A 57,671-nucleotide genomic window follows, 5' to 3' on the forward strand; every position below is an offset into this window, starting at 1 on the left:
TGGTCGAGGGCGGCGTCCTCGCCGACGAGGACCGCCGGCTCCTGCTGCTCTTCGCACGGGACGGGGCCATCGCCTCCCAGCGCACCCGGGCCGCCACCCTGGAGCTGCTGCGGTGCGGCTGGCCGGGCTGGGAGGTGCGCTGGCTCTACGACGGCCAGAGCGGGCTGCGCGCCCACCTCGGGCTCGACCCGCAGGAGGCGGACACCGCCGTGTACCCCGGTCCCGCACTGGAGCCGGACGACGAGGAGCTGGACGCCCCCGACCCGCTGGTCGCCGTGGTCACCATCGGCGCGGACCGCTGTCACGTGCTCGCCGACATCAACGACCACCCCGTCGAGGAGGGGCCCGCCCTGCTGGAGCGGCTGCGGGACGCCCCGGACCACCGGAGCCACCGGCTGCCGGCGGATGCCGGCATCCACGTGGATCCCGAGAGGCGCCGGGTCGGCTGGTGGCTGAACACGGCCCGCGCCCACGGGCGTGCCCCCGCCGCCCGCTGGCCCGGCTGGACGGTGGAGTTCTGGGAGGACCGCTGGGCCGAGCACGAGCGGGCCTGCGGCGGCCGCTTCGCCCCGCCCGCGCCGGACCGCGCCGCCGCGCTGGCCGAGGTACGCGACCAGGCCCTGGAGCGGTGGGCCGGGCCGCGCGGCGACGTGCGGGCCCGGCTCGTCGCGGCGCTCCCGCACGCCGTGATCGGCCAGGGCTTCGCCCCCGCCGTCACGGCGGAGCAGGCGGCCGCGGCCCGCGCCGCCGTGGAACGTGCCCACGCGGCGGCCGTCGGCACCTGACCCCGGCCCGCGGCACCTGACCTCGGCCTTCGGCCCCCGCGCCCGCCCGGGGGTGCGAGCATGGGCGGTATGGCTACTCACTTGATCACCGGTGCCGGCTCCGGCATCGGCGCCGCCGTCGCGGCCCGGCTGCACGCACGCGGCGACGACCTCGTCCTCCTCGCCCGGGACGCCGGCCGTGCCCGCGAGCTCGTCGACCGTTACCCCGGCGCCACGTCCCTCGTCGGCGACCTCGCCGATCCCGACCGGCTGTCGTGGGCGTTCTCCAAGCAGGCCGTCCCGGAGCGGATCGACTCCCTGCTGCACATCGCCGGGATCGTCGACCTCGGACCGGTCGGTGAGCTCCGGCCCAAGACCTGGCACCAGCAGCTCAACGTGAACCTGATCGCCCCCGCCGAGGTCACCCGGCTGCTGCTGCCCACCCTGCGCGCCTCCAAGGCCACCGTCGTCTTCGTGAACTCGGGCGCCGGCCTGACCGCCCACCCCGACTGGAGCGCGTACGCCGCCTCCAAGCACGGGCTCAAGGCCCTCGCCGACTCGCTGCGCGGCGAGGAGCGGGCCAACGGCATCCGCGTCACCTCCGTCTACCCGGGCCGCACCGCCAGCCCCATGCAGGCCAAGGTGCACTCGCAGGAGGGCAAGGAGTACGACCCGGCCGCCTGGATCGACCCCGAGTCCGTGGCGACCACGATCGTCATGGCCATCGACCTGCCCCGCGACGCCGAGGTCAACGACCTGAGCGTCCGGCCGGGCCGATGAGCGCCGGCGCCACCGGCGTCGGATCGCTGCCCGGCGGCGACGCCCGCGAGGCAGCGAAGACCGTCACCGGGTCCTTCGAGGATTTCCCCTACCTCGCCGAGCTGCCCGCCCGCGGGCCCGGCGCGGACATGATCGGCCGGTCCCTCGGACTGCTCGTCGACATGTACGCCCACGTCGAGCCCAGCGGCTGGCGGATCAGCGACCGCCCGGGACGGGACTCGAAGCGGGCCCGGTCCTGGCTGGGGGAGGACCTCGACGCGCTGGAAGAGTTCACCCAGGGGTACACGGGGAAGCTCAAGGTCCAGGCCGTCGGACCGTGGACGCTGGCCGCCGCCCTGGAACTGCACGGCGGCGAGGCCATGCTCCAGGACCCGGGGGCCTGCCGGGACCTGGCCGGATCGCTGTCCGAAGGCCTGCGCGAGCACCTGGCCGACGTACGCAAGCGCATTCCGGGGGCGCAGGTCGTGCTGCAGCTCGACGAGCCCTCGCTGACGGCCGTACTGCTCGGCCGGGTCCGCTCGGCGAGCGCCTACCGCACCTACCGCGCCGTCGACCGGCAGGTGGTCGAGGGTGCGCTGCGCGACCTGTTCGCCGTCCACGACGGGGAGGTCGTGGTGCACTCCTGCGCGCCCGAGGTCCCCTTCGGGCTGCTCCGCAGGGCCGGTGCCACGGGGGTGTCGTTCGATTTCTCCCTGCTCACCGAGCGCGAGGACGACGCCATCGGGGAAGCGGTCGAGAGCGGCACGAAACTCTTCGCCGGAGTGGTGCCCGGCACCGACGCCCCGTTGTCGGACCCGGGCGGTAGCGTCATGGGTGTCAGGAAGCTTTGGCGCAGGCTGGGGCTGGCCCCGGGGACTCTGGCGGAGTCCGTCGTGGTCACCCCGTCGTGCGGTCTGGCGGGCGCTTCGCCCGCCTACGCCCGCGCGGTGCAGGCGCATTGCGTCAGGGCGGCGAGGTCGCTCGCCGACAACCCTGAGTGACGGTCGAAGACGGGCCACGGGAGGACACGGCATGGCAGCCGAACAGCAGGACACGGCAGTACCGACGGCGGTGCGTGATCAGCACGCGCTGCTGGCGGAGCAGGTCGAGGAGCACCGCTTCCGGTACTACGTGAACGACCAGCCGGTCGTCAGCGACGCCGAGTTCGACCAGCTGCTGCGCTCGCTTGAGGCACTGGAGGAGCAGTACCCGGAGCTCCGTACGCCCGACTCGCCCACCCAGAAGGTGGCCGGGGCGTACGCGACGGACTTCGCCTCCGTCGAGCACCGGGAGCGCATGCTCTCCCTCGACAACGCCTTCGACGACGAGGAACTGGCGGCCTGGGCCGAGCGGGTGGCCCGGGACGTGAACACCTCGGACTACCACTACCTGTGCGAGCTCAAGGTGGACGGCCTGGCCGTCAACCTCACCTACGAGAACGGCCGTCTCACCCGGGCGGCCACCCGCGGCGACGGCCGCACCGGTGAGGACATCACGCCCAACGTCCGCACCATCGCCGAGATCCCGGACCGGCTGGAGGGCGACCGGATCCCGGCGCTGGTCGAGATCCGCGGCGAGGTCTACTTCCCGATGGAGAAGTTCCAGGAGCTCAACGCGCGTCTGGTGGAGGCGGAGGGCAAGCCCTTCGCCAACCCGCGCAACGCGGCGGCCGGTTCGCTGCGGCAGAAGGACCCCAAGGTCACCGCGAGCCGCCCGCTGCACATGGTCGTCCACGGCATCGGCGCCCGCGAGGGCTTCGAGATCGAGCGTCAGTCGCAGGCGTACGAGCTGCTGCACGAGTGGGGTCTGCCGACCGCGCAGCACAACAAGGTGGTCTCCACGCTCGCCGAGGTCCGGGAGTTCATCGCGGACTTCGGCGAGAACCGGCACTCGGTGGAGCACGAGATCGACGGCGTCGTCGTCAAGCTCGACGAGATCGCCCTCCAGGGCCGGCTCGGCTCCACCGCCCGCGCCCCGCGCTGGGCGATCGCCTGGAAGTACGCGCCCGAAGAGGTCAACACCAAGCTGATCGACATCAAGGTCGGCGTCGGCCGCACCGGCCGGGTGACCCCGTACGCGCAGGTGGAGCCGGTGAAGGTGGCGGGCTCCGAGGTGGAGTTCGCGACCCTGCACAACCAGGAGGTCGTCAAGGCCAAGGGCGTCCTCATCGGGGACACCGTGGTCCTGCGCAAGGCGGGCGACGTCATCCCCGAGATCCTCGGCCCGGTGGTGGACCTGCGCGACGGCACCGAGCGGGAGTTCGTGATGCCGGCCGTCTGCCCCGCGTGCGGGACGGAGCTGCGGCCGATGAAGGAGGGGGACATCGACGTGCGGTGCCCCAACGGCCAGACCTGCCCGGCCCAGTTGCGCGAGCGGGTCGCCTACCTGGCCGGCCGCCAGTCCCTGGACATCGAGAACTTCGGCATGGTGGCCGCGGCCGCGCTGACCGGCCCGCTGGAGCCGGCCCAGCCGCCGCTGCTGGACGAGGGCGACCTCTTCGGCCTGACCATCGAGCAGCTGCTGCCCATCAAGGCGTACGTCCTGGACCCGGACAGCGGGCTGCCCAAGCGGGATCCGAAGACGGGCGAGGAGAAGATCGTCACGGTCTTCGCCAACCAGAAGGGCGAGCCGAAGAAGAACGCGCTGGCCATGCTGGAGCACATCGCCGCCGCCAAGGACCGCCCGCTCGCCCGCATCATCAACGGCCTGTCGATCCGGCACGTCGGACCGGTCGCGGCCGAGGCCCTCGCCCGCGAGTTCCGTTCGATCGAGCGCATCGAGCAGGCCACCGAGGAGGAGCTGACCGCCACCGAGGGCGTCGGCGCGATCATCGCCGCCTCGCTCAAGGAGTGGTTCGCCGTCGACTGGCACCAGGAGATCCTGCGCAAGTGGCGTGAGGCCGGGGTCCGGATGGAGGAGGAAGGTTCCGCCGAGGAGGAGGGGCCGCGGCCCCTGGAGGGGCTGACCGTCGTCGTCACCGGCACTTTGCAGAGCCACACCCGGGACGGCGCGAAGGAGGCCCTGCAGAGCCGCGGCGCCAAGGTCACCGGATCCGTGTCGAAGAAGACCTCCTTCGTCGTGGTCGGCGACAACCCCGGCTCGAAGTACGACAAGGCCATGCAGTTGAAGCTCGCCGTCCTCGACGACGCCGGATTCGCCGTGCTGCTGGAGCAGGGGCCGGACGCGGCACGCGAGGCCGCGCTCCCGGTGGACGGCGAGGGCGAAGCGCAGTAGTACCGACAGGGGAATCGCCGAGGGGGAGTAGCGAAGGCGAACGGATGCGTGGCGTGCGGCCGTACGGGCGGGCGCACGCCAGGCGCGGCGAACGGTGGTAAACGGCCGGTACAAGGCTGGTCGCAGGGCGGTGAGCTGTCGGATCATCGGACGGGTGACAGGGGGGTCCCGGTCCAAACTCACCCGTTCGGCGGATACCGTACTGATGAGGATGGCTGGGTCGCATTCGGGCAACCACTGCCGACCGCTGCCCCTGGGAGCCTCGCGCGTCCTACTGTTGAGGGGTGCGCCTGTCGTGCACGGCTGCAGGATGCGATTTCGGCCGTGGTGGCATGACATCGGGGCCATCGCGTGACATCGGCATCGCCGGCTGTGAGAGGTACGGGCATGAAACCCACCGAAAGCGCCGACCCGTCACCTGAATTCGGCGGGGAACTCCCGTCCATGCGGGCGGGCAGGTCGGGCAGGCCCGGTGTCCTGGGTGCCAGGACACGGGAGACCCGGCCGGTCCACACCGGCGCGGGCGGGCAGGAGCGGCGCGGTGCGCTGCCCTTCCTCGTCGTGGGCCTCGCCGTCACGGCGCTCACCGTCGGCATCGTCTCCGCGCTGAGCGGTCGTCATGCGCTGTTCCCCGGCGGGCCGGTCGGCTGGGCCCTGGCCATCCTCACGGGCATCATCGTCGGCCACCTCGTCGCCCTCGGCCGCGACCGCTGGTGGGGCGGCACCGGATCGGGCGCCGCGCTCACCCTCGGCGTGCTCATCCTCTACGGATGGGTCCCCGCCGGACTGGTCTCGCTCGCGGTGGTCTCCCTGGTCGGGGCCGCACGCCGGCACCGCTGGCGGCAGGGGCTGCTGCACGGCTCCGTGGACATCCTCGGCATCGGCGCCGGGGCGCTCGTCCTCGCCGCCTTCGGCGAGGCACCCTCCGTCGAGACCCCCTGGCTCCCGGCCTCCTGGGGGCTGGAGGCGGTCCCCGAGATCGTCCTCGTCGCCGTCGCCTACCTGCTCGCCACCCGGTTCCTGCTCTGGATCGCGCTGGCTCCGCGCGGCGACGGGCTGCCCACCGTCGCCCGCACCGCTCTGCTCCGGCAGGCCTTAGTAGCCGTGGCGCTGCTCGGCATCGCCCCCCTGATCTGCGTCGTCGCCGTCAGCCAGCCGGTGCTGCTGCCGCTGTTCGCCGTACCGCTGATCGCACTGGACTCCACCCTGTGGATCGCCCGGGCCCGCGCCGAGGAACAGCTGAGGGACCCGCTGACCGGGCTGCCCAACCGGCAGTGGCTGCTGGAGCGGGCCTGGTCCGCCCTGGACGAGGCCGAACGTTCCGGCACCCGGGCCGCTCTCGTGCTCATCGACCTGGACCGCTTCCGGGCGGTCAACGACACCCTGGGGCACCTGGCGGGCGACCGGCTGCTGCTCCAGATCGCCGAGCGGCTGCGCCAGGCGCTGCCCGAGGACGCCGAGGCGGCCCGGCTCGGCGGCGACGAGTTCGCCGTCCTGCTCCCCTTCGCCGACTCCACCACCAGCGCCCAGCGCATCGCCCGCCACCTGGTCGCGGAGCTCAGCTCCCCCCTCGACCTGGACGGCCTCACACTCGTCCTGGAGGCCAGCGCGGGCCTCGCCGTCTTCCCCGACCACGCGCTCGACGCGGAGGGGCTGCTGCGGCGCGCGGACGTGGCGATGTACCAGGCGAAGCGCGACCGCACGGGCGTCGAGGTGTACGAGTCCAAGCGCGACAGCAACACCCCCGACCGCCTGGGCCTGCTCGGCGACCTCCGCAGAGCCCTCGACGCCGGGGAAGTGGAACTCCACTACCAGCCGAAGGTCCGCTTCGACGGCCAGGTCGCCGGGCTCGAAGCCTTGGTGCGATGGGTGCACCCGGAACGGGGCCGGGTGTCCCCGGACGAGTTCATCGCGATCGCCGAGACCTCCGGGCTCATGCCGCACCTGACGGAGTACGTACTGGAGACGGCCCTCGCCCAGGTGGCGCGGTGGCGGGCCCAGGGCCTCAAGGTCCCGGTGGCCGTCAACGTATCGCCCCGCGACGTCCACACCCCGGGCTTCGCGGGCGCGGTCGCCGCGCGACTGGCCCGCCACGGGGTCCCGGCGAGCGGGCTGCAGCTGGAGATAACGGAACACGTCCTGCTGGAGGACCCCCAGCGGGCGGCCGACACCATGGCCGGGCTCACCGGCCACGGCGTGAAGATGTCCCTCGACGACTTCGGCACCGGCTACTCCTCCCTCGTCCACCTGCGCCGCCTGCCGGTCAGCGAGCTGAAGATCGACCGGTCGTTCGTCGGCCGGCTGGCGGTCGACGCGCAGGACGCGGAGATCGTCCGCTGCACGGTGGACCTCGCGCACTCGCTGGGCCTGCTGGTCGTGGCGGAGGGCGTGGAGGACGACGAGACGTGGGAGCGGCTGCGGGACCTGGGCTGCGACGCCGTCCAGGGCTGGCTGGTCGCCGCCGCCATGCCGCCGCAGGAGGCCACCGCCTGGCTGCTGGCCCGCGGCGAGCGCGGCTGGCGCCGCCCGGCGGACATCACGGCGGAACTCGCCGCCGCGGAGGCCGACGCGGTCTGAGCGGGCGCCGCCACCGCCGGGGCCCCGCCCCGCGCCTCAAACGCCGGCGAGGCTTGGATTCGGCTGACGCCGGCACCGTCCAGCCCCTCCGGCGTTTGAGGAGCGGGGTGCGGGGCGGAGCCCCGGATCCCTGAGCCCCGCCGGCGAATCAGGCGCGGGGTCGGGCAGCGCCTGCGGCCCCCGCGCAGTGGTCCGGGCCAAACCGTTTCGCTGGCCGGGGGCCCGGCCCCATAGGATTGGGACCGAAACTACACATCCACCCACCCCCAGAGGATCGCTGCATGCCTGGCATTACGCGCGAGGAGGTCGTCCACCTCGCTCGGCTGGCGCGCCTTGAGCTGTCCAGCAACGAGCTGGATCACTTCGCCGGACAGCTCGGCGACATCATCGGCGCGGTCGCCCGCGTTTCCGAGGTCGCCGACCAAGACGTCCCGCCGACCTCCCACCCGCTGCCGCTGACGAACGTCATGCGCGCGGACGAGGTCCGTCCGTCGCTCACCCCCGAGCAGGCGCTCTCCGGTGCTCCCGCCCAGGAGCAGCAGCGTTTCAAGGTGCCGCAGATCCTGGGGGAGGACTAACAACCATGGTCGACATCATCAAGCTCACGGCCGCCCAGACCGCCGGGAAGATCGCCTCCGGCGAGCTCACGGCCGTCGAGGTGACCGAGGCCCACCTGGCCCGCATCGACGCCACCGACGAGAAGGTCAACGCCTTCCTCCACGTGGACCGCGAGGGCGCGCTCGCGCAGGCCCGCGCCGTCGACGCCAAGCGCGAGGCCGGCGAGAAGCTCGGCCCGCTGGCCGGCGTCCCCCTCGCCCTCAAGGACATCTTCACCACCGTCGGGGTCCCGACGACCGTCGGTTCGAAGATCCTCGAAGGCTGGATCCCGCCCTACGACGCCACCCTGACGCGCAAGCTGAAGGAAGCCGACGTCGTCATCCTCGGCAAGACCAACATGGACGAGTTCGCCATGGGGTCCTCCACCGAGAACAGCGCCTACGGCCCCACCGGCAACCCCTGGGACCTCACCCGGATCCCCGGCGGCTCCGGCGGCGGCTCCGCGGCGGCCCTTGCCGCCTTCCAGGCCCCGCTCGCGATCGGCACGGACACCGGCGGCTCCATCCGCCAGCCCGCCGCCGTCACCGGCACGGTCGGCGTGAAGCCCACGTACGGCGGTGTCTCCCGCTACGGCATGGTCGCCTTCTCCTCCTCCCTCGACCAGGGCGGGCCCTGCGCCCGTACGGTCCTGGACGCGGCGCTCCTGCACGAGGTGATCGCCGGGCACGACCCGCTCGACTCCACCTCCATCGACGCCCCGGTCCCGCCGGTCGTCGAGGCCGCCCGCAACGGCTCCGTCGCCGGCATGCGCGTCGGTGTGGTCAAGCAGTTCGCCGGTGAGGGCTACCAGGCCGGTGTCGTCCAGCGCTTCAACGAGTCGGTGGAGCTCCTCAAGGAGCTCGGCGCCGAGATCGTCGAGCTGGACTGCCCCTCCTTCGACCTCGCGATGGCCGCGTACTACCTGATCGCGCCGTCCGAGTGCTCCTCCAACCTGGCCCGCTTCGACGCCATGCGCTACGGCCTGCGCGTCGGCGACGACGGTACGAAGTCCGCCGAGGACGTCACCGCCCTGACCCGCGAAGCCGGCTTCGGCGACGAGGTCAAGCGCCGCATCATCCTCGGCACGTACGCGCTCAGCTCCGGCTACTACGACGCGTACTACGGCTCCGCCCAGAAGGTCCGCACGCTCATCACCCAGGACTTCGAGAAGTCCTTCGAGAAGGTCGACGTGATCGTCTCCCCGACGACCCCGACCACCGCCTTCCCGATCGGCGAGCGCACCGACGACCCCCTCGCCATGTACCTCGCGGACCTGTGCACCATCCCGACCAACCTGGCCGGCAACTCCGCCATGTCGCTCCCCTGCGGCCTGGCACCGGAGGACGGTCTCCCGGTCGGGCTCCAGATCATCGCCCCGGCGATGAAGGACGACCGGCTCTACAAGGTCGGTGCCGCCGTGGAGGCGGCCTTCGTCGCACGCTGGGGTCACCCGCTGCTTGAGGAGGCACCGTCCCTGTGAGCACCAGTGCACTGACCAAGGCCAAGGGCTTCAAGAAGTCCAAGACCGGCACCTACCTGTCGATCGGCACCACCGCCTTCGGCGCGATCAGCGTGATCAAGCAGGTCAAGAAGGCCCGCAGCGAGCACGACGTGCTGAAGCTGGTCGACGCCGCCGTGTCCGCCGCCGCCATCGTCACCGGCCTCGCGATCCTGTACCGCGAGCTGAAGCGCCTGGGCGACGACGACGTCCTGCTGGGCTGAGAGGGAAAGTTTCACCGTGACCACCTTCACCGAACTGCTCTCGTACGAGGACGCTCTCGCCTCGTACGACCCCGTCATGGGCCTTGAGGTCCATGTCGAGCTCGGCACCAAGACCAAGATGTTCTGCGGCTGCTCCACCGAGCTGGGCGCCGAGCCCAACTCGCAGACCTGCCCGACCTGCCTCGGCCTGCCCGGCTCCCTGCCGGTCGTCAACGCGATCGGCATCGAGTCGGCCATCAAGATCGGCCTCGCGCTGAACTGCGAGATCGCCGAGTGGTGCCGCTTCGCCCGGAAGAACTACTTCTATCCGGACATGCCGAAGAACTTCCAGACCTCCCAGTACGACGAGCCCATCGCCTTCAACGGCTTCCTGGACGTCCAGCTGGAGGACGGCGAGATCTTCCGCGTGGAGATCGAGCGCGCCCACATGGAGGAGGACACCGGCAAGTCGCTGCACGTGGGCGGCGCCACCGGCCGTATCCACGGCGCGTCCCACTCCCTGCTGGACTACAACCGCGCCGGCATCCCGCTCATCGAGATCGTCACCAAGCCCATCGAGGGCGCGGGCGAGCGGGCCCCCGAGGTCGCCAAGGCGTACGTCGCCGAGCTGCGCGAGGTCATCAAGGCGCTCGGCGTCTCCGAGGCCCGCATGGACAAGGGCCAGATGCGCTGCGACGTGAACCTGTCGCTGCGCCCGACCCCCGAGTCCGAGTTCGGCACCCGCTCGGAGACCAAGAACGTCAACTCCCTGCGTTCCGTGGAGCGCGCGGCCCGCTTCGAGATCCAGCGCCACGCGGCGGTGCTCTCGTCGGGCGGCTCGATCGTGCAGGAGACCCGGCACTTCCACGAGGAGGACGGCTCCACCACGGCCGGCCGCATCAAGGACAACGCCGAGGACTACCGGTACTTCCCGGAGCCCGACCTGGTCCCCGTCGCCCCGGCCCGCGACTGGGTCGAGGAGCTGCGCGGCGGTCTGCCCGAGATGCCGCGCGTGCGCCGCAACCGGCTCCGCGAGGAGTGGGACGTCACCGAGCACGACATGCAGTCGATCCTCAACGCGGGCGCGGTGGACTCCATCGTCGCCACGATCGAGGCCGGTGCCGACTCGGCCGCCGCGCGCAAGTGGTGGATGGGCGAGCTGGCCCGTAACGCCAACGAGCAGGGCGTCGTCGTCGACGAGCTGCCGATCACCCCGGTCCAGGTGGCCCGGGTCGCGGCCCTGGTCGCCGACGGTTCGCTCAACGACAAGCTGGCCCGCAAGGTCCTCGAAGGCGTCCTCGCCGGTGAGGGCGGCCCGGACGAGGTCGTCGAGAAGCGCGGCCTGAAGGTCGTCTCGGACGAGGGCGCGCTCGGCGCGGCCGTGGACGAGGCCATCGCGGGCAACGCGGCCATCGCGGACAAGATCCGCGGCGGCAAGATCGCCGCTGTGGGCGCCCTGGTCGGAGCGGTCATGAAGACCACCCGCGGCCAGGCCGACGCGGCGCGCGTCAAGGAGCTCATCCTGGAGCGCCTGGGCGTCTCCGAGTAGTCCTCTTCACGTACGGCGGCCCCGCACCGGATCTCCCGGTGCGGGGCCGCCGTCGTTCAGACTGGGCGCGGGGTGATCGCGTACGACGGGCGCGCGGTCGGTGGAGTCGGGGGGTGTCGTGGAGATCGGTGCGATGGTCATCGCGGTGGCGGGCGTCGCGGGCACGCTGGGCGGCGCGCTGCTCACCCAACGGGGTGCGGAGCGCGCGAAGCGCCGTGAGATCGAGCTCGTGCGCGCCCACGAGGAGAAACGCGAGAACCGGACGCTGCGGCGCACGTGTTACGCGGACCTCAACCGGGACGCCCGGCAGTTCACCACCGCCCTCAACCGGCATCTGCACACCCTGTGGGAACGCGGGGTCGAGGACGCCGACCGGGGCGCGCTCGACGCCGCGAAGGACGCCTTCCGCGACCGCTACTCCGAGGCGCAGATGATCGCCCCCGACCCGGTCCTCGCGCGCGCGACGGTGGTCCATCACGCCCTGACCGCCGTCTACGGGCAGGTGAAGCGCCTGGAGCGGGGCACACCGGAGGCGGGGGAGTCGATGGAGTCGGCGGCGGAGGCACAGCAGGGGATCTGGGACCCGCTCCGGGAGATGCGGGCGGCCATGCGCGCCGACCTGGGCGTGGGCTGAGGCCGGATCAGTCCCGGGCCGGATTCGGGAATCCCGACTCCAGTACGACGGCCGGCAGGATGCCGTGCACGATCGGTTCCTTCGGCAGCGAGAGCCCGAAGAACCGCTCGACGACGCCCAGTGCGGTCCGGTGCACCTCCCGGTTGTCCAGCTCGTGGTCCGGGAGCCCGGTGGCGGTCAGCAGCTCCTGCAGGCGCCCGGCCGTCGCCGGGTCGCCTTCGACCCCCTCGTAGCCCCACGAGCCGTCCAGGTGCAGATTGCGGGCGCTCAGCAGCCGGCCGTCGTGCGGGTACTCGAACTGCGGCGGGACCGGCTTGCCGTTCTCCTCCTCGAACTCCAGGACGCAGACGTGCGCACCGTCCCGCGAGAGGGGGGTCAGCGAGCCGAACTCGCCCTGCCAGCCGCCGTACGCGACCGCGTACGTCCACTCCCCGGCGCGGCCGAGGCGCAGGCCCATGGCCGCGTACACGTCGCCGTAGGTGTCGTCCGTCCATTCCAGGAGGGAGTCCGAGGTGTGTTCCCCGACCGCCACCTCGCCGGGCGTCATGCCGTGCACGGCCTCCGGGAGGCGGCCCACGAGTTCGTCCGGAGTGAGCCCGCGGGCCAGCACCACGCGATGCCCGCGAAGGCGATCGCCTGGGGTTCGGCGAGCCAGGTCGTTCCGTCTGCCATGAGGGCCGTCCTGCCCGGCACCTCTGACAACGCCGGGGACCGGAGCGCATCGCCGTCCTCGGGTACTCGCTCGGCGGGAACCGGGGGACGCCCTGCCGGGCGCACGGTTCGCGGAACTGCCCGCCGGGCACCTTCCGTTCGCCGGGCGCCCGGCCGAATGGGCCGCGCTCGTCAGCGGGTTCCTGTCGGAGTCCGCCGCCGTCAGCGCTTGAGGACCGGGGCGGCGATGACGGCGTTGCCGGTGTTCCGGCAGCCCTCCTCCACCTTCAGGCGCAGGCGCAGGGCCCCCTTGATGTCCAGGGACTTGGTGACCGGCTTGCCCAGGTGGACCGCCTCGGAGAAGAGGGCGGGCTTGTCGTCCACGGAGATGGTCACGCGGGCCTGTTCCATGGTCGAGCCGTCGTCGACGCCCACGGTGAACTCCAGCGTGGACCAGGCGCGGTTCACGTCGTACTCGATCGTCGCACCGTAGTAGCAGCTGCCGAGGAGGGCGGCTCCGTACTCCTTCGTGTTGAGCTTGGCGGAGCCCACTTCGAAGTGCCGGACCGCTCCGACCGACGACAGCACGGTCAGATCGGCCACGTTGCTGTCCTTGACCGAACCCGGCGTCCCGGGGCTCGACGAGCCCTCCGGAGCGGCGGATCCCCCAGGCGAGGCTTCGGAGGCCGTGGGCTCGGCGGACTCGCTCGCCCGCGCCGACGGCGAGGAGGGCGACGCGGGCGCCTGTGGCGCGCTCGTCCCGCCGGGCTTCCCGCCCCCCGCGGTGTCGTCCTTGCCCTTGTCCTTGTCGCCCAGGAGCTGTACGCCGACGACGGCGAGGGAGGCCAGCACCAGTACCGCGGCCACCGAACCGAGGATCAGCCCGGTCCGCCGCTTCCCGGCGGGACGCGGCGGCTCGGGGGCGGGGGCCGGGGCCGGGGTCAGGTTGTACGTGGGCCCGTACCCGGCGGGCACCTGCGCCTGCACCGGCATCGGCTCCGGCTGCGGGCCGGGGAAGGGGGCGGGGGCGGGGGCGGGCGCGGATTCAGGGACCGGGGCCGCGGCCGTGGTCGGCTCCGGCTGCACCGGCTGCACCGGCTGCACCGGATGCGCCGTCGGGGCGTACGCGGGCGGCGCCGCCATCGGCGGCGGGGTCACGGGCTGCGGCGGGACCACCGGCGGTGGCGGGGCGGCCGGCCTGGGCGGGCTCTCCTGGGCGGCCCGCTGCGAGGTGGCGGTGGTCGTGGACACCACCGCGTGGCGGATGTCCTTCATCCAGCCGGCCAGGTTCACCGGCCGCTTCCCCGGGTCGGCCGAGTAGATCGTGGTGATCCGCGCCCGCTGCTCGGCGTCCAGCACGGCGATCTGCGGCAGCGCGGTCAGCGCCTGCGCCAGCTGCTCCGGTGTGGCGGGCGGGGACTCCCCGCTCAGCAGGAAGTACGCGATCGCCCCGAAGGCGTACCGGTCCGTGCCCGGGGTCCGCTTGCCGTCGAAGACCTCGGGCGCCGCGTAGCCCGGGGTGAACCAGACCTCGGCCGTCTGGTGGTCGGCGGTCAGCTTGCTGAGGCCGAAGTCCACCAGGGTGGCCTGCCCGTGCGCGTCGACCATCACGTTGCCGGGGGAGAGGTCGCCGTGGACGACCTGGCGCCCGGACGGGGTGGCCTTGCCCGAGTGCAGCCAGTCCAGTACGTCGGCCAGCTGCTCCAGCGTGCGCATCACCTCGCGCCGCTCGGCGGCGGTGGCCAGCGTCCGCTCGGCCCGCCAGTCCCGCAGGTCGAGCCCGTCGACGTGGTTCATGACGAGGACGAGCGCCCGCCCGGTCAGGGTCGAGGACTCCCCGGGCCGGTGGATCGGCGGCCCCTCGAAGTGCTCGCGCACGCCCACGACACCGGGCCGGTGGACGAACCGCAGCAGCTCGGCCTGCTCGTTCCACTTCTGGCTGATCCGGTCGAAGATGTCCGGCGTGATGGTCGTCTTGGAGTCGAGCACTTTGACGACCACGGGTTCGGATCCGCCGGCGAGTTCGATCTCGGCGAGATAGAGCACGGCCTCCCCGCCGCGCCCGATCGAGCGGAGCAGGCGGTACCGGTCGGCCGCCGCGTCCGGACCGATGTGCAGGTTCTGACTGGTCAATGTCCCCCACCTCAAGGTGCTTTGAGAGGTCATCAGCTTCCAGCGGGGAGGCGCACGGGGTCAATGGGAATCGGGAATCCCCCTCGGGTTCACCCTTCCACCGGCCGGCCGGCCGTGGGCGGGGCGGGCCGTGGGCGGGGCGGGCCGTCGGCGACCGGCGGCGGGCACCGGTGCCCGGACATGCCGCAGGGCGCCCGGCTCCCGGAACCGCCCGAGGGGCGGCTGCCGTTCGCCGGGCGCCCGGTCGAAGGGGCGGCTGCGGTCAGCCTGCCGCCGGCGCGGCCCCCGGAGCGGTGAGGAAGGCCAGCCGGGAGGGCTTGGCCGGGAGGTAGACCTCGGGCAGGTCGATCTCCGGGAGCACGACCTCCGGCCCGAGGACGAAGCCGGTGCGCTCCATGAAGGAGATGGCCTTGGTGTTGCGGGAGTCCGGTTCGACGACCATGCGCCGTGCGGCGTCGTCGGAGAACACGAACGCGATGAAGACGGTCATCAGGGAGCTGGTGAAGCCGTGTTCGGCCGCGCCCGTGGCCGGGCCGACCAGCAGGTGCATGCCGACGTCACCGGGCCGGACCTCGTAGCACTCGCTGACCCGGTCCTCGGCGCACTCGTACGTCTGGAACAGCGCGACCCGCTCGCCGTCGCGGCTCACCATGAAGGCGTGGTGGGTGGTGCGGCGGTCGACGTCCTCGTAGATCTCCTGGACCAGTTCGCGGCTGGCCTCGCCCATGCCCCAGAAGCGGGCCCGCTCCTGCGTGACCCAGCTGTGGATCAGCGCGGAGTCGGCCGCCGGGTCGACGGGGGTGATGGTGACGGTGCCGAAGCCCTCGACGACCTGGGTGAACACGGGCTGTCCGACGGAGATGGCGGAGGTCATGTCGATTCCTTGGTGAGCTGGGCCCAGTCGGTGACGACGGGGACGAGTTCGCACTGTGCCCACAGGGGCAGCTGGTCGCGGTGGTGGGGTGAGCCGGTGACGCCGTCCGCGCCCAGCGGGACCGCCCACAGGCTGTCCTCGCGGCGGGCGAGGTCCCAGACGTAACGGGCCGCCGACGCACGGGCGGTGAGGTCGGTGAAACCGGGGACGGTGGAGGTGGCGTTCACGCAGTCGTGGTCGCCGCCGAGACCGGGCCAGTCCGCGGCCTCCAGATCGGGCACGGCCTGCCAGGGGGTCAGGCGGTGGACCTCGGACCAGGGGGTGTCGGGGGTGTCGGCCGCAGCCGTCTCCTCCAGGGCGGCCCGGACGTGCGCCGCCCGGTCGAGGCCGGGGAGGAGGGAGGTGGTGAGCAGGCCTTCGAGGGCGTAGCCGACCTTCGGGACCAGGTACAGCCACGGGTGGAAGACCGCCGGCCCGGTGGGTGCCCCCCACAGGCCCTCGAAGACGGGGTCGGCGGCGAAGCGGCGTACGGTCGCGCTGCGGAAGGCCGAGAAGACGGTGGCGTCGGTGCTGTCGGCCGCCATGTGCCGGTCCCAGGCCAGCAGCCGGGTACGCAGGGCCTGCGCCGCCGACGTCAGGTCGTCGAAGCCGGGCAGCAGCGCGAGCAGGGGCGCGGCCGAGGCCAGGTGCGTGTCCCGGTGTACGTCGGCCATCGCCTTCGGGGACCAGTCCGCGGAGCCGCTCAGCAGCTCGCGGATGCGGTTGGCGCGGTGCGGGGGCGCGAACTCCACGCCGAGCGGGGAGGCGATCCCGCGCGCGTTCGCCATCACGGCGAAGCCCTGCACCGGCTCCGCGGGGGTCGGGGCCCAGCCCTGCCAGGCGTGCTGCGGGTCCCAGGCGGGCACGGGACGCAGCCGGTTGGTGCGGTGGCGCAGCGGCACGGCGCCCGCGACGCGGTGCAGCAGGCCGCCCGCGGAGTCGGCGGCGTGGACGACGTTGACCGGCTCGGCCCAGCCGTCGAAGGCGCGGTCGATGTCGGCGACGGTGCGGGCGCGCAGCAGCGCGGGGAGGGCGGCGAAGCCGAGGTCCAGACGGACCCGCGGGGGGTAGCGCAGGGAGAGGGTCTGGGCGCTGCCGTCGGCGTGCGCCCCGGCGTCGGGGTCGGGGCCGGCGCCGATGTCGCCGTCCGCGTGGATGATCACGGGGCCGCGGGGGGTCTCCAGGATCTCCACCTCGACGTCGTCGCCGCCGGAGACGGTGATCGTCTCGGTGTGACGGGAGACGGGCTCCCAGGCGCCGTCCGCGCCGAGGGCCCAGATGGCGCCGTCGTCACCGCGGCGCAACTGCTCGACGTACAGGTCCTGGTAGTCGGACATCGCGTTGGTGATCGCCCAGGCGGCGCTGCCGGTGTGCCCGAAGTGGCCGAGGCCGGGGACGCCGGGGACGGCCAGGCCCAGCACGTCGTAGTCGGGGCAGGAGAGACGTATCTGCTGGTAGACGCCCGGGTCCTCGATGAAGCGGTGCGGGTCGCCCGCGATGATCGCCGAGCCGGTGGCGGTGCGGTCGCCCGGCACCAGCCAGCCGTTGCTGCCGGCCGTGCCGGGGCCGTCGGTCGCGAAGAGGGTGACCGCCTCGTCGCCGAGGGCGCGGGCCACGCGCTCGCGCCACAGCTTGGTGGCGAAACCGGCGAACAGGATGTGGGTGGCGATCCAGATGGCCAGCGGTACCCACGGTTCCCAGGGGGTGGGGGTCAGACCCGTGCGCGCGAAGCGCTCGTCCCGGGCGGCGCCGGCGGCGAGCCCTTCGTTGACGCCGTCCACGTACGCGCGCACCCAGGCGGCGGTGCCGGGGTCGTCGGCCTCCATGGCCTCGTGGCAGCGGCGGGCCGTGTCGGCCAGCCGGGACTGGCGGGCGAAGCGGTCCCAGGTCACGGCATCCGTGCCGAGGAAGGAGGCGCTGGAACCCTCGGCCCGGTGCCGTTCGACCTCCAGCTGCCAGGCGCGGTCGAAGGCGGTGACGCGGCCCTGGGCGTGGACGAGGCCGAGTTCGCCGGACGCCCGCAGGTGGGGGATGCCCCACCGGTCGCGGAAGACACCATAGGATTCCGGGGTCTCCACAGGGGTGTCCACGGGGAGCTCGCCCCGGTTCGCTCCGTACGACCGGGCGTCGCCGCTCTCGCCGCTCTCGCTGCTGGCACTGCTCACGCTGCTCACACTCTTCCCCGACGTGCGTTTAGGTTAGGCTGACCTAACTATAAGGGTGTCAGGGGAGGGGTTGGACATGGCTGTCGGCAAGGGCTGGGAGGGCGTGGTCCTCAAGCTCATGCGGGGCAAGGACTTCACGTTCACGGTGACCGGAGCGGAAGACCTCACGGAGCACTACCGCCGCGTGAACTTCACGGACGGCGGGCTGCTCGCGGCCGCCGGTGAATCGCTGCACCCGACGATGTGGGTACGCGTCTGGTTCCAGGGCGCGGGCAAGCCGCACCAGCGGGCCTACACGCTGGTGGACCCGGATCCGCAAGCGGGCACGTTCAGCTTCGAGTTCGCCCTGCACGACGGGGTCGCCAGTGCCTGGGCGCGCGACGCCAAGCCGGGCGACACGGTCGAGGCCACCGTCCAGGGCACCGGATTCACGGCCCCCGCACCGGCCCCGGAGCGGCTGCTCGTCATCGGGGACTCCGCTTCCCTCCCGGCGATCAACTCGCTGCTGGACACGTACCCCGAGACCCCGGCGACCATCTGGTTCGAGACGCAGCACGACTCGGACGAGCGGCTGCCGATGCGGGTGGAACCGGGCCGGCACGACATCCGCCGGGTGCGGCGGAACGGTACGGACCTTGCCGACCGGGTACGCGCCGAGCTTCCCGCGCTGGCCGGGGACCCGGAGGCGGCGTACGTCTGGCTGGCCTGCGACACGGTGACGACGCGCGCCCTGACGGCGTACCTGCGCAAGGAACTGGCCCTGCCCAAGCACCGGGTGAACGCGCTGGGCTACTGGCGGCCGGGAGCCTGAGACGGCCTGCGGCCCGGGCCGGCCGGCTTGGCTGGCCGGACGGCTACTGGGCGGACACCTTGCAGGCGCTCACCGCGGTCCCGTTGGTCACACCGCCCTTGGTCAGCCCGCTCACGCACTGCTCCTGCTCGCCGGAGTATCCGGCGGAACATGCCGCGCGGACGGATTCCGGGGCCTCGCCGCCCTGCAGCTCCCGCTCGACCTGGTTGATGCAGGCCGAGACGTCGGCGTGGGCGGCGGGGGCCGCGAGGGCCGTGCCACCGAGTACGAGGGTCAGGCCGCTGAGGACACCTGCGATACGGGTCGACGTGCGCATGGGACGCACCTGCTCTCCGGGATCGTCGCGCGCCCCGGTACCCGGAAGTGCCGGATCCGCGCAGGAACAGCGCCGAGCGTCCGCGGCGGCCGGGCTCCGGCCACCAGGGCCCGGGTCCCCGGCCCGGACCGGCTCGACAGGGATTCCCCTCCTGCGTCCGACGCTAGAGCAGCCTCCTGCCGCACGCACCCGCAGGAGCCTTTCCCCCGGTCAGGCGCCGGTGGTGCCGTCGATCCCCTCGCGGAGGAAGTCGGCGTGGCCGTTGTGGCGGGCGTACTCGTGGATGAGGTGCAGCATCACCAGACGCAGCGAGGCCTCCTCCTCCCAGCTCGACACGTACGCCGTCACGTCCAGGGACTCGGCCGCGGCCTCGATCCGGCGGGCGTGCGCGACCTCCTCCTGCCAGGCGGTGAACGCCTCGGCGCGGCTGGAGCCGGAGGCGTCGTAGGCGGCCTGGAAGTCGTGGGTGTCCGACCACAGGTGCGGGAGGTCCTCGCCGTCGAGGACGCGGCGGAACCAGTGCCTTTCGACCTCGGCCATGTGCCGGACCAGCCCCAGCAGGGACAGCGTGGACGGGGGCATCGACGCGCGCCGCAGCTGCTCGTCGGTGAGGTCCTCGCACTTCCAGGCGAGGGTGGCCCGGTGGTAGTCGAGGAAGGTCCGGAGGGTCTCGCGTTCGTCCCCGGTCAGGGGCGGGCTGATACGTTCCATGGCAGTGATCTTGCCCGCTGCTCGCGGGCCGGCATAGAGCCGCTCCCGCCCCGCTCCCGCCCCGCTCTACGAGGCGCCGTCGGTCCACATGTACGGCACCGTCACGCCCAGGACCCCGAAGCCCAGCCGCTCCAGGATCGGGCGGCTGTCGTCCGACGCGTCCACCTGCAGGTAGGCGATACCGAGCTCCGCCGCCAGGCGGGCGCGGTGGGCGACCAGCAGACGGTAGATGCCCCGGCCGCGCCACTCGGGGATCGTGCCGCCGCCCCACAGACCCGCGAAGGCCAGGCCCGGCCGCATCTCCATGCGGGCCGCGCTCACCGGGGTGTCGCCCGCCATCGCGAGCACCGCGGCGATCGTCTCCGGCTCCTCACGCAGCTTGCCGAGCAGCTGCTCCCGGAGCCGCGGCCGCTCCGTCCCGAAGGCACCCGCGCGGACCTGCATCATCAGGTCGACGCCGGCCTCGTCCGTCACCACCCGCAGGGTGATCCCCTCCGGCGGCTCCACCGGCAGCTTCGCGAGCTCGGACACCAGGCCCACCATCAGGGTCTCGGGCGGCTCCGGCACGAAACCCGCCGCCCGCAGCCGGTCCCCGAGGCCGGCGGGCCGGTCGTAGTCGTACAGCTTCCACTCGAACTCCGGACAGCCGCGTCCCGCGAAGAACGCCACCTGCGCCGCGATCTCCGCGTCCGCCGTCCCCTCGTCGAGGTCCGACCAGAGCACGCCGTTCCACCCGAGCGCGGGCGCGACCTGCCGCACGACGGCGCCCGCCCGCTCCACGCTCGCCTGCGGGGCGTCTGCCTGCGCACCCTCGCGCACCTCGGCGTCGAAGCGGGCGCGCACCTTCATCAGTTCATCAAGATCGATCGTCATCGTCCCAGCTCACCAGTGTCGGGCGGGCGCCACAACTGCATTAGCCTCACCCCCGTGAACCACGACTCCGCCATCTACACCGGTAAGGCCACCCCCGACGCCGCCGCCGACCGCGGCTGGCTCCTCGGCCACTTCAAGGACCCCTCCGATCCCCGCCACAGCGAGGACGTGGAGATCAAGTGGGGTGTCCACCCGAAGGGCGACGAACGGGAGCGGTGGGCGACCGCCGAGAAGCGCACCGCACTGCTGGTGCTGATCAGCGGACGCTTCCGGCTGGAGTTCCCGGGGCGCACCGTCGTCCTCGCCGAGCAGGGGGACTACGTGCTCTGGGGGCGCGGCGTCGACCACTCCTGGTACGCGGAGGAGGACGCCGTCGTCCTCACCGTCCGGTGGCCCTCGATCCCCGGCTACCGGGTGGACGAACCCGAAACCCAGCCGGAGACCTGGTCCTAGGCGCATGGCGCCGCCCCGCGCTGTGATGATGCACACGAAAGGGGCCAACGATCACGAAACGCTGAGATCGTGGAGGGTGTAGACCATCTGGGCCGAGCCTTCCCGGGGTGATCCCCCGGGCCCCTCGGCCGGGCCTTCACGCGTTCATGCGTTCTTTGCGACGGGCTGCCTCCCGGTAAAGATCCGAACCACCAGGGAGCACGTCCGTTGGCTGTAATCGCACGCTGGTGCATGCGCCACCGCCTCCTCACCGTCCTGATCTGGCTGCTCGCGCTCGGCGGGACCGCGGCGGCCGCAGTAACCGCCGGGTCGGCGTTCTCCAACAACTACGAGGTCCCCGGCACCGAGTCCGGCAAGGCGAACGCCCTCCTGCGCGAGGCCTTCCACGGCCAGGGCGGCGACACCGACACCATCGTGTGGCGGGCCACGGACCGGCAGAGCGTGCGCACCACGGACATCGAGCAGCGCATGACCCGGGCACTGGAGGTCGTCGCCGGGCTCCCCGGCGTCGGATCGGTCGCCGGACCCTACGGTCCCGACCCCGAGAGCGCCGCACGGATCAGCCCCGACGGGCGCACCGCCTACGCGGTGGTGACCTTCGACCAGCACGCCGACTCCGTACCCAAGGCCCAGGCCAGAGCGGTCGTCGACGCGGCGAAGAACCCCACCACCGAGGCCGGCGGACTCCAGGTCGAACTGGGCGGCCGCGCCATCCAGCTCACCGAGGCCCCCACCGCGCACCTCGCCGAGGTCATCGGTGTCGCCGTCGCGGCCCTGGTCCTCTTCCTCGCCTTCGGCTCGCTCGCCGCGAGCCTGCTGCCCATCGCGACCGCCCTGGTCAGCGTGGGCACCGCCTATTTCGGCATCACCCTGCTCGGGCACGCGATGCCGGTCGCCGACTTCGCCCCGATGCTCGGCACCCTCATCGGCCTCGGCGTGGGCATCGACTACGCGCTGTTCATAGTCACCCGGCACCGCAAGGGCCTGGCGCGGGGCAGCACGGTCGAGGAGGCGGCCGCGAACGCCGTCGCCACCACCGGCCGGGCCGTCGTCTTCGCCGGCGCCACCGTCTGCATCGCACTGCTCGGCATGCTGGTGCTGCGGCTGAACTTCCTGAACGGCGTCGCGATAGCGGCCTCCGTGACAGTGGTCCTGACGGTCGCCGCCTCGGTCACCCTGCTGCCCGCCCTCCTCTCGTACATAGGCATGCGCGCCCTCTCGCGCCGCGAGCGCCGCAAGCTCACCGCCGAGGGGCCGCGCCCCGAGCAGACCTCCGGCTTCGCCGCCCGCTGGTCGGTCTTCGTCGAGCGGCACCCCAAGCTGCTGGGCCTCGTCGCCACCGTGGTCATGCTGGTGCTGGCCCTGCCCACCCTCTCCCTCCATCTGGGCACCTCCGACCAGGGCAACAACCCCGCCACCTCCACCACCCGGCAGGCCTACGACCTGCTGGCGGAGGGCTTCGGCCCCGGTACCAACGGTCCGCTCACCGTCGTCGCCCGGCTGGACGGCGCAGGCGACCGGCTCGCCGTGGACCAGCTGGCGCAGGCACTGCGCACGACCGAGGGCGTCGCCTCCACCGGCCCCGCCGTCCTCAACCGCAGCGGCGACACCGCCGTCCTGACCGTCGTACCGGACTCCGCCCCGCAGTCCCGGGCCACGAGCGACCTCGTCGACAGACTCCGCCAGGACGTCATACCGGCCGCCGGGCACGGCAACTCCATGGAGGTCCACGTCGGCGGTGTGACGGCCGCCTACGACGACTTCGCCGAGGTCATCATCGGGAAGCTGCCGCTCTTCGTCGGCGTGGTCATCGCCCTCGGCTGCGTGCTCCTGCTGCTGGCCTTCCGGTCCATCGGCATCCCGCTCAAGGCGGCGGCCATGAACGTCGCCGCCGTCGCCTCTTCCTTCGGCGTCGTGGTGGCGATCTTCCAATGGGGCTGGGGCAGCGAGCTGCTGGGCCTGGGCAGCGCCGGCCCCATCGAACCCTTCCTGCCCGTGATCATGGTGTCCGTCCTCTTCGGACTGTCGATGGACTATCAGGTCTTCCTCGTCAGCCGGATGTACGAGGAGTGGCTGGAGACCGGCGACAACCGGCGGGCCGTGCGCGTGGGCCTCGCCGAGACCAGCCGGGTCATCAACTCGGCGGCCGTCATCATGATCTCCGTCTTCCTGGCCTTCGTACTCAGCGGCGACCGGATCATCGCGATGTTCGGCATCGCGCTCGCCGCGGCCGTGGCCCTCGACGCCTTCGTGCTGCGCACCCTTCTCGTCCCGGCTTTGATGCACATGCTCGGCGGGGCCAACTGGTGGCTGCCCGCCTGGCTCGACCGGCGCCTGCCCCGCATCAGCATCGAGCCCCCCGAACGCCACCCTCATGCGAGACTTCCGAAGCAGCGGTCCGCCGCGGACCTTGCCACGAGCGAGGACGGCGCCGAGCCCGCCACCGCCTCCCGGTGATCCGGCCACCCGCCGCCTGAGACCCAAGGAAGACCGAGCATGTTCTCGATAGACCTCGCCGAAGATGCCCAGATGTTCCCGCTGGAGGCCCGGCACGCCCCGGAGTTCTTCGCGCACATCGAGCGCGGTCGCGAATTCATCGGCCAGTACGTCGGCTTCCCCAACCGGGCCACCGACCTCGACTCCGCCCGGGCCCTGCTCGCCAAGTACGCGGCGACGGCGGGGGAGGACGGCGCCCGGTTCTTCGGCATCCGGCTCGGCGGCACCCTGGTGGGCGGGGTCCTCTTCCCGGTGTTCGAGGCGCAATACGGCAACTGCGAGATCGGCTGCTGGCTGGAGCCCGACGCGGCCGGCCGCGGCCTGGTCACCAAGGCCTGCCAGGTCCTGATCGACTACGCCTTCGGCGAGCGCGGCATGCACCGCGTCGAGTGGCACGCGGCCTCCGGCAACACGAAGAGCCTCGCCGTGGCCGCGCGCCTCGGGATGACCCGCGAGGGCGTCATGCGGGAGAACTACCTCCACCGCGGGGTCCGCCAGGACACCGAGGTCTGGTCGATCCTCTCCCACGAGTGGGCCGCGACCCGGTCCGCCTGAGCCCCGTCCGGGCCCTGCCCGGGGGCGCCCGGCCACGGCCTCCGCCGACCGCGGAGCCCATCGTGGCCGGAACCCGAGGATTCTCAGAAAACTCTCAGACAGGGCGCCTACGGTGCCCCGCATGGACACCACGAAGACCCCCGCCCCGAACGCCGCCGAGGCGGACACCACCCCGGCCGACCTCGAAAAGGCCGAGACCCCCCAGCCGGCCGCGGCCGAAGCCGACTCCACGGCCACCGACGAGGTCACCGACGCGGACCTGGACGACGAGGCGTTCGCCGAGGACCTGTCCGAGGACAGGGAGCCCAGCCACGTCGGATCCGCGGCCTTCGCGATCGTCGCCGCGGGTCTCGGCGCCGTCGCCCTCAGCGGCAGCTGGGTCGCGGGGATCGTGTCCGAGCGAGCCAGCGTCGCCGCCCGGCTGGAGCTGACCCAGGCCGCCGACGCCAACGCGCAGATCGCCGCCCAGTTCGTCGACCCGTGGCACACCACCGCGATGGTGAACGGCATCTTCTCCGCCCTCGCCCTGATCATCGCCATCTTCGTGCTGGCCCTCCCCGCCTTCAGCAGCCCCGAGCGCACCCTCCCCACCTGGGTACGGTCCGTCTCCTGGGCGGGCATCGGACTGGGCGCCCTCGGCGTACTGCTCTTCGTCCTCATGTACTTCGACCTCCTCCTCGCCGTTCCCAAGGCCGCCGGAGCCGGCGTCTAGGCAGTGCCTTAGGTCCTCACGGACCGGCCCGGGGCTCCCCGGCCCCGGACTAAGGCCCCCTGCCCCCGGCAGATGCGGCATGCGACCGATGTGCCGGTACCCCCTGGGGCGCGAATCTTGGATCACACCGAACGAGGTGCCCGAGCAACGCGACCAGGGAGCAGAGATGTACGAGTACGAGATCGCCACCGCCGTCCGCAGCGCCGACCTCCTCCGTGAGGCGGCCGAGTACCGCACGGCCCGGGCGGCGGGGCAGGCGCACCGCGCCTCCTCGCCGGACCAGGAACACCGAAGGCGGGTGAGAACGTTCCGGAGCCGGTTCTCCCGCTCGGCCCGCTCGGCGCGCTCCGCGCCGCGCACCGCGTGAACTGACACGTGATGAGAAGCGCACCGGCCGCGAGTGCCGCCGGGCAGGACGTCTGTGCGATGCTCGGCGGCGTGGAGACCAGATCTGTCAGCCCGGTGTTCGTCGGCCGAGCCGATGAACTGGCCGTACTCACCGACGCACTGACCCGGGCCGCCGGGCAGGAACCGCAGGCGATGCTCATCGGGGGAGAGGCCGGAGTCGGCAAGACCCGCCTCACCGAGGAGTTCCTCTGCGAGGCGGACCGCCGCGGCGCCGTCGTCGCCGTCGGAGGCTGTGTGGAGATCGGGGCGGAGGGCCTTCCCTTCGCCCCGTTCTCGACGGCCCTGCGCACCCTGCACCGGCTGCTGCCCGGAGAACTGGCCGCCGCTGCCGCCGGCCAGGAGGACGAACTCGCCCGCATCCTCCCCGAACTCGGCGACACCCCGCGCGGCCCGCACGACGAGGAGAGCACCGCCCGGCTCTTCGAACTGACGGCCCGGATGCTGGAGCGTCTCGCCGCCGACCGCACCGTCGTCCTCGTCCTGGAGGACCTGCACTGGGCGGACACCTCCACCCGGCACCTGCTCTCCTACCTCTTCCGCACCCTTGTCAGCGGCCGGCTCGTCATCGTCGCCACCTACCGCGCGGACGACGTGCACCGGCGCCACCCGCTGCGCCCGCTCCTCGCCGAACTCGACCGGCTCCGCACCGTCCAGCGCATCGAGCTGTCCCGCTTCAACCGGGCCGAGGTACGCCGCCAGCTCGCCGGCATCCTCGCCGCGCAGCCCGGCGAGGACTTCGTGGACTCCGTCTTCGACCGGTCGGACGGCAACGCCTTCTTCGTCGAGGAACTCGTCGCCTCCAAGGAGAGCGGCTGCCGCACCGGGCTCACCGAATCCCTGCGCGACCTGCTCCTCGTCCGTGTCGAGGTGCTCCCCGACGAGACCCAGCGATTGGTGCGCATCGTCGCCGAGGGCGGCTCCACCGTGGAGTACCCGCTGCTGCACGCCGTCGCCGGGCTCACCGAGGACGAGCTGATCGAGGCGCTGAGAGCCGCTGTCGGGGCCAACATCCTGCTCGCCACCCCCGACGGCGACGGCTACCGCTTCCGGCACTCCCTGGTCCGCGAGGCCGTCAGCGACGACCTGCTGCCCGGGGAGCGGGCCCGCGTCAACCGCCGCTACGCCGAGGCCATGGAGGCCGACGGGTCGCTGGTCCGAGCCGAGGAGCGGGTCATCCGGCTGGCCAGCTACTGGTACCACGCGAACGATCCCGCCAAGGCGCTGCCCGCCGTACTGGCCGCCTCCGTGGCGGCCCGCCGCCGGCACGCCTACTCGGAGCAACTGCGCCTGCTGGACCGCGCCATGGACCTGTGGGACAGCGCCCCGGAGGAGGTTCGCGAGGCACTCCGTCCGGCGGACTACACCGACGTGTACTCTCCGTGCGGCTGCGACCCGGCCACCACCGCGCTCCAGCGGCTCGACCTGCTGGCCGAGGCCACCGTGGCGGCGCGCTACGGCGGCGAGCGCGACCGCGCCCTGAAGATCACGAAGACGGCGCTGCGCCTGCTGGAGGACGACAGCGACCCGCTGCGGGCCGCCTGGTTCTGGACCGAGCGCTCCCGGCTGATCGCCGGCCTCGGGCGCGGCGACGGCTGGGAGGAGATAGCCAGGGCGCAGGACCTCGTCCGGGGGCTGCCCCCGTCCCAGGTGCACGCCGAGGTCCTGGTCCGGGCCGCGAGCTGGGGCATGCTCCACAAGCCGGGCCCCGGCAACCTCGCCGCCGCCGAACGCGCCGTCGAGTACGCGCGGATGGTCGGCGCCGAGGAGACCGAGCTCAACGCCCGGATCACCGTCGGAGCTCTGCTCACCGACTCCGGCGACGCTCCGGGCGGCCTCGCCGAGATGCACGCGGTCCGGGAACGGGCCACGAAACTCGGGCTCACCATGCTGGCAGGGCGTGCTCATATCAATCTCACCTCTCAGTTGGAAAGCCTGGGCCGGTCCCGCGAAGCCGTGGAACTGGCCGAACAAGGGGCCGAACTGGTCCGCAGATCCCGGCTCATGGACAGCGAGGCCTGGGTCTGCGGGAACAAGGCCGAGAGCCTCTGCAGCCTCGGCCGTTGGGACGAGGCCGCCGACGCGGCCCGGCGCACCCTGCTGGTCGGCCAGAGCGCGGCCCCGCGCGGCTCCGCCTCCGCACGACTGGCCTACCTGGCCCTGGCACGCGGCGAGTTGACCGAGGCCGCCCACCAGCTGGCCGCCGCCCACACCCACTTCGGCAACCACGAGACCCAGCCCCAGCCCCAGCACCGGATCCCGCTCTACCGCCTCGCGATCGGCGTGGCCGCGGCGGAGGGCCGGCTCGCCGACGTCCGCGCCGAGACGTCCGCTGCCGCCGCCTACGGATTCCCGCTCGGGCAGCACCGCTATGCCTGGCCGCTGCTGCTCGCCGCCGCCACCGCGGAGGCGGACGCCCGGGGGCTCCCGGCCGCCGAGGCCGGCCGGACCGCGGCCCTGGACGTGCTGCGCACGGCCGCCCGCTCCCTCGCCACCCCGGTCCCGGTCTGGACCGCCTACGCCGAGTACGTCCGGGCCGAGCTGCGCCGGGCCGAGGCCCGGGACACCCTCGCCGACTGGACCGCCGTCGAGAAGGCCGTCCGCCCGCTGGAGCGCCCGTACCTTCTGGCCAGGGCCTGCCACCGGCTCGCGGAGGCCCTGCTGGCCGCCGGTGACCGGGAGCCCGCGGCCGTCCTGCTCCGCGAGGCCTACGCCACCGCCGAGCGGATCGGCTCACGCACGCTGCGCGAGGATCTGGCCCTGCTGGCCCAGCGCGCCCGCCTCCCGCTGACCGGCGCCGACAGCGACGCCGCCCCGCCGGTCCCGGAGACCGACCCGGTCGAGGCGCTCGGGCTGACCAGCCGGGAGCGGGACGTACTGCGCCTGGTGGCGGCCGGCAGCACCAACCGGAAGATCGCGGAGGAGCTCTTCATCTCGCCGAAGACGGCGAGCGTGCACGTCTCGAACATCCTGGCGAAGCTGGGCGTCGCCGGCCGCGGCGAGGCGGCCGCCCTCGCCCACCGGCTGCGCCTCTTCGCCGCGCCCGTCCCGGTCAGTCCCCGTCCCGAGGCTGCTCGTCCAGGCGTATGAGCACCTTGCCGGAGTCGAGGTCTATCGGACCCCGTCCCGGGTCGTTGTCATTGACGTCGGTCCGGGACAGCTCCAGCCGCTTCTTCTCCTCGTCCGTGTGCTTGCGTCCCGGGTTGAACAGCTCCTCGATCATGTTGAACACCGTGCCCACCGCACCTTTCGTCCCCCGCCGGGGACTTGCCGGTCATCGCACCGTCAGGGTCAGGATCCTGTCGTCGCCCGCTTCCGGGGACCCGCGTCCGTCCGTCTCGCTGGTGACCAGCAGCATCCGGTCCCCGCCGAGGGGCACCACCGTCCGCAGCCGCCCGTACTCGCCCTCCAGGAAAGGCTCGGGCTCCGCCACCAGATCCGTCCCGGCCAGCGGGATCCGCCACAGCCGCTTGCCCTTCAGCCCGGCCATCCACACCGAACCCTCCGCCCATGCGATCCCGCTCGGCGAGGCCTCGTCGGTCTTCCACACGGCCACCGGATCCCGGAAGCCGGGCTTTCCCGCCTTCCCCTCGGCCTCGGGCCACCCGTAGTTGGCGCCGGGCTCGATCAGATTCAGCTCGTCCCAGGTGTTCTGGCCGAACTCGGCCGCCCACAGCCGTTTGTCCTTGTCCCAGGCGAGGCCCTGCACATTGCGGTGCCCGTAGGAGTAGACGACGGAATCCGCCTCCGGATTGCCGTGCACCGGATCCCCGTCCGGGGTCATCCGAAGGATCTTGCCGCCCAGCGACTTCTTGTCCTGCGCGAGCCCGGTGTCACCGGTCTCGCCCGTCCCGGCGTAGAGCATCTTGTCCGGGCCGAAGGCGATCCGGCCGCCATTGTGGATGAGTCCCTTGGGAATCCCCCGGAACACCGTGTCCGGAGCGCCCAGTTGCTGCCCGGCAGGTCTCTGTTCGTCGTACCGCAGCCGGGCGATGCGGTTGTCGGACTCGGTCGTGAAGTACACGTACACCAGTCGGTCCGACGCGAAGGTGGGCGACAGCGCGAGGCCCATGAGCCCGCCCTCCCCGCCCGGCGCCACCCCCGGCACCTTGCCGATCTGGGTCACCGCGCCCGAACCCGTCGCGACCCTGCTGATCGTCCCCTTGTCCCGCGAGGCCACCAGCAGGTCCCCGTCCGGCAGCGGGGCCACGCCCCACGGCGACTCCAGCCCCTTGGCCACCTCGCCGGTCACCGTCACGGCCCCTTTCGCCGGTGGGCCGGTGGCCTCCGGCGACACGGACGGTCTCCCCGAAGGCCCCGGCGACCCGGAACCCGCCGGAGCCGTGCTCGGTGGGGAGCCGCCCCGCCCCGCGCCCGGTGCGCCCTCCGGAGCACACCCCGCCGCCAGCAGAGCGCCGCAGCCGGCCAGCGCGAGCGCCGCCAGCACCCCGCGGCGCCGCCCGCCAACGCCCTCGGATCCCGCCTGCCCGGGAGAACTTCCGTATCGCATCGCCCTGCTCCCTTCCGGTCCTCCGATCGTGCCCTTCATCCCTCTCAACAGCTCCGGCACTACCCGAAGTTCCACCACTCGTACACTCGATCGAGTGGTTGTCGGCCTGCCCCGGATCGACCCCGGATCGACCCCGGATCGCAACCGGATCGACCCCGCCCCGTCCCGCCCCGCGCCGGTGCCGGATCAGTCCCAGGCTCCCACCTCGACCGGAAGGGCCGCGATCTCGGTCAGGTCCCCGGCCGAGAGCCGGACCTCCGCCGCCCGCGCGTTCTCCGCCGCCCACGGCGCCCGGTCGGCCCCCGGCACCGGCACCACCTGCGGCCCCTGCGCCAGCACCCACGCCAGGGCCACCTGTGCGACCGTGACCCCGGGGCCGTGCCGCCGGGCCACCTGCCGCAGCCCCGCCAGCAGCACCTGGTTCGACGCCATCGCCTCCGCCGTGAACCGCGGATGCCGGGCCCGCACGTCCTGCGGCTCGAACCCCTCGCCCGGCGTGAGGGTCCCCGTGAGGAACCCGCTGCCCAGCGGCATCGCCGCCAGGAACCCCACTCCGCGCGCCGCGCACCACGGCAGCAGCTGCCACGCCGCCTGCGGCGACCACACCGACAGCTCCGCCTGCACCGCGCTCACCGGGAACACCTGCTGCAGCCGCTCCAGGTGCCGCAAGGTCGTCCGGTACGCCCGGTCCCCGCTCCGCCCGGCCCCGGGACCGGCCCCGGCGCCCAGCGCGCAGTACCCGAGCGCCCGCACCTTGCCCGCGCCCACCAGCTCGGCCATGGCCCCCCAGGTCTCCTCCACGGGCACGTCCGGATCCACCCGGTGCAGCTGGTAGAGGTCTATGACATCGGTCCGCAGCCGCCGCAGCGAGGCGTCGCAGGCCCGCCGCAGGTAGCCGGGCCGCCCGTCGGCGACCACGTGCTGGTCACCCGCCCGCAGTCCCACCTTGGCCGAGACGAACGCCTCGGACCGCCGCTCCCGCAGCACCCGTCCGAGCAGCAGCTCATTGGTGAACGGCCCGTACACGTCGGCCGTGTCCAGCAGGTTCGACCCCAGGTCCAGCGCGGTGTGTACGGCGGCCAGCGACTCCTGCCCCCGCCGCCGCGAAGGCGCGTACGCCCAGCTCATCGGCATACAGCCGAGGCCGACGGCGCCCACCGTCAGCGCCCCCGCCCCGATCGACCTGCGCTCCACCCCTGCGTCCCCCTCCGGCTCCGGCCCTCAAAGTAACGGCTTGATCCGGATGCCTTGGCATAGCCTCGTGATCATGACTGCAATGACCCCGGATGTCTGGCTCCCGTTCCCCGCCGAGGAGATCGAGGGCCTCCCCGACTCCTTCCGGTACCGCCTCTGGGACGGCGAGGACGCGTTCCCGGCCGATCCGGCCGACTGCGTCTTCTACGTGACGCCCTACATGAAGTCCCCCGAGGTCATCGTGCGCCCGCTGGCGGCGATGCCCGCGGTCCAGGTCGTCCAGACCCTGACCGCCGGCATCGACGACGTGCGGGGCCGCCTCGGCGACCTGCGCCCCGGCGTACGGCTGTGCAACGCCGTCGGGGTCCACACGGCCAGCACCGCCGAACTCGCCCTCGCGCTGACCCTCGCCTCCCTGCGCGGCATCCCCGGCATGGTCCGCGGACAGGACCGCGAGGAGTGGCGTTCCGGGTTCTACGACGCCCTCGCCGACAAGTCGGTTCTGATCATCGGCTACGGATCGATCGGCTCCGCCATCGAGGACCGGCTCGTGGCCTTCGAGTGCGGCCCTGTCGCACGGGTGGCGCGTACGGCGCGGACCACCGGACGCGGGCCCGTAAACACCCTGACCGACCTGCCCGGGCTGCTGCCCCGGGCCGACGTGGTGATCCTCGTGACGCCGCTGACCGACGCCACCCGGGGGCTGGTCGGCGCCGACTTCCTCAGCCGGATGAAGGACGGCGCCCTGCTGGTGAACGTGGCGCGCGGTCCCGTCGTCGACACCAAGTCCCTGCTGGCGGAGGTGGAGTCGGGCCGGCTGCGCGCGGCACTCGACGTCACCGACCCGGAACCGCTGCCCGCGGGCCACCCGCTCTGGCATGCTCCGAATGTCCTGATCACACCTCATGTGGGCGGCAGCAGCTCGGCGTTCGAGCCGAGGGCCAAGCGCCTGCTGGCCCGCCAGCTCACCCGGTTCGCCGCCGGTGAGCCGGTGGAGCACACGGTGTTGATCACCGAGTGACGCGTGATGCATACGCTCCGCAGTCACTCGAATGCGCTGGGTGGGCACAACTCCCCGATCGGTAACGGAGAGTAGAGAGACTATGTCCCTGAGTGACGAAAGTGGTGTATCGTCCGGAAGAAGGGGCTGCGCCACGAACGTCTGGCGCTGGGGAGTGATCGGACACTTTGGGGGGCGACGGGCGATGTACGGCCAATGGACGAAGGATCCGACGCGGCACAGCCGCCGGAGGCGACGCTGCCGAGACTGGGCTGCACCGGAACCAGCCGGCGAGGGGGACCGGTGAGTACCCCGGGGGCGGCGCTCCTGAACCGGCCGTCCGTCTCGGGCGGAGGCAAGGGCCTGGCGATGCAGCTGCTCCTCGCGGTGGTCAGCGGCGGGTACGCCGTCGGCGCCGCCCTCAACTGGGGCTCGGAGGAAGTCGCCGAGATCATGGGCGACTTCGGGCTCAGCGCGGCCGGCTTACTCGCCGCGGTCTCCTGCTACTCCTACGCGAGGGCGATCGACAGCCGCGAACGCCCCGCCTGGCTGCTCTTCGCCTTCTCCTCCCTCATGGGTGCCGGCGGCAACGCGGTCTGGGGCTGGTACGAGGTGATCCTGGGCGAGGAAGTGCCGAAACCCTCACTCGCCGACTTCGCCTTCCTCTGCTTCGCCCCGCCCGCCATCGTGGGCCTGCTCGTCCTCGCCAAACGCCCGGTCACCCGCGCCGGCTGGGTGTGCCTCGGACTCGACTCCTGGCTCATCGGCGGCTCCCTGCTCACGCTCTCCTGGAGCCTGGCCCTGGCCCACGCGGCGCGGACCGCCCAGTCCGGCGCCCCCGGCAGCGTCCCGCGCGCCGCGCTCTCCCTCGCCTACCCGCTCCTGGACATCGCGCTCGTCTCGATGGTCCTGGTCCTGCACTTCCGGCGCAGCGAGACCAACCGCTCCGCCGTCAACACCGCCATCGCGGCGCTGGCGCTGACCGTGCTCAGCGACGCCCTGTTCACCTCGCCCCTGCTGAGCGCCGAGTACCAGTCCGGACAGCTGCTCGACGCCGGCTGGTTCGCGGGCTCGCTGCTCCTCGCGTACGCGCCCTGGGGCGCCCGGCGCCTCCACCCGGGCCCGGAGCCGGCCGGGCGCCCGCGCGCGGACCGGGCGCACAGCCGACCGATCACCGGCTCGCTGCCCGCCCTCACCCCGTACCTCGCGGCCGCCGTGTGCACCCTCGGCATCCTGTACAACGTCGTGGACGGCCGGAAGGTGGACCGGATGGTCGTCTTCACCGGCTGCACGGTCGTGCTCGCCCTCGTCATCCGGCAGGGCATCATGCTCCTCGACAACATCGCGCTGACCCAGGAACTGGCCCAGAAGGAGAACCACTTCCGCTCCCTGGTCCAGGGCTCCAGCGACGTCATCATGATCGCCGCTCCCACCGGAACCCTGCGCTACGTCAGCCCCGCGGCCGCCGGGGTCTACGGCCGTGAGGCGGAGGAGCTGGTCGGCACCGAGCTCGCCACCCTGATCCACCCCGACGACCTCGGCCGGGTGGTCCACGAGGTGCGCCGCTTCCTCGCCGCACCGCCGACCGAGGAGCCCACCACCCGCATCGAGTGCCGCTTCAAATCGGGCGGTGGCGAGTGGCTCAACGTGGAGTCCACCGTCAACCGCCACCAGGGCGGGCTCATCCTCAACAGCCGGGACGTCACCGAGCGGGTCCGGCTCCAGGCTCAGCTCCAGCACAGCGCCGAACACGATCCGCTGACCGACCTGCCCAACCGGGCCCTGTTCACCCGGCGTGTGCGCCAGGCCCTGACCGGCCGGCGCGCGGGCGACCACAGCACCGCCGTGCTCTTCATCGACCTCGACGGCTTCAAGGCGGTCAACGACACCATCGGCCACCAGGCCGGCGACGAACTGCTCGTCGAAGCCGCGCGCAGGCTCCAGGACTCGGTCCGGGCCGGGGACACCGCGGCCCGCCTCGGCGGCGACGAGTTCGCCGCGCTGATCGTGGGCGACGGCAACCGCGACCCCGGCGCCCGCGAGTACCAGGTGCGCGAGATCGCCGACCGGCTGCGCACCACCCTCTCCCAGCCGTACCGGATCGGCGGCAGCGAGGTCCGGGTCGCCGCGAGCATCGGGGCGGCCTTCGCCGACCCCGGCATCACCCCTTCGGACCTGATGCGCAACGCGGATCTCGCGATGTACCGGGCCAAGGCCGGCGGCAAGGACCGCGTCGAGATGTACGCCCCCCAGATGCAGGCCGAAGTCGTACGCAAGGCCGAGCTGGCCGGCCGGCTGCGGACGGCGCTGCACGAGGGCGAGTTCGCCCTGCTGCACCAGCCCGTGGTCTCGCTGGCCACCGGTGAGGTGTCGGCCGTCGCCGCGCAGGCCCGCTGGCGCTCCGCCCAGGGGATCCTCTTCACCCCGGCGGAGTTCCTCCGGGTCGCCGAGTACAGCGAGGGCGGTGCCGGTGGTGCCGGTGGTGCCGGTGGCCAGGGCGCCGCCGGGCACGACGCCTCGCGCACCGCCGAGCTGGGCCGATGGCTGCTGGAGGAGGCCGTGGAGCAGGCCGCCGACCGGCACCGGGCCGGGCACGACGTACCCGTGGCCGTGCGGATGACCGCCCAGCGGCTCCTGGACCGGTCCATGCCGCTCGGCTCCGTGGAGGCCCTGCTGACCCGGCACGGGCTGCCGTCCGGGGCCCTGGTGCTGGAGCTCGCCGTATCCGACCCCAGAGTGCCTTTCGACGACCTGGAGCGCCGCCTGACCGCCTTGCACCGGCTCGGGGTGGGTATCTCCCTGGACGGCTTCGGCAGCGGCTACGCGGCCATCAGCGCCCTGCGTCGCCTCCCCGTGGACATGCTCAAGCTGGACCGCGGCCTGGTGGAGGGAGTGGTCGAGTCCGCCCGGCTGCACAAGATCACCGCTGGTCTCTTGCGGATCGCAAACGACCTGGGCATGCGGTCGGTGGCGGACGGGGTCGACCTGCCCGAGCAGGTCCTGGCGCTGCGCGCGATGGGGTGCACGCACGGCCAGGGAATGGCCTTTTCCGGCCCGCTCGACGAGTACAGGCTGCGCCGTGCGCTGGTGCGCGGTACGTTCCCAGTACCGGGCGGAGCGGCCCAACCAGCACTGGCCGGCGGTTCCCCCGGGGGCTCGATGGCCATCCGTAGAGGCTCACATAATGAGACGCCCGTCCCACCTACTTGACATCACCCTCCCGCCGGAGGGAGGGTCAGTGCCATGCGCACCCGAATTCTCGTACTTGGAAAGCGCGTCGGCTGAAGCTGGGACCTGCATGTCCCCGCTCAACACCCCCGACGCGCTCCCCTCGCTTGCCTCCTGGCACGAGGGGTTTTTTGTTGCACTGGCACAGAGTCGAATCCGCGTAAAACCCTCAGCTTCGAGAAGAGAATGCCGATGACCGAGCAGGCCACCGGGGCCCACCATCCGCAGCCGCGGCCCCGTTCCGGCGGACAGCAGTCCGCCGCAGTTGAGCACGTCACGGGTGCGCAGTCCCTCATCCGCTCTCTCGAAGAGGTGGGGTGCGACACCGTCTTCGGTATTCCGGGCGGCGCCATCCTCCCCGCGTACGACCCGATGATGGACTCGAAGAAGGTCCGTCACATCCTGGTCCGCCACGAGCAGGGGGCCGGCCACGCCGCCACCGGCTACGCCCAGGCCACCGGCAAGGTCGGCGTCTGTATGGCCACGTCCGGCCCGGGCGCCACCAACCTCGTCACCCCGATCGCCGACGCGCACATGGACTCCGTCCCGCTTGTCGCGATCACCGGTCAGGTCTCCTCCAAGGCCATCGGCACCGACGCCTTCCAGGAGGCGGACATCGTCGGCATCACGATGCCGATCACCAAGCACAACTTCCTGGTCACCAAGGCCGAGGACATCCCGCGGACGATCGCCGAGGCCTTCCACATCGCCTCCACCGGCCGCCCCGGCCCGGTCCTGGTCGACATCGCCAAGGACGCCCTGCAGGCGAAGACCACCTTCTCGTGGCCGCCCGCCCAGGACCTCCCCGGTTACCGGCCGGTCACCAAGCCGCACGCCAAGCAGATCCGCGAGGCCGCCAAGCTCATCTGCCAGGCCAAGCGCCCGGTCCTGTACGTCGGCGGCGGCGTCATGAAGTCCGGCGCGACCGCTGAGCTGAAGGTCCTCGCCGAGCTGACCGGGGTCCCGGTCTGCACCACCCTGATGGCGCTGGGCTCCTTCCCCGACAGCCACCCGCTGCACGTCGGCATGCCGGGCATGCACGGCTCGGTCACCGGCGTCACCGCGCTGCAGAAGTCGGACCTGCTGATCGCCCTCGGCACCCGCTTCGACGACCGCGTCACCGGCAAGCTCGACAGCTTCGCCCCCTTCGCCAAGATCATCCACGCGGACATCGACCCGGCCGAGATCGGCAAGAACCGCGCGGTCGACGTCCCGATCGTCGGTGACGCCCGCGAGGTCATCGCCGACCTGATCCAGGCCGTCCAGGCCGAGCACACCGAGGGCAACGCGGGCGACTACACCGCCTGGTGGAACGACCTCAGCCGCTGGCGTGACACCTACCCGCTGGGCTACGACCTGCCCGCCGACGGCAGCCTCTCCCCGCAGCAGGTCATCGAGCGGATCGGCGCGCTCGCACCGAAGAGCACGATCTTCGCGGCCGGCGTCGGCCAGCACCAGATGTGGGCCTCGCACTTCGTCAAGTACGAGGAGCCCCGCACCTGGCTGAACTCCGGCGGCGCCGGAACCATGGGCTACGCGGTCCCGGCCGCGATGGGCGCCAAGGTCGGCATGCCCGAGCGCACGGTCTGGGCGATCGACGGCGACGGCTGCTTCCAGATGACCAATCAGGAACTGGTCACCTGCGCCCTGAACAACATCCCGATCAAGGTCGCGATCATCAACAACGGCGCGCTGGGCATGGTCCGCCAGTGGCAGACCCTGTTCTACAACCAGCGGTACTCCAACACCGTCCTGCACGCCGACGAGACCGGCCACGACACCGTCGGTTCCCAGCTCGGCGAGTCCATCGCCCCCCGCAAGGGCACCCGCGTCCCGGACTTCGTCAAGCTGTCGGAGGCCATGGGCTGCGTGGCGCTGCGCTGCGAGGACCCGGCCGACCTGGACAAGGTCATCGCCGAGGCCAACGCGATCAACGACCGTACCGTCGTGATCGACTTCATCGTCCACGAGGACGCCATGGTGTGGCCGATGGTCGCCGCCGGCACCTCCAACGACGAGGTCATGGCAGCCCGGGGCGTCCGTCCCGACTTCGGCGACAACGAAGACGACTGAGCCGAGAGAGCCGAGAGAGAGAACGCCCCACATGTCCAAGCACACGCTCTCCGTCCTGGTCGAGAACACGCCCGGCATCCTCGCCCGGATCGCCGCCCTGTTCTCCCGCCGCGGGTTCAACATCGACTCCCTCGCGGTCGGTGTCACCGAACACCCCGACATCTCCCGCATCACCATCGTCGTGAACGTCGAGGACCTCCCGCTGGAGCAGGTGACCAAGCAGCTGAACAAGCTGGTCAACGTGCTCAAGATCGTCGAGCTGGAGTCCCACAACGCCATCGAGCGTGAACTCGTCCTGGTGAAGGTCCGCGCCGACAACGAGACCCGTTCGCAGATCGTCGAGATCGTCCAGCTGTTCCGCGCCAAGACGGTCGACGTCTCCCCGGAGGCCGTCACCATCGAGGCCACCGGCGGTTCCGACAAGCTCGGCGCGATGCTCAAGATGCTGGAACCCTTCGGTATCAAGGAGCTCGTGCAGTCCGGCACGATCGCCATAGGGCGTGGCGGACGGTCCATCACGGACCGCAGTCTGCGCGCGCTCGACCGCAGCGCCTGACCCGCCCGGCGCAGCGGACACCCAAGCCGCTTCAGACACGCTCAGCTCGCATGGCGAGACCGAGAAACTCAGATTCCGTTCCCCGCCGTACGGTGGGAGCAACACCAGCGCACCAAGGAGATATCCCAGTGGCCGAGCTGTTCTACGAGAACGACGCCGACCTGTCCATCATCCAGGGCCGCAAGGTCGCGGTCATCGGTTACGGCAGCCAGGGCCACGCCCACGCGCTGTCGCTCCGTGACTCCGGCGTCGACGTCGTCGTCGGTCTGAAGGAGGGCTCGAAGTCCAAGGCCAAGGCCGAGGAGCAGGGTCTGAAGGTCGTCCCCGTGGCCGAGGCCGCCGCCTGGGCGAACGTCATCATGATCCTCACCCCGGACCCGCTGCAGGCCGAGATCTACGAGGAGTCCATCAAGGAGCACCTCCAGGAGGGCGACGCGCTCTTCTTCGGCCACGGCTTCAACGTCCGCTACGGCTTCATCAAGCCCCCGGCCAACGTGGACGTCGCCCTCGTCGCCCCCAAGGGCCCGGGCCACCTGGTCCGCCGTCAGTACGAGGAGGGCCGCGGCGTTCCGTGCATCGCCGCCGTCGAGCAGGACTCCACCGGTTCCGCCTTCGCGCTCGCGCTCTCGTACGCGGCCGGCATCGGCGGCACCCGCGCCGGCGTCATCAAGACCACCTTCACCGAGGAGACCGAGACCGACCTGTTCGGTGAGCAGGCCGTCCTCTGCGGTGGCGCCTCCGCCCTGGTCAAGGCCGGTTTCGAGACCCTGACCGAGGCCGGCTACCAGCCGGAGATCGCGTACTTCGAGTGCCTGCACGAGCTGAAGCTCATCGTGGACCTCATGTACGAGGGCGGCCTGGAGAAGATGCGCTGGTCGGTCTCCGAGACCGCCGAGTGGGGCGACTACATCACCGGCCCCCGCATCATCACCGACGCCACCAAGGCCGAGATGAAGCAGGTCCTCGCGGAGATCCAGAGCGGCGAGTTCGCCAACACCTGGATGGCCGAGTACAAGGCCGGTCTGCCGAAGTACAACGAGTACAAGAAGGCCGACGAGGAGCACCTGCTGGAGACCACCGGCAAGAAGCTGCGCAAGCTGATGAGCTGGGTCGACAGCGACGAGAGCTGATCTCGTGGCGGCGGGGCCGGGACACGTGAAGTCCCGGCCCCGCCGTGCATCCGCGCAGGACCCCGGCCGTCCGGACGGACGGGGTGCAGGGGATTTAGGGTGCCGGGGAAACGGCTCTCACGGGCGCGGCTTGTCCACCCCGGCCAACCACGGATGGGTGATCCTTCCGTACAGGCGGAAATCCGGCCCCTCAGCGCCACTACACTGCTCAACACATACGCGTCAGGCCCACAGTGTCGTGCGTCTTCCACGCGGCTACCCCCTCCACCGCCTGCGGCCGTCGGGACGGCCGTCCGCACTGGACTTGTGAGGACCCACGTGAGCTCGAAACCTGTCGTACTCATCGCCGAAGAGCTGTCGCCCGCCACCGTCGAGGCGCTGGGCCCGGACTTCGACATCCGGCACTGCAACGGCGCGGACCGCGCCGAGCTGCTGCCCGCGATCGTCGACGTCGACGCGATCCTCGTCCGCTCCGCCACCAAGGTCGACGCCGAGGCCATCGCCGTGGCCAAGAAGCTGCGGGTCGTCGCGCGCGCCGGTGTCGGTCTGGACAACGTGGACGTCTCCGCCGCCACCAAGGCCGGCGTGATGGTCGTCAACGCGCCGACCTCGAACATCGTGACCGCGGCCGAGCTCGCCTGCGGCCTCCTCGTCGCCACCGCCCGCAACATTCCGCAGGCCAACACCGCCCTGAAGAACGGCGAGTGGAAGCGGAACAAGTACACGGGTGTCGAGCTCAGCGAGAAGACCCTCGGCGTCGTCGGCCTCGGCCGCATCGGCGTTCTGGTCGCCCAGCGCATGTCGGCCTTCGGCATGAAGATCGTCGCGTACGACCCCTACGTACAGCCCGCGCGCGCCGCCCAGATGGGCGTCAAGATGCTGACGCTGGACGAGCTCCTGGAGGTCGCCGACTTCATCACCGTGCACCTGCCCAAGACCCCCGAGACCCTCGGTCTCATCGGGGACGAGGCCCTGCACAAGGTGAAGCCGTCGGTCCGCATCGTCAACGCCGCCCGTGGCGGGATCGTCGACGAGGCCGCGCTGTACACGGCCATCAAGGAGGGCCGCGTCGCCGGCGCCGGTCTCGACGTGTACGCGAAGGAGCCCTGCACGGACTCCCCGCTGTTCGAGCTCGACCAGGTCGTCTGCACCCCGCACCTCGGCGCGTCCACGGACGAGGCCCAGGAGAAGGCCGGTGTGTCGGTCGCCAAGTCGGTGCGCCTCGCGCTCGCCGGTGAGCTCGTGCCGGACGCGGTCAACGTCCAGGGCGGTGTCATCGCCGAGGACGTCCGTCCGGGCCTGCCGCTCGCCGAGAAGCTCGGCCGCATCTTCACCGCCCTCGCGGGCGAGGTCGCGGTCCGCCTCGACGTCGAGGTCTGCGGCGAGATCACCCAGCACGACGTCAAGGTGCTGGAACTCTCCGCCCTCAAGGGTGTCTTCGAGGACGTCGTCGACGAGACGGTCTCCTACGTCAACGCCCCGCTGTTCGCGCAGGAGCGCGGCGTCGAGGTCCGGCTGACCACCAGCTCGGAGTCCCCGGACCACCGCAACGTGGTGACCGTTCGCGGCACCCTGTCGGACGGCCAGGAGGTCTCGGTCTCCGGCACGCTCGCGGGCCCGAAGCACCTTCAGAAGATCGTCGGCATCGGCGAGTACGACGTGGACCTGGCGCTCGCCGACCACATGGTCGTGCTGCGCTACACCGACCGCCCCGGCGTGGTCGGCGCTGTCGGCCGCGTCCTCGGCGAGGGCGGTCTGAACATCGCGGGCATGCAGGTCGCCCGGGCCGAGGAGCACGGTGAGGCGCTCGCCGTCCTGACCGTCGACGCCCCGGTTCCGGGAGACGTCCTCGCGGACATCGCCACCGAGATCGGCGCCGTCTCGGCGCGCACGGTCAGCCTCGCCTGAGCCCGCCAGGGTGACGGCGTGAAGGAAGGGCCCGGGGGATACCCCCGGGCCCTTCCGCGTTCCGCCGACTGCGTTCCGCCGACCGCGTCCCGCGGCGGCCGGTTCAGCGGTACGTCGCCTCGTGGGCGCGGTCTTCGGTACCCGCCGCGGGCGGGGCGGGTGCTTCGATCCCGCGCATCAGAGCCGCGGCGAGCACGGCCGCCCCGAGCAGCAGCGCCGTACCGCCCCAGGCCGCGTACTGCATTCCGTGGACGAAGGCCTCCCGGGCCAGGGCCAGCACCTGCTCCCCGGCCTCCCCGCCGACGTGGTGGGCGGTGGCGGCGGCCCCGCCCAGGGTCTCCCGTACGGCGGGCTCGGAGTCCGCCAGGTCGCTGCGGTAGACCGCGGTGCCCAGGCTGCCGAGGACCGCCATGCCCAGGGCGCCGCCGAACTCCTGGCCGGTCTCCAGCAGGGAGGCGGCGGAACCGGCCTTCTCGGCGGGGGCCGAGGTCAGCGCCATGTCGGACACCAGGGACATCACGGTGACGATGCCCGAGGCCAGTACCCCGGCGCCGATCAGCAGCAGCCACAGGGAGTCGGTCCCGACCAGGCCGATCAGGGCGAACCCGGCGGCGGCGAGGACGAACCCGCCGGCGATCACGTAGGCCCGGTCCAGCTTCTGGGCCAGGGCCGCGCCGACCGGGGCCGCGGCGCCGATGACGAGCGAGGGGGCGAGGCTCCACAGGGCGGCTTCCAGGGGGCCCATGCCGAGCACGGACTGCAGGTACTGGGTGGTGAAGTAGGCCGAGCCCATCATGGCGAAGGCGGCGACGGTGTTCAGGCCGATGCCCGCGCCGAATCCGCGGCCCTGGAGGAACAGCGCCCGGCTCACCATGGCGTCGTCACGGGTGCGCCGGCGGCGGACGAAGACGTACCCGAAGGCCAGGCCGGCGGCGAGGCAGCCCAGGTAGAGGGGTTCAAAGCCCTCGGCGGCGATCTCCTTGAGGCCGTAGACGACCGGCAGCACGGCGGCCATGGACAGCGGGACGCCCAGCAGGTCGAAGCGGCCGGGGGCCGGGTCCTTGAACTCCGGGACCAGGGCCGGGACCAGGATCAGCAGGAGCAGCATCGCGGGCACGTTGATGAGGAAGACCGAACCCCAGAAGAAGTGGTTCAGCATCACTCCGCTGAGCACCGAGCCGAGGGCGATTCCGCCGGTCATGGCACCGGACCAGATGGCGATGGCCTTGCCGCGCTGCTTGGCGTCCTGGAAGAGGTTGCGGACGAGGGCCAGCGTGGAGGGCATCAGGGTGGCGCCGCCGATGCCGAGCAGGACGCGGGCCGCGATCAGCATCTCGGGGCTGGTGGCGTAGCCGGCGCCGATCGAGGCGAGGCCGAAGGCGGTCGCGCCGATCAGCAGCAGCTTGCGGCGGCCGATCCGGTCGCCGAGCGAGCCCATCGTGACGAGCAGGCCGGAGAGGGCGAAGGCGTAGCTGTCGAAGATCCAGAGCTGCTGGGTGGCGCTCGGGTCGAGCTGGTCGGTGATCGCCGGGATGGCGAAGTAGAGGACGGAGACGTCCATCGAGACCAGGAGCAGCGGCAGCAGGAGGACGGTGAAGGCGGTCCATTCGCGGCGGCCGGCGAGGCGCGCTGTGGCGGAGGGGTTCGTCATGAGCAGGAATATACATACGTCTTAAACGTTTGTCTATGACGGTTGTCTAGAACTGTTGTCTGGGACGCTTGTCTTGCTACGGTGTGGCCATGGGACATCGCGAAGATCTGCTCGAAGGCGCCAAGAAGTGCCTGGTCGAGAAGGGGTTCGTGCGCACGACCGCGCGCGACATCGTCAGCGCCTCGGGGACCAACCTGGCCTCCATCGGCTACCACTACGGCTCGAAGGACGCCCTCCTCACCCAGGCCTTCATCGGCCTGATGGAGGAGTGGGGAGCGGTGTTCCAGGACGGACTCGACGGCGAGGGCGGATCGCTGGAGCGCTTCCGCGCCCTGTGGGAAGGGGTGTTGGCGCAGCACGAGAAGTCGGGCCCGATCTGGGCGGCCAGCCTGGAGGTGGCGCTCGGCCGGGACCAGCGGCCGGAGTTGAGGTCCATGCTCGCGGCCTCGCAGGCCGAGGGGCGCCGGGGGCTGATCTCGATGCTCACCGGGACCCCGGAGGACGAGCTCGACGAGCGGGACGTACGCACGCTGGGCGGTTTCTACCAGGCGCTGCTGAACGGCCTGATGATCCAGTGGCTCTTCGATCCGGAGTCGGCCGCAACCGCCGAGGAGTTCACCGAGGGCATGCGCCGGGCCGCCGAGGCGATGACCCGCCCGCAGGAGGGTTGACCGGAGCCGGAGCCGTCGCCGGGCGCGCCCCCCGTCCCACCGCCGAACCGGCCCTGGGCGAGGGCCGGGCCCCCGGCGGCGGTACGGCCCTGCTGTTCGCCCTTCACGGCGCCCCGGCCGCGACCACCGTCGATGTGACGGCGGGTCACAGAGGCGAAGAGACAGGCCCTAGGTGAGGCGGGAGGCCTTGAGGGCCATGTGGAGCAGCAGGCGGTCCTCGCCCTCGTCCAGGTCGAGGCCGGTCAGCTGCTCCACCCGGGCCAGGCGGTAGTAGAGGGTCTGGCGGTGGATGCCCAGGGCGGCCGCCGCGCGGCCCGCCTGGCCCGCGCAGTCCAGGAAGACCTCGGCGGTGCGGGCGAGTTCGCGGTTGGCCGGGGTCAGCAGGGTGCGGGCCGCGGGGTCGTCCACCGGATCGGCGGCGAGCGTCGTCAGCAGCCGGTACGGGCCGATCCCCGACCACTGGGCGACCGGGCCGAAGCGGGGTTGGGCCGCGGCCGCCCGGGCGGCGGCGACGGCCTGCTCCCAGGCGGCGGGCAGGTCCGCGAGGCCCCGTACGGGGTCGGCGACGCCGGCGGTCACCCGGTGCGCGGTGGCCGCAGCGGTGTTCGTGGCCCCGGAGCTCCCGCCCGCGCCGCCCTTCCCGCCCGTTCCCGTCGCCTTCGCCGCGCGGGGCAGCAGCCGGGCCACCACCGCCAGGGCCGGAGCCAGCGCGTCCGTCGAGCGCAGCCGGAGCAGTACCGCCAGGGCCGGTTCGCCCGCGGGCTCCGGCCCCGCGCCCGGCACCGCTGCCGCACCGGGCCCGGCGCCGCCGCCCGGCTCGCCCCCGCCCCGCCGCGGTACGACGCACACCGCCGCCGCGCCCGGTACCGACGCCGGAGCCTCCCCGGGCCACGGCGCCACGCAGACCGCCGCGTGCAGCCCGTCCCCGCCCGGGCCGAGGGCGACCCGCAGTGCGGCCACCGCCATGTCCTGCTGCCAGCCCCGGCCGGCCGTGAGCACCGCCAGGAACTCCCGCGACAGGTCGGCCCCGGCCTTCGCCTCCTCGGCGAGCAGCACCCCGATGCGCTGGGCGACCTCCATGGCCGCGTCCAGCGCCGCCGGCCCGGGCCCGGGCTTGCCCGGCTCCTGGTCCAGCAGCCATACATAGCCCTGCACGATGCCCCGGTACCGCACTGGCAGGCAGATCCGCCCCCGGAACACCCCGGCGTCGGGCGCCGCCGGGATCCGGACCGGGCCGGTGGCGCGGGCGATGCCGAAGCCCTCGAACCAGGACCGGACCGCCGCCGTCGACTGCCGCGTCAGGATCGAGCGGGTCCGTACGGGGTCCATCGCGAGATCGTCCTCGCTGTCGTGGGCGCCGAAGGCGATCAGCCGGAAGTCCCGGTTCTCCAGCGTCGCCGGGGCGCCGAGCAGCGCGGAGATCTCGTCCACCAGGTCCTGGTAATCGCCCTTCACGCGGACATTCTCCCACCCCGGCACGGACCCTTCAGACAGATGTATGAGATCCGGGACACGGATGCGTGACAGCTGTCGATGGCAGAGGATCAAAGCGATCCTTAGGTTTCACGGTGGTTTTACTTGCGCTTTTCTTCTGCCACCCGCTGGAGGTGCCCCCGTGCTGGGTCCCGTGATCCTCGCCGCTTCGCGCAGCGACAAGATGCGTCGTATCGTCTCCGCCGCCCCGGTGACCAAGCCCGTGGTGAATCGGTTCATCCCCGGCGAGACCGTCGATCAGGTCATCCCGATCGTCGAGGAGCTCACGCGCAGCGGCCTTGAGGTCACCCTCGACGTCGTCGGCGAGGACATCACCGCGGTCGAGCAGTCCTACGCCGCCCGGGACGCCTACCTCCAGCTCATCGAGCGCCTCGCGGAGCTCGGTCTCGGCGAGAAGGCCGAGATGTCCGTCAAGCTGTCGATGTTCGGCCAGGCCCTGGAGGGCGGCCACGAGCTGGCGCTCGCCAACGTCCGCCCGGTCGTCGAGGCCGCGGCCGCCATCGGTACCACCGTGACGCTCGACGCCGAGGACCACACCACCCTCGACTCGATGTTCGCCATCCACGAGGAGCTGCGCCGGGACTTCCCGCAGACCGGCTGCGTGATCCAGGCGTACCTCTTCCGCACGGAGGCCGACGCCCGCCGCCTGGCCGCCGCCGGCAGCCGCGTCCGCATCGTGAAGGGCGCCTACAAGGAGCCCGCCGAGGTCGCGTACCTGGACAAGGCGGAGATCGACAAGGCGTACGTCCGGATCCTGAAGATCCTCATGGACGGCGAGGGCTACCCGATGATCGGGTCCCACGACCCGCGCCTCATCGCCATCGGCCAGGAGCTCGCGCGCAAGGCCGGGCGCAAGCTGGACGAGTACGAGTTCCAGATGCTGTACGGCATCCGCAGCGAGGAGCACCTGCGGCTCGCCGCCGAGGGCCACCGGATGCGCGTCTACACCGCGTACGGGACGGACTGGTACGGCTACTTCATGCGCCGCCTCGCGGAGAAGCCGGCCAACCTGCTCTTCTTCGTCCGCTCGATGATCACCAAGAACTAGGCACCCCACTAGCTCAAGGAGTTACCAGCCCCATGGATGCTGTGACCCAGGTCCCCGCGCCGGTCAACGAGCCGGTCCACTCGTACGCCCCGGGCACCCCGGAGCGCACGCGGCTCGAAGCGCAGCTCAAGCAGCTGTCCGAGAACCCGATCGACCTTCCGATGACGATCAACGGCGTCAAGCGGATGGGCGGCGGCGAGCGCTTCGACGTGGTCCAGCCGCACGACCACAAGTCGGTGCTCGGCACCTACGCCAACGCCACCGAGGCCGACGCGCAGGAGGCCGTCGACGCCGCCCTCGCCGCCGCCCCGGCCTGGCGCTCGATGTCCTTCGACGACCGCGCCGCGATCATCCTGCGCGCCGCCGAGCTGCTGTCCGGCCCGTGGCGCGAGAAGCTCGCCGCCTCCACCATGCTGGGCCAGTCGAAGACCGCGCAGCAGGCCGAGATCGACACCCCGTGCGAGCTCGTCGACTTCTGGCGCTTCAACGTCCACTTCGCCCGCCAGATCCTGGCCGAGCAGCCGGTCGCGAACTCCGCCGGCGTGTGGAACCGCAGCGACCACCGCCCGCTCGAAGGCTTCGTCTACGCGATCACGCCGTTCAACTTCACGGCCATCGCGGGCAACCTGCCGACCGCCCCCGCCCTCATGGGCAACGTGGTCCTGTGGAAGCCGTCCCCGACGCAGACCCACTCCGCGATCCTCCTCATGGAGATCCTGGAGGAGGCCGGCCTGCCCAAGGGCGTCATCAACCTGGTGACCGGCGACGGCATCGCGGTGTCGGAGGTGGCCCTGAACCACCCCGAGCTGGCCGGCATCCACTTCACCGGCTCGACCAAGACCTTCCAGTACCTGTGGAAGACGGTCGGCAACAACATCGAGAAGTACAAGTCCTACCCGCGCCTGGTCGGCGAGACCGGTGGCAAGGACTTCGTCGTCGCGCACCCGTCCGCGGACCGCGCCGTCCTGAAGACCGCCCTGACCCGCGGTTCCTTCGAGTTCCAGGGCCAGAAGTGCTCGGCGTCCTCGCGCGCCTACGTCCCGGCCTCGATCTGGAACGACGGCTTCAAGGAGGCCTTCGCGGCCGAGGTCGACGGCATCACCATGGGTGACGTCCGCGACCTGACCAACTTCATCGGCGCCGTCATCGACGAGCGTTCCTTCGCGAAGAACAAGGCCGCGATCGACCGCGCCATCGCCGACCCGACCTGCGAGATCGTCGCCGGCGGCACCTACGACGACTCGGAGGGCTACTTCGTCCGCCCGACCGTCATCGCGTGCACCGACCCGGAGAACGAGGTCTTCACGACCGAGTACTTCGGCCCGATCCTGGCGATCCACGTCTACGAGGACGCCGACTTCGACGCGATGCTGGCGCAGATGGAGTCCGTCTCGGCGTACGCCCTGACCGGCTCGATCATCGCCGGTGACCGCTACGCGGCCGCGGACGCGATGGAGAAGCTCCGCTTCGCGGCGGGCAACTTCTACATCAACGACAAGTCCACCGGCGCCGTCGTCGGCCAGCAGCCCTTCGGCGGTGGCCGCGCCTCGGGTACGAACGACAAGGCGGGCGCGGCGAGCAACCTGCAGCGCTGGACCTCGACCCGCTCCATCAAGGAGACGCTGGTCGCGCCGACCGACTACGCGTACCCGCACATGGGCTGACTTCCGCCCTGCTGAACCCCGCCCCCGCTCCGGCACCCCCAAGTCCGGAGCGGGGGCGGTATCCATTTCCCCCTCCGGCAACTCCTGCTAGCCTGAATGCAGTTGTCGTGTACGGCGACACGCTCCAGCACCCGGGCCCGGCTTCCCGGGGGAGCGCAGGGCTCTGACGAGTTCCCGTACGGGGCGGGGTCACATCACTGGGAGATACGCACACCTCAACGCTGCCGAGCCGGGGCGCAGCCGGGGAGACGTATGTCCAACCGCACCGACAACCGCCACCGCGTCGCCACGATCTGCCGCGAAGCGACGGGACTCCCGCACCACACCTGCATGCAGTGGGCCGCCGACGGCCTGATCAGCCGCACCCTGCCGGTGCCCGACGCCGAAGGGGCGGACCAGCGGGCCCTTGAGGCCGAACTGCTGGTGAACCTCGCCAACGGGCTGCGCCACGAGCAGCTCGGCGGGGCCGTCCTCGGACTGGTCCGCGTCGTACCGCGCCCCGAGGGCGCGGAATTCTGGGTGCATCCGGCGATGGGCAGCAGAGTGCTGTCCGTGCTGCTGCCCCGCATCGACTCGTACCGGACGGGGCACGGGCTGCCGGGGCTGCGGCCGGTACGGGAGGGCAGCCGGGTGCGGCTGCGCAGTCTGCTCCGCAACGCCTCCGTCGTGCTCGTCCACCCCGACCCGGACTGGGCCGACTACCTCGACGCGCCGGCCTGCGAGGAGCACATCTGGTGGCACCACCGCGACCGCATGCATCCGGACGAGGCCACCTGGCACGCGGGGCCGAGGGAGCCGGACCCCAACCGGGACCTGCTGCTCAGCCGGCTGATCCGGCGGACCGCGCTGGTCAACGCGACGGGCTCGGCACACGGCTGGGCGAACACCTACAGCCGCGGTGACCGGGAGGTGTTCATCGAGTGGTGCTGCTCCGTCGAAGTGGACGACCTGGCCCGGCGGCTGCGCCGCAGCGGGCTCACCGCCGGCCAGGACGGCCGGGCTCCGAGCGGCGGCCGGCGCCTGACCTTCGGCGACGCGGCGGTCATCGTGCGGAAGGGGCCCTGCGGGCTGGTCCCGCCGATGCTCAGCGTGAGGGCAGGCGCATGCTGACCGCGGCGCTGGTCACCGCGGCCGTGCTCGGGGTCGCCAAGGTGGTGCGGGACTGGCTGATCCTGCGGCAGGTACGGGCCGCCATGGACGCCGGAACGTCCGAGGACCGGGTGCGGATCGGGATGCGGCTCGCGGAAGCGCTGGGCGGCGGGCAGTCCGGGCCCGCCCCGGAGCCGCCCGCCGGGGAGGCCGTCACACCTCCACGATGACCTGGTCCAGGGACTTGCGCAGGAGGTCCGGGACCTCGCAGTCGTCCGCCGGGTAGCCCACCGGGATGACGGCGAAGGCCTTCTCGTTCTCGGGGCGGTGCAGGACGTGGCTGAGGAAGCGCATGGGGCTGGGGGTGTGGATCAGCGCCGCCAGGCCGGACAGGTGGAGGGCGGACAGGAGCATGCCGACCGCGATGCCGACCGACTCGTCGACGTAGTAGTGCTTGCGCTTGGTGCCGTCCGGGCCGAGCCAGTAACGCTGCTGGAAGACCACGATCAGCGCCGGGGCGTCCGTGAGGTGGGTCTTCACGGCGTCCGTGCCGATGGGACGCAGGGCGGCGAGCCATTCGTCGCCCAGCCGGCCGTCGTAGGACAGCTGCTCCTCCTGCTCGGCGGCCGCGCGGATCTGCTGCCGTACGGCCGGATTCCTGACCAGGACGAAGGTCCACGGCTGCTGGTGCGCCCCGGAGGGGGCGGTCGCGGCGCAGGCGATGGCGTCCCGCACCACCTGCTCGGGCACCGGGTCGGGGGAGAAGTGGCGTACGGTCCGCCGCTCGTCCATCCGGGCCCGCAACTCGGCGGCACGCGCGAGGGATTCCGGCTGCGGCATCCGCTCGGGGCGGTAGGCGGCCGGGCGGTACGGATCACCATGGGTGGGCGTCCACTGCCTGGTCTCAGGAGCGGCCCCGGAAGCGGTCTCAGGTGTGGTCTCAGGCGACATGGAGGAGATCTTCACGCCGCCGCGCGGCCCGCCGCCAGGGCCGTACGCGGCCCTGGCGCCCGGTATGCAGGGAATCGAGCGATTTCGGAGACGGTGATCACCGGTCGATTCCTCCTGCGGAACGCCCTCCTCCACCGAGGTGACCTGGGGCCCGGTGGACCCGGCGGCGACGGCGCGCAGCGCCGAGGCCCCCGCTCCGGCGGCCGTCCGCGAGCGCCGGGCGCGGGTGGACCACCCCGCCCCCGCCCACCGTGCGTACCTTCGGCGGACTGGGCGGCGCCGGCGCGGCCGAGGTGGACCACTGGGCCCACCCGGCCCCGCAGGCCCGGTGCGTGCCCGCCCGGGCGCGGCCACGGGCGACACGGACGGCCCGGGCCCGGCAGCACTCCGGGTTTCGGACCCCTCGGCTGTTTCCGGCCTTTCGCGGCCGGCCCCGGGTCGCCCCCGGGCCGCCGCTGCGCGTTGATACGGTCGCCCGATGGAGAACCTCGTACGGCACACGGCGGAGCTGACCGGTACGGAGCTCCGCGAGATCCGGGCCCTGCTCGACGGGGCCTTCGACGGTGACTTCGCCGACGAGGACTTCGAGCACGCCCTCGGCGGGATGCACGCGCTGGTCCGGAACGCGGGCGGGGACCTCGTCGCGCACGGCAGCGTGGTCATGCGGCGGGTTGTACACCGGGGGCGGGCCCTGCGCACCGGGTACGTCGAGGCCGTGGCCGTACGGGCCGACGCGCGACGCCGCGGCCTCGGCGGGCAGGTCATGGCCCGGCTGGAGGAGGTCGTGGCGGGGGCCTACGTGCTGGGCGCGTTGTCGGCGTCGGAGGAAGGGGCCGGGCTCTACCTCGGCCGCGGCTGGGCGGTGTGGCCGGGCGAGGTGGGGGCCCTCTCGCCGTACGGGCCGGTCAGGCTCCCCGAGGAGGAGGGGTCCACGTACGTGTGGGCGCCGCCCGGCGGGATCCGGCTGGACCCGGCCGGGCGGCTCGACTTCGACTGGCGGGACGGGGACGTTCTCTAGTGCTGTGACCCGGTGAACCTTGCCGGTCACAGCACCAGGGGGTGTCCCGCCGGTGAGGCCGGGCTCCCGGGCGCGCCCGGGGCGCTACGAGCCCGAGATGCTGGGCGCGCCCGTTTCGATGTGGCCCGTGTAGCGGCGCGACCAGGTGCCGTCGGAGTCGGCCAGGATCGTGAAGTCGTACCAGCCCTTGCTGTAGGCGACGGCGTTGAAGAAGTCCTCGCGCGAGGAGTTCGCCGGGACCGTGTAGGTCCACGGGCCGTCCGTGCGGTAGGCGTTCGCGCGGATCGTGAAGGTGACGGGGGAGCCGGAGGAGTTCTTCATCTTGAAGTAGACCGCCTGCTTGCCGGTGCCCGGCTCGACCGCGAAGCGGGCCGCCACCTCGATGTCCTTGCCCGGCTTCGACGCGTCGCCGATGAAGCGGCGCAGGAAGCGGTTCGGCCCGTGCATCGAGATGTCGTACTTGCCCGAGCCGTGGCCGAGGCCGATGTGGAAGTAGTCGCTGCCGGTGCCGCCCGGGTCGACGGTGTACTGCCAGGCCGTCGTGTCCCGGTGCTGGTGCGGGTGGATCGAGAAGTGCGCCGCCCGCTTCGCCTCGGCACCCTGGTTGGCCATCGAGAACCAGGCCGTGATCTGGCCGGCCGGCCCGAACTCGAAGCGGTCCAGGTTGCCGTTCGCCTGGTACGGGAGGGCCCGCGCCGGGCGGGTGCCGGGCTCCTGCGCCGGGAGGGCGTTGTCCTGCGGCGCCGGGTTGGGGAGCGGGGCGCAGGTCGCCTGGCCGATCACCTTGGCGGTGGAGGGGAGGCCCGCGGGGACCCCGTAGACCGGGCGCGCGAAGTCGAAGACGCCGGTCAGGTCGCCGACCGCCTTGCGGCGCCAGGCGCTGATGTTCGGGCAGGTGGCGGGGGTGCCGAGGGCGGCCGTCCACTTCTCCATGAACCGCAGCACCGAGGTGTGGTCGAAGACCTCCGAGCTCACCCAGCCGCCGCGGGTCCAGGGGGACATCACGATCATCGGGACGCGGAAGCCGAGGCCGATCGGGAGGCCGTCGAGGTACTCGCCGGGGGTGCCGGGCGGGGCGACCGGCGGCGGGACGTGGTCGAAGAATCCGTCGTTCTCGTCGTAGTTGAGGAACAGGACGGTGGAGTCGAAGACCTCGGGGTTCGCGGCGAGGGCGCGGTAGACCAGGTCCACGAAGTGGGCGCCGTCGCCGGGCGGGGCGTAGGGGTGCTCCGAGAAGGCTTCGTTCGCGACGACCCAGGACACCTGGGGGAGGGTGCCCGCGACGACGTCGGCGCGTATCGCGGCCGCGATGTCGTCCGGGGTGGAGCCGGTGACCTTGGGGACCGAGCCCATGCCCCGGTCCCACAGCGGACTTCCGGGGGCCGCGTCGGTGAAGTTCTTGAAGTAGGCGAGACCGTTGTCGCCGTAGTTGTCCTGGGCGTTCTGGTAGACCTTCCAGCTCATGCCGGCCCGCTGGAGGGCCTCCGCGTACGTCTCCCAGGTCAGCCCGGACTCGTCGCCTCCGTCCTTGCTGGTGGCATCGATCTTGCCGCTCCACAGGAAGGTGCGGTTCGGGCCGGTCGCGCTGAGGGCGGAGCAGAAGTACGCGTCGCAGATCGTGTAGCTGTCGGCGAGGCCGTAGTGGAAGGGGATGTCCCCGCGGTCCAGGTGGCCGAGGGTGCGGACATTGCCGACGCCGGTGACCCAGTTGTCCATCCGGCCCTTGTTCCAGGCGGCGTGCTGCGAGGTCCAGCTGTGCGGGAGGTCGCCGGTGCACTGGGCCAGGGTCTCACTGTCCGCGCCGCCCGCCGGCGGGGTGGCGGACAGCTTCCACGGGTACTGGCGGCCGCCCCAGTTGGGCTGGTTGAACATGCCCCAGCCGCCCGGGATGTTGCCGGCGGCGCGGTCGCCGAACCCGCGGACGCCCTTCAGCCTGCCGAAGTAGTGGTCGAAGCTGCGGTTCTCCTGCATGAGGATCACCACGTGCTTCACATCGGTGATGGTGCCGGTCGCGGCGGCCGCGGCCGCCGTCGTCGGGGTGACCGCGGGCAGGGTGGCGCCCGCCACGAGCCCGGCGCCGATTCCCACGAAACCTCTGCGGCTGATCGGTGTCACTGGCTTCTCGCCTCCAACTCAAGTGCCCCGGCGGCACATCGACGGCAAGAGTGGCGGCGCCCGGATCAAAGGTCTACATCCGTGCGGTAAGAAAACGGTGAACATAAGGGTGGCTGGAATCAGCCGTCGATCCTGACCAGCATCTTGCCCAGGTTGTCCCCGCGGAGTATGCCCAGGAAGGCCTCCACCGTCCGGTCAAAGCCCTGGACAACGGTGGTGTCGGTACCGATCCGGCCACTGCGCAGATGAGGGACGAGGAAGTCCTCCAACTCCTCCTGCAGATTGGTGTGATTGCGAACCAATACACCTTCCAGGCGAAGGGACTTGTGGACGACCTCGAAGAGGTTGCGGGGCGCGGCCGGCGAGCGGTCCCCGTTGTACATCGAGATCGCGCCCACCCAGGCGACCCGCCCGTACTCGCGCAGCGCGTCGATCGCCCCCTCCAGGTGGTCCCCGCCGACGTTGTCCACGTAGACGTCGATGCCGTCCGGGGCGGCCTGCGCGAGCTGTTCGCCGACCGGCCCGTCGTGGTAGTCGAAGGCCGCGTCGAAGCCGAGGACGCCGGTGAGGTGGCGGACCTTGGCCGCCGAGCCCGCGCTGCCGATGATCCGCCGGGCGCCCAGCAGCCGGGCGATGTGGCCGGTGGCCGTGCCGACCCCGCCCGCGGCGGCGGAGACGAAGAGGTCCTCGCCGCTCCGCAGGGCCGCCGTCCGGGTGAGGGCCGCGTACGCGGTCAGGCCGGTGCCGCCCAGGATGGAGAGGTAGGCCTCCAGCGGGACGCCGTCGTGGCCCCGCAGCTTGCGCGTCCCGTCCACGCCGAGGCTGACCAGGGCGTGGGTCCGCCAGCCCGCGCGGTGGAAGACCAGGTCGCCCTCGCGCAGCCCCGGGTCGCGGGAGGCCAGCACCCGGCCCACCGAGCGGCCCTCCAGCGGGGTGTTCAGCTCGAAGCCGCCCTCGCCGCCGTCCATCATCCCCCGGTGGTACGGGTCCACCGAGAGCAGGAGGTTCTCGACGAGCGCGGTGCCGGGCGCCGGCTCCGGGACCGGGAAGGCGGCGTAGGTGAAGTCCCCGGAGGTGGGGAAGCCGGTGGGGCGGGCGATCTGGTGGACGGCGTAAGCGGTGTTCGTGGTCATGGGCCCGACGCTAGGAAGGAATGGCCCGCCCGGGCAGGGGGTTGCGTTCATGGAACCCGCACATCCATGAATACCGCTCATAGAACGAGGTGAGAGCCCCCGTGACCGACCTGCTGCCCCAGGAGCTGAGGATCCTGGTCGCCGTCTCCGACAGCGGCGGCTTCTCCGCCGCCGCGGCCGCGCTCGGCCTCACCCAGTCGGCCGTCTCCCACTCGGTGCGCGGCAGCGAGGCCAAGGTCGGCGCGGTGCTCTTCGAGCGCGGCCGCGCCGGGGCCACCCCCACCCCGGCGGGGGAGCGGGCCGTCGGCCTCGCCCGCCGGATCCTGCGGATGTACGAGGTCTTCGGCGCGGAGGTCCGCGGCGCGGGCAGCGGCGCGGTGGAGGGGGTGCTGCGGATCGCCGCGTTCCGCAGTGCGGCCCTGCACCTGCTGCCGCCCGCGCTGGAGCGGCTGACGGCCCGGCACCCGGGCATCCGCCCCGAGGTCCGCGTGGTGCGCGAGATCGGCGCCGGCGCGGCCGGGGAAGTGGCGGCGGGCCGCGCCGACCTGGGCATCGCCACGCTGGGCGGCTCACCGGACGTGAGCCCCGGCCTGCTGACCGGGGTGCTGGCGCAGGAGGCGTACCGGCTGGTCCACCCGGCCGGGCACCCGGACCCGAAGGGCCTGCCGCTGATGGACTGGGACGAGAACTGCGGTTCCTACACCCGCTCCTGGTGGCGGGCCCAGGACTGGATCCCGAGGGCCACGGTCAAGGCGGAGGACGACGCGATGGTGCTGACCATGGTCGGCCGCGGGCTCGGTATGGCGATCATGCCCGAGCTGTCCCTGAGGGAGGCGACCGAGGCGGTGGACATCACCGATCTGGGCCCCGGGGGGCCGGTGAGGCAGGTGGGATACGTCACTACGGCGGAATCGGCCTCAACTCTGGCCGTACGTGCTCTGATCAGGGAACTTCGTTCCGAGAAGAGCTGAAACGGACGCTCCGGACGGGGCTTTCCGGGGGACTGGGCGTCTCAGATAGTAGGAAGCCCGAGTAATTGCCGAGACATACAACGGGACCTGGCCTAGCTTTGTAGAAGCCGAACGTCTCGCCGATCAGGCGAATGGCGGTCGAGAGCGCGCGCCCCTGGCAGGCAACCCCTGCGGCGCACCGCTCCCCGCCTCTTCCGGCGCCTTGAAGGAACCCCTCATCCGTGGCCCTGCCACGCCGTGATCTCAAGGAGTCGATCACCATGACCGCTTCCACCGCCACCCGCCGCGTCCGCCACACCTCCGCCTCGGCCGACGACCGCAAGAACGCCGCCGCCGCTCTCCAGCGCGCCCTCGACCGCCGTGACAACGGCGGGTCGACCGGCCACTGACCTGCGAAGCCCGAGACGTTCTGCGTTCACATGCGTCCACATGGTGGACGCAGAATGTCTGAGGGCTGGGACACGGAGTACGGTTCCGTCATGTCGACCAGCATCAATCTCGCAGTGATCCCCGGTGATGGCATCGGCCAGGAAGTCGTGGCTCAGGGACTCAAGGTCCTTACCGCGGTCCTGCCCCAGGATGTGAAGCTGGAGACCCGGCAATACGATCTCGGCGCCCAGCGCTGGCACCGCACCGGTGAGACCCTCCCGGAAGCGGAGCTCGAAGCCCTCAAGCACCACGACGCGATCCTGCTCGGTGCCATCGGCGACCCCTCGGTCCCGTCCGGCGTGCTGGAGCGCGGTCTGCTGCTGAAGCTCCGCTTCGCCTTCGACCACTTCATCAACCTGCGCCCGTCGAAGCTGTTCCCGAACACGGCCACCCCGCTCGCCGGCCGCCCGGAGATCGACTTCGTCGTGGTCCGCGAGGGCACCGAGGGTCCGTACACCGGCAACGGCGGCAGCCTGCGCACCGGCACCCCTGCCGAGGTGGCCACCGAGGTCAGCATCAACACCGCGTACGGCGTCGAGCGCGTCGTCCGCGACGCGTACGAGCGGGCGAACGCCCGCCCCCGCAAGAAGCTGACGCTGGTCCACAAGAACAACGTCCTCGTGTACGCGGGCCACATGTGGAAGAACATCTTCGACAAGGTCGGCCGGGAGTACCCCGAGGTCACCACCGACTACCTGCACGTCGACGCCGCGACGATCTTCTTCGTCACCCAGCCCGAGCGCTTCGACGTCATCGTCACGGACAACCTCTTCGGTGACATCCTCACCGACCTGGCCGCCGCCGTGACCGGCGGGATCGGCCTCGCCGCCTCCGGGAACATCAACCCGACCGGCGCCTTCCCGTCCATGTTCGAGCCCGTCCACGGCTCGGCCCCGGACATCGCCGGCACCGGCAAGGCCGACCCGACCGCGACGATCCTCTCCGTCGCCCTCCTGCTGCGTCACCTGGGCTACGAGGCCCAGGCCGTCCGCATCGAGGACGCGGTCTCCGCCGACCTGGCGGAGCGCGACGGAACCTTCCGCTCCACCGACGCGATCGGCGACGCCCTCGCCGCCCGCGTAGCCGGCTGACCCGGCAGCTCCACCTCAGGAAGCCGCCGGGGCACAATGGGACCCGGCGGCTTCTCCTGCGCGGCCCCGGGTGCCACCATCTCCCCTGGGCCGCTCCCCGCTTCTCCGAAGCCTGCCCGCGCGCGATAATCGAACGCGAGGCCGCGGAATGCGGGGAAGCTCGGACGTCCTAGTACGCCGTGAGCGCGGTCCGCCATACACAACCGGTGAAGGACAAGCACTCATGACGACGCCCACGATCGAGCTCAAGCCCTCCTCGAACCCGCTGTCCGATGCGGAGCGCGAGGCGATCCTGGCCAGCCCCGGCTTCGGCCGCCACTTCACCGACCACATGGTGACGATCAAGTGGACCGAGGGTCGCGGCTGGCACGATGCCGAGCTGGTCCCGTACGCGCCGCTCGCGATCGACCCGGCGAACATGACGCTGCACTACGCGCAGACGATCTTCGAGGGCCTCAAGGCCTACCGCCAGCCCGACGGCACCGTGGCCACCTTCCGGCCCGAGGCCAACGCGGCGCGCTTCCAGTCCTCCGCGCGCCGTATGGCGATGCCGGAGCTGCCGACCGAGCTCTTCATCGAGGCCTGCGACGCGCTGATCAAGCAGGACCGCGCCTGGGTGCCGGACTCCGGCGAGGCCTCCCTCTACCTGCGGCCCTTCATGTTCGCCTCCGAGGTCGGCCTCGGCGTCCGCCCGGCGAACGAGTTCCTCTTCATCGTCATCGCCTCGCCCGCCGGCGCGTACTTCCCCGGTGGCGTCAAGCCCGTCTCCGTCTGGCTCTCCGAGGACTACGTCCGCGCGGTCAAGGGCGGTACCGGTGCGGCGAAGACCGGCGGCAACTACGCGGCCTCGCTGGTCGCGCAGGCCCAGGCGGCCTCGCACGGCTGCGACCAGGTGGTCTGGCTCGACGCCGTCGAGCACCGCTGGATCGAGGAGATGGGCGGGATGAACCTGTACTTCGTGTACGGCGACCGCATCGTCACCCCGGAGCTCACCGGCTCACTCCTTCCCGGCATCACCCGCGACTCCCTCCTCACCATCGCCCGCGACCTCGGCTACACCGCCGAGGAGGGCCGCCTGACCACCGAGGACTGGCAGCGCGACAACGAGAACGGCACCCTCACCGAGGTGTTCGCCTGCGGCACCGCCGCCGTCATCACCCCGGTCGGCTCGGTCAAGTCCGAGCGCGCCAACTGGACCCAGGGCGACGGCGAGCCGGGCCAGGTCACCATGCGCCTGCGCAAGGCGCTGCTGGAACTCCAGACCGGACACAGCGCCGACACCCACGGCTGGATGCACCCGCTGGGCTAGTCCCCCTGCCCCTCGGGTGGTCAGGAAACCGGAAAGCGCCTCCGACCGGCGAGAACGAGGACTGTCGAGATCCTCGCTCCCGCCCCGTCGGAGGCGCTTTCACATGAAGCGGCGCCCAGGGGCCGATCACGCACTCACGGGAGACGTCGCCCCCGCTCAGATCCCGACCGCGTTGGAGGCGGGCAGCCAGATCTGCAGCTGGTAGACGAAGTCGCTCCACAGCCCGGTGACGAGAAGCACTCCCACCAGGACGAGGAACCCTCCGCCGATCCTGAGCACCAGTGCGTAGTGCTGCTTGACCCACCCGAATGCCTTCATCGACCGGCGGAAGGCGACAGCCGCGAGGATGAAGGGAACGCCCAGGCCCAGGCAGAAGAAGGACACGAGGAGCGCGCCCCGGCCCGCGCTCTCCTGCCCCATGGACAGGCC

General features: G+C 72.0%; 49 protein-coding genes (2 of these 49 running past the window's edge). 33 read left to right on the forward strand and 16 right to left on the reverse strand.

The features are described from left to right. From ACFY0D_RS09285 to ACFY0D_RS09330, 10 genes are all read left to right on the forward strand, one after another. A protein-coding gene (locus ACFY0D_RS09285) for a hypothetical protein (RefSeq protein ID WP_390797707.1) crosses the window boundary here: on the forward strand, positions 1-785 show its 3' portion. It extends 166 nt beyond the left edge of the window; the window shows 785 of its 951 coding nt (coding positions 167-951); its start codon lies off the left edge, out of view; it ends in the stop codon at positions 783-785. Between the two features lie 69 nt (positions 786-854). Continuing rightward, positions 855-1,544 carry an SDR family oxidoreductase gene (locus ACFY0D_RS09290; RefSeq protein WP_390797708.1) on the forward strand — a complete coding sequence of 230 codons (690 nt, stop codon included), beginning with the start codon at positions 855-857 and terminating at the stop codon, positions 1,542-1,544. Further along, positions 1,541-2,524, forward strand: a complete 984-nt coding sequence (locus ACFY0D_RS09295) for a methionine synthase (RefSeq protein WP_390797709.1) — start codon at positions 1,541-1,543, stop codon at positions 2,522-2,524. The genes ACFY0D_RS09290 and ACFY0D_RS09295 overlap by 4 nt, the downstream gene beginning before the upstream one ends. Before the next feature lie 31 nt (positions 2,525-2,555). Then, a complete protein-coding gene (ligA, locus tag ACFY0D_RS09300) occupies positions 2,556-4,757 on the forward strand; it encodes an NAD-dependent DNA ligase LigA (RefSeq protein ID WP_390797710.1) in 2,202 nt (733 codons plus the stop codon). Between the two features lie 387 nt (positions 4,758-5,144). Further along, positions 5,145-7,334 carry a putative bifunctional diguanylate cyclase/phosphodiesterase gene (locus tag ACFY0D_RS09305; RefSeq protein WP_390797711.1) on the forward strand — a complete coding sequence of 730 codons (2,190 nt, stop codon included), beginning with the start codon at positions 5,145-5,147 and terminating at the stop codon, positions 7,332-7,334. A 281-nt stretch (positions 7,335-7,615) separates the two neighbouring features. Further along, a complete protein-coding gene (gene gatC, locus ACFY0D_RS09310) occupies positions 7,616-7,912 on the forward strand; it encodes an Asp-tRNA(Asn)/Glu-tRNA(Gln) amidotransferase subunit GatC (protein ID WP_030010586.1) in 297 nt (98 codons plus the stop codon). A 5-nt stretch (positions 7,913-7,917) separates the two neighbouring features. Further along, entirely contained in the window at positions 7,918-9,411 is a 1,494-nt protein-coding gene (gatA, locus tag ACFY0D_RS09315; RefSeq protein ID WP_390797712.1) for an Asp-tRNA(Asn)/Glu-tRNA(Gln) amidotransferase subunit GatA, read from the forward strand. Next, positions 9,408-9,653, forward strand: a complete 246-nt coding sequence (locus ACFY0D_RS09320) for a hypothetical protein (RefSeq protein WP_030010588.1) — start codon at positions 9,408-9,410, stop codon at positions 9,651-9,653. The genes gatA and ACFY0D_RS09320 overlap by 4 nt, the downstream gene beginning before the upstream one ends. 16 nt (positions 9,654-9,669) lie before the next feature. Continuing rightward, positions 9,670-11,181 carry an Asp-tRNA(Asn)/Glu-tRNA(Gln) amidotransferase subunit GatB gene (gene gatB, locus ACFY0D_RS09325; protein ID WP_351159973.1) on the forward strand — a complete coding sequence of 504 codons (1,512 nt, stop codon included), beginning with the start codon at positions 9,670-9,672 and terminating at the stop codon, positions 11,179-11,181. A 118-nt stretch (positions 11,182-11,299) separates the two neighbouring features. Then, positions 11,300-11,815, forward strand: a complete 516-nt coding sequence (locus ACFY0D_RS09330) for a hypothetical protein (protein WP_390797713.1) — start codon at positions 11,300-11,302, stop codon at positions 11,813-11,815. A 7-nt stretch (positions 11,816-11,822) separates the two neighbouring features. Here ACFY0D_RS09330 and ACFY0D_RS09335 read toward each other — a convergent pair whose 3' ends face one another. From ACFY0D_RS09335 to ACFY0D_RS09350, 4 genes are all read right to left on the reverse strand, one after another. Next, positions 11,823-12,740: a DUF6461 domain-containing protein gene (locus ACFY0D_RS09335; RefSeq protein WP_390797770.1), complete on the reverse strand. Its 918-nt coding sequence runs from the start codon at positions 12,738-12,740 to the stop codon at positions 11,823-11,825. Then, positions 12,689-14,599, reverse strand: a complete 1,911-nt coding sequence (locus ACFY0D_RS09340; RefSeq protein ID WP_390797714.1) for a protein kinase — start codon at positions 14,597-14,599, stop codon at positions 12,689-12,691. Before ACFY0D_RS09340 ends, ACFY0D_RS09335 begins: the two co-directional genes overlap by 52 nt. A 262-nt stretch (positions 14,600-14,861) precedes the next feature. Beyond that, complete coding sequence (locus tag ACFY0D_RS09345; RefSeq protein ID WP_390797715.1) at positions 14,862-15,473, reverse strand: GNAT family N-acetyltransferase; 612 nt, start codon at positions 15,471-15,473, stop codon at positions 14,862-14,864. Further along, positions 15,470-17,590, reverse strand: a complete 2,121-nt coding sequence (locus ACFY0D_RS09350; RefSeq protein WP_390797771.1) for a penicillin acylase family protein — start codon at positions 17,588-17,590, stop codon at positions 15,470-15,472. Before ACFY0D_RS09350 ends, ACFY0D_RS09345 begins: the two co-directional genes overlap by 4 nt. A gap of 163 nt (positions 17,591-17,753) precedes the next feature. On the opposite strand from ACFY0D_RS09350, the gene ACFY0D_RS09355 reads away from it, so the two are divergent. Then, a complete protein-coding gene (locus tag ACFY0D_RS09355) occupies positions 17,754-18,488 on the forward strand; it encodes a siderophore-interacting protein (protein WP_390797716.1) in 735 nt (244 codons plus the stop codon). Positions 18,489-18,531: 43 nt separating this feature from the next. On the opposite strand, the gene ACFY0D_RS09360 is transcribed toward ACFY0D_RS09355, so the two are convergent. From ACFY0D_RS09360 to ACFY0D_RS09370, 3 genes are all read right to left on the reverse strand, one after another. Further along, positions 18,532-18,804 (reverse strand): hypothetical protein, encoded by a 273-nt coding sequence (locus ACFY0D_RS09360; protein WP_390797717.1) that lies wholly within the window; start codon positions 18,802-18,804, stop codon positions 18,532-18,534. 210 nt (positions 18,805-19,014) lie between these two features. Then, positions 19,015-19,515, reverse strand: coding sequence for a DinB family protein (locus ACFY0D_RS09365; RefSeq protein WP_390797718.1), 501 nt, complete (start codon positions 19,513-19,515; stop codon positions 19,015-19,017). A 66-nt stretch (positions 19,516-19,581) separates the two neighbouring features. After that, the gene (locus ACFY0D_RS09370; protein WP_390797719.1) at positions 19,582-20,388 is read right to left on the reverse strand and encodes a GNAT family N-acetyltransferase; all 807 of its coding nucleotides are present in this window, start codon (positions 20,386-20,388) and stop codon (positions 19,582-19,584) included. Between the two features lie 54 nt (positions 20,389-20,442). Here ACFY0D_RS09370 and ACFY0D_RS09375 point away from each other — a divergent pair, with 54 nt between their 5' ends. The 6 genes from ACFY0D_RS09375 to ACFY0D_RS09400 all read left to right on the forward strand — a co-directional run bounded on the left by ACFY0D_RS09375 (position 20,443) and on the right by ACFY0D_RS09400 (position 28,099). Then, positions 20,443-20,841 carry a signal peptidase I gene (locus ACFY0D_RS09375; protein ID WP_390797720.1) on the forward strand — a complete coding sequence of 133 codons (399 nt, stop codon included), beginning with the start codon at positions 20,443-20,445 and terminating at the stop codon, positions 20,839-20,841. Between the two features lie 207 nt (positions 20,842-21,048). Continuing rightward, entirely contained in the window at positions 21,049-23,298 is a 2,250-nt protein-coding gene (locus ACFY0D_RS09380; RefSeq protein ID WP_390797721.1) for an MMPL family transporter, read from the forward strand. 39 nt (positions 23,299-23,337) lie between these two features. Beyond that, on the forward strand, positions 23,338-23,892 hold the full coding sequence (locus ACFY0D_RS09385; protein ID WP_390797722.1) for a GNAT family N-acetyltransferase: 555 nt from the start codon (positions 23,338-23,340) through the stop codon (positions 23,890-23,892). A gap of 121 nt (positions 23,893-24,013) precedes the next feature. Further along, positions 24,014-24,604, forward strand: coding sequence for a hypothetical protein (locus tag ACFY0D_RS09390; RefSeq protein ID WP_390797723.1), 591 nt, complete (start codon positions 24,014-24,016; stop codon positions 24,602-24,604). A 136-nt stretch (positions 24,605-24,740) separates the two neighbouring features. Beyond that, positions 24,741-24,971 carry a hypothetical protein gene (locus tag ACFY0D_RS09395; RefSeq protein ID WP_390797724.1) on the forward strand — a complete coding sequence of 77 codons (231 nt, stop codon included), beginning with the start codon at positions 24,741-24,743 and terminating at the stop codon, positions 24,969-24,971. A 59-nt stretch (positions 24,972-25,030) separates the two neighbouring features. After that, a complete protein-coding gene (locus ACFY0D_RS09400) occupies positions 25,031-28,099 on the forward strand; it encodes an AAA family ATPase (RefSeq protein WP_390797772.1) in 3,069 nt (1,022 codons plus the stop codon). On the opposite strand, the gene ACFY0D_RS09405 is transcribed toward ACFY0D_RS09400, so the two are convergent. The 3 genes from ACFY0D_RS09405 to ACFY0D_RS09415 form a co-directional block, all read right to left on the reverse strand. Continuing rightward, positions 28,062-28,250, reverse strand: a complete 189-nt coding sequence (locus ACFY0D_RS09405) for a DUF6191 domain-containing protein (RefSeq protein WP_390797725.1) — start codon at positions 28,248-28,250, stop codon at positions 28,062-28,064. The two genes, ACFY0D_RS09400 and ACFY0D_RS09405, sit on opposite strands and share 38 nt — an antisense overlap. 33 nt (positions 28,251-28,283) lie before the next feature. After that, the gene (locus ACFY0D_RS09410) at positions 28,284-29,519 is read right to left on the reverse strand and encodes a PQQ-dependent sugar dehydrogenase (protein ID WP_390797726.1); all 1,236 of its coding nucleotides are present in this window, start codon (positions 29,517-29,519) and stop codon (positions 28,284-28,286) included. A 186-nt stretch (positions 29,520-29,705) separates the two neighbouring features. Beyond that, positions 29,706-30,713: an aldo/keto reductase gene (locus ACFY0D_RS09415; protein ID WP_390797727.1), complete on the reverse strand. Its 1,008-nt coding sequence runs from the start codon at positions 30,711-30,713 to the stop codon at positions 29,706-29,708. Between the two features lie 73 nt (positions 30,714-30,786). Between ACFY0D_RS09415 and ACFY0D_RS09420 the strand changes: the two genes are divergently transcribed. From ACFY0D_RS09420 to serA, 6 genes are all read left to right on the forward strand, one after another. Beyond that, positions 30,787-31,734 (forward strand): 2-hydroxyacid dehydrogenase, encoded by a 948-nt coding sequence (locus tag ACFY0D_RS09420; RefSeq protein ID WP_390797728.1) that lies wholly within the window; start codon positions 30,787-30,789, stop codon positions 31,732-31,734. A gap of 282 nt (positions 31,735-32,016) precedes the next feature. Beyond that, positions 32,017-34,923 carry an EAL domain-containing protein gene (locus ACFY0D_RS09425; protein ID WP_390797729.1) on the forward strand — a complete coding sequence of 969 codons (2,907 nt, stop codon included), beginning with the start codon at positions 32,017-32,019 and terminating at the stop codon, positions 34,921-34,923. 204 nt (positions 34,924-35,127) lie between these two features. Beyond that, on the forward strand, positions 35,128-37,014 hold the full coding sequence (locus ACFY0D_RS09430) for an acetolactate synthase large subunit (protein ID WP_390797730.1): 1,887 nt from the start codon (positions 35,128-35,130) through the stop codon (positions 37,012-37,014). Positions 37,015-37,045: 31 nt separating this feature from the next. Further along, complete coding sequence (gene ilvN, locus ACFY0D_RS09435; RefSeq protein ID WP_030010002.1) at positions 37,046-37,570, forward strand: acetolactate synthase small subunit; 525 nt, start codon at positions 37,046-37,048, stop codon at positions 37,568-37,570. 128 nt (positions 37,571-37,698) lie between these two features. Then, positions 37,699-38,700, forward strand: a complete 1,002-nt coding sequence (ilvC, locus tag ACFY0D_RS09440) for a ketol-acid reductoisomerase (RefSeq protein ID WP_390797731.1) — start codon at positions 37,699-37,701, stop codon at positions 38,698-38,700. A gap of 318 nt (positions 38,701-39,018) precedes the next feature. Next, entirely contained in the window at positions 39,019-40,608 is a 1,590-nt protein-coding gene (gene serA / locus ACFY0D_RS09445) for a phosphoglycerate dehydrogenase (protein WP_390797732.1), read from the forward strand. 103 nt (positions 40,609-40,711) lie between these two features. On the opposite strand, the gene ACFY0D_RS09450 is transcribed toward serA, so the two are convergent. Next, positions 40,712-42,259 carry an MFS transporter gene (locus tag ACFY0D_RS09450; RefSeq protein WP_390797733.1) on the reverse strand — a complete coding sequence of 516 codons (1,548 nt, stop codon included), beginning with the start codon at positions 42,257-42,259 and terminating at the stop codon, positions 40,712-40,714. Between the two features lie 89 nt (positions 42,260-42,348). On the opposite strand from ACFY0D_RS09450, the gene ACFY0D_RS09455 reads away from it, so the two are divergent. Beyond that, the gene (locus ACFY0D_RS09455; RefSeq protein ID WP_390797734.1) at positions 42,349-42,930 is read left to right on the forward strand and encodes a TetR/AcrR family transcriptional regulator; all 582 of its coding nucleotides are present in this window, start codon (positions 42,349-42,351) and stop codon (positions 42,928-42,930) included. Positions 42,931-43,098: 168 nt separating this feature from the next. On the opposite strand, the gene ACFY0D_RS09460 is transcribed toward ACFY0D_RS09455, so the two are convergent. Then, a complete protein-coding gene (locus ACFY0D_RS09460) occupies positions 43,099-44,385 on the reverse strand; it encodes a PucR family transcriptional regulator (protein WP_390797735.1) in 1,287 nt (428 codons plus the stop codon). Positions 44,386-44,545: 160 nt separating this feature from the next. Between ACFY0D_RS09460 and ACFY0D_RS09465 the strand changes: the two genes are divergently transcribed. From ACFY0D_RS09465 to ACFY0D_RS09480, 4 genes are all read left to right on the forward strand, one after another. Continuing rightward, positions 44,546-45,472, forward strand: a complete 927-nt coding sequence (locus ACFY0D_RS09465) for a proline dehydrogenase family protein (protein ID WP_382545301.1) — start codon at positions 44,546-44,548, stop codon at positions 45,470-45,472. Positions 45,473-45,504: 32 nt separating this feature from the next. Further along, entirely contained in the window at positions 45,505-47,136 is a 1,632-nt protein-coding gene (gene pruA / locus ACFY0D_RS09470) for an L-glutamate gamma-semialdehyde dehydrogenase (RefSeq protein WP_390797736.1), read from the forward strand. A gap of 252 nt (positions 47,137-47,388) precedes the next feature. Beyond that, positions 47,389-48,246 carry a hypothetical protein gene (locus tag ACFY0D_RS09475; protein ID WP_390797737.1) on the forward strand — a complete coding sequence of 286 codons (858 nt, stop codon included), beginning with the start codon at positions 47,389-47,391 and terminating at the stop codon, positions 48,244-48,246. Continuing rightward, entirely contained in the window at positions 48,240-48,455 is a 216-nt protein-coding gene (locus ACFY0D_RS09480) for a hypothetical protein (RefSeq protein WP_390797738.1), read from the forward strand. The genes ACFY0D_RS09475 and ACFY0D_RS09480 overlap by 7 nt, the downstream gene beginning before the upstream one ends. Here ACFY0D_RS09480 and ACFY0D_RS09485 read toward each other — a convergent pair. Further along, on the reverse strand, positions 48,439-49,176 hold the full coding sequence (locus ACFY0D_RS09485) for a nitroreductase family protein (protein WP_390797739.1): 738 nt from the start codon (positions 49,174-49,176) through the stop codon (positions 48,439-48,441). The genes ACFY0D_RS09480 and ACFY0D_RS09485 overlap by 17 nt on opposite strands. Positions 49,177-49,654: 478 nt before the next feature. On the opposite strand from ACFY0D_RS09485, the gene ACFY0D_RS09490 reads away from it, so the two are divergent. After that, a complete protein-coding gene (locus tag ACFY0D_RS09490; RefSeq protein WP_390797740.1) occupies positions 49,655-50,194 on the forward strand; it encodes a GNAT family N-acetyltransferase in 540 nt (179 codons plus the stop codon). A gap of 84 nt (positions 50,195-50,278) precedes the next feature. Here ACFY0D_RS09490 and ACFY0D_RS09495 read toward each other — a convergent pair whose 3' ends face one another. Together ACFY0D_RS09495 and ACFY0D_RS09500 are read right to left on the reverse strand one after the other, a co-directional pair. Continuing rightward, positions 50,279-52,309 (reverse strand): phosphocholine-specific phospholipase C, encoded by a 2,031-nt coding sequence (locus tag ACFY0D_RS09495; protein ID WP_390797741.1) that lies wholly within the window; start codon positions 52,307-52,309, stop codon positions 50,279-50,281. A gap of 119 nt (positions 52,310-52,428) precedes the next feature. After that, entirely contained in the window at positions 52,429-53,442 is a 1,014-nt protein-coding gene (locus ACFY0D_RS09500; RefSeq protein ID WP_390797742.1) for an NADP-dependent oxidoreductase, read from the reverse strand. Between the two features lie 101 nt (positions 53,443-53,543). Here ACFY0D_RS09500 and ACFY0D_RS09505 point away from each other — a divergent pair, with 101 nt between their 5' ends. The 4 genes from ACFY0D_RS09505 to ACFY0D_RS09520 all read left to right on the forward strand — a co-directional run bounded on the left by ACFY0D_RS09505 (position 53,544) and on the right by ACFY0D_RS09520 (position 57,242). Beyond that, on the forward strand, positions 53,544-54,413 hold the full coding sequence (locus tag ACFY0D_RS09505) for a LysR family transcriptional regulator (protein ID WP_390797743.1): 870 nt from the start codon (positions 53,544-53,546) through the stop codon (positions 54,411-54,413). A gap of 260 nt (positions 54,414-54,673) precedes the next feature. Next, positions 54,674-54,802: a hypothetical protein gene (locus ACFY0D_RS09510; RefSeq protein WP_266379422.1), complete on the forward strand. Its 129-nt coding sequence runs from the start codon at positions 54,674-54,676 to the stop codon at positions 54,800-54,802. Positions 54,803-54,892: 90 nt separating this feature from the next. Then, complete coding sequence (locus ACFY0D_RS09515; protein ID WP_390797744.1) at positions 54,893-55,933, forward strand: 3-isopropylmalate dehydrogenase; 1,041 nt, start codon at positions 54,893-54,895, stop codon at positions 55,931-55,933. Between the two features lie 223 nt (positions 55,934-56,156). Then, entirely contained in the window at positions 56,157-57,242 is a 1,086-nt protein-coding gene (locus tag ACFY0D_RS09520; protein ID WP_109781535.1) for a branched-chain amino acid aminotransferase, read from the forward strand. Between the two features lie 156 nt (positions 57,243-57,398). On the opposite strand, the gene ACFY0D_RS09525 is transcribed toward ACFY0D_RS09520, so the two are convergent. Then, positions 57,399-57,671, reverse strand: the 3' end of a protein-coding gene (locus ACFY0D_RS09525) for a cytochrome c biogenesis CcdA family protein (RefSeq protein ID WP_390797773.1). The gene runs 498 nt beyond the window's last position; the window shows 273 of its 771 coding nt (coding positions 499-771); its start codon lies off the right edge, out of view — the gene reads right to left on this strand; its stop codon occupies positions 57,399-57,401.

It is taken from the genome of Streptomyces sp. NPDC001502 (assembly GCF_042894785.1).
Taxonomy (GTDB): Bacteria; Actinomycetota; Actinomycetes; order Streptomycetales; family Streptomycetaceae; genus Streptomyces; species Streptomyces kutzneri.

Bases quoted from the DNA above. Each gene is read 5' to 3' on its own strand.
- ilvN (WP_030010002.1), top strand. From the start codon at position 37,046: ATGTCCAAGCACACGCTCTCCGTCCTGGTCGAGAACACGCCCGGCATC.
- ACFY0D_RS09365 (WP_390797718.1), bottom strand. From the start codon at position 19,515: ATGGAACGTATCAGCCCGCCCCTGACCGGGGACGAACGCGAGACCCTC.
- ACFY0D_RS09515 (WP_390797744.1), top strand. From the start codon at position 54,893: ATGTCGACCAGCATCAATCTCGCAGTGATCCCCGGTGATGGCATCGGC.
- pruA (WP_390797736.1), top strand. From the start codon at position 45,505: ATGGATGCTGTGACCCAGGTCCCCGCGCCGGTCAACGAGCCGGTCCAC.
- ACFY0D_RS09480 (WP_390797738.1), top strand. From the start codon at position 48,240: ATGCTGACCGCGGCGCTGGTCACCGCGGCCGTGCTCGGGGTCGCCAAG.
- ligA (WP_390797710.1), top strand. From the start codon at position 2,556: ATGGCAGCCGAACAGCAGGACACGGCAGTACCGACGGCGGTGCGTGAT.
- ACFY0D_RS09520 (WP_109781535.1), top strand. From the start codon at position 56,157: ATGACGACGCCCACGATCGAGCTCAAGCCCTCCTCGAACCCGCTGTCC.
- ACFY0D_RS09490 (WP_390797740.1), top strand. From the start codon at position 49,655: ATGGAGAACCTCGTACGGCACACGGCGGAGCTGACCGGTACGGAGCTC.
- ACFY0D_RS09450 (WP_390797733.1), bottom strand. From the start codon at position 42,259: ATGACGAACCCCTCCGCCACAGCGCGCCTCGCCGGCCGCCGCGAATGG.
- ACFY0D_RS09290 (WP_390797708.1), top strand. From the start codon at position 855: ATGGCTACTCACTTGATCACCGGTGCCGGCTCCGGCATCGGCGCCGCC.
- ACFY0D_RS09485 (WP_390797739.1), bottom strand. From the start codon at position 49,176: ATGTCGCCTGAGACCACACCTGAGACCGCTTCCGGGGCCGCTCCTGAG.
- ACFY0D_RS09475 (WP_390797737.1), top strand. From the start codon at position 47,389: ATGTCCAACCGCACCGACAACCGCCACCGCGTCGCCACGATCTGCCGC.
- ACFY0D_RS09420 (WP_390797728.1), top strand. From the start codon at position 30,787: ATGACTGCAATGACCCCGGATGTCTGGCTCCCGTTCCCCGCCGAGGAG.
- ACFY0D_RS09345 (WP_390797715.1), bottom strand. From the start codon at position 15,473: ATGACCTCCGCCATCTCCGTCGGACAGCCCGTGTTCACCCAGGTCGTC.
- ACFY0D_RS09385 (WP_390797722.1), top strand. From the start codon at position 23,338: ATGTTCTCGATAGACCTCGCCGAAGATGCCCAGATGTTCCCGCTGGAG.
- ACFY0D_RS09510 (WP_266379422.1), top strand. From the start codon at position 54,674: ATGACCGCTTCCACCGCCACCCGCCGCGTCCGCCACACCTCCGCCTCG.
- ACFY0D_RS09360 (WP_390797717.1), bottom strand. From the start codon at position 18,804: ATGCGCACGTCGACCCGTATCGCAGGTGTCCTCAGCGGCCTGACCCTC.
- ACFY0D_RS09390 (WP_390797723.1), top strand. From the start codon at position 24,014: ATGGACACCACGAAGACCCCCGCCCCGAACGCCGCCGAGGCGGACACC.
- ACFY0D_RS09305 (WP_390797711.1), top strand. From the start codon at position 5,145: ATGAAACCCACCGAAAGCGCCGACCCGTCACCTGAATTCGGCGGGGAA.
- gatA (WP_390797712.1), top strand. From the start codon at position 7,918: ATGGTCGACATCATCAAGCTCACGGCCGCCCAGACCGCCGGGAAGATC.
- ACFY0D_RS09370 (WP_390797719.1), bottom strand. From the start codon at position 20,388: ATGACGATCGATCTTGATGAACTGATGAAGGTGCGCGCCCGCTTCGAC.
- ACFY0D_RS09400 (WP_390797772.1), top strand. From the start codon at position 25,031: ATGCTCGGCGGCGTGGAGACCAGATCTGTCAGCCCGGTGTTCGTCGGC.
- ACFY0D_RS09355 (WP_390797716.1), top strand. From the start codon at position 17,754: ATGGCTGTCGGCAAGGGCTGGGAGGGCGTGGTCCTCAAGCTCATGCGG.
- ACFY0D_RS09295 (WP_390797709.1), top strand. From the start codon at position 1,541: ATGAGCGCCGGCGCCACCGGCGTCGGATCGCTGCCCGGCGGCGACGCC.
- ACFY0D_RS09430 (WP_390797730.1), top strand. From the start codon at position 35,128: ATGCCGATGACCGAGCAGGCCACCGGGGCCCACCATCCGCAGCCGCGG.
- gatC (WP_030010586.1), top strand. From the start codon at position 7,616: ATGCCTGGCATTACGCGCGAGGAGGTCGTCCACCTCGCTCGGCTGGCG.
- ACFY0D_RS09455 (WP_390797734.1), top strand. From the start codon at position 42,349: ATGGGACATCGCGAAGATCTGCTCGAAGGCGCCAAGAAGTGCCTGGTC.
- ACFY0D_RS09410 (WP_390797726.1), bottom strand. From the start codon at position 29,519: ATGCGATACGGAAGTTCTCCCGGGCAGGCGGGATCCGAGGGCGTTGGC.
- ACFY0D_RS09500 (WP_390797742.1), bottom strand. From the start codon at position 53,442: ATGACCACGAACACCGCTTACGCCGTCCACCAGATCGCCCGCCCCACC.